Raw genomic sequence first — 57,671 nt, 5'->3', positions numbered from 1 at the left:
GCCGCGAGCCGGTCGTGGGTGCCGAGCGGCAGGGCCCGGCGCGGGCCGCCCCCGCGCGGCGGCGGGGGCGGTACGTGCGTGTCGGGCGGCGGTTGCGGCACCCAGGTCCACGGGGGCGCCTCCGGCGCGTCGTCCCCGGCCCCGTACGCGTACCAGAGGGGCTCACGGGCGATGCTGTTGTCGCCCTCGGGGCCGGGCAGGTCGACCGGGCCGCGGCGGGGCGGAACCCCGGCGCCGGCGTCCGCCGCGCGCGGGGCCGTCGGGGCCGTCACGGGAACGGGTGGGGGTCGAGGGGGAACGCCCGGTGCTCCTGCCCGGTGCCGCGCAGGGCGGCGGTGAGCCGGGGCAGTCCGGCCAGCCGCTGCTGGGCGTGGCCGAAGCACATGGGGACGATGCCGGGGACGACCGCGCGGGCCACGTGGATGCCTGCGTCGGCGTGTTCGCGGCTGGTCTGGTCGACGAGCACGATCCGGTCGAGCCCGGCCTCGGCGAACAGCCCGCGGACGAAGTCCAGGGCGCCGCGCACGTCCCCGCCGGAGCCGCGCTCCATCCGGCCCGGCCAGTCGGGGAAGGCCTCGTCGAGCGTGACCCGGGGGCCGCCGAGCGCCGCGGTGGCGCGGGCGGCGGTCTCGGGCAGCGAGGAGAAGCGGACGTGGTCCTCCAGCTCCTGGACCAGCCACGGGTCCTCGACCATCGGCTCGACGGTCTCCCGGGTCCAGTCGACGGGGTTGGTGACGAGCTGGGCGACCTCGCGCAGGGCGCCGCGGATCGCGGACTGCGGGTCGGCGCCGGAGCCGGCCGAGGAGAAGGTGGCGGGGAAGGGGTTGAGCCGGTTCACCGCGAGCACCCAGACGACCGGGAGGCCGATGTCCTGGGTGGCGACGAGCAGGTGCACGTCGAAGCCGCGCGACTCCATCAGCTCGATCATGGCCCGGCTGGTGGGGTCGGTGAGCGAGGAGTTCGGGATGGTCGGCAGCGGGGCCGCGCGGTGCCAGGACAGCAGGAACGCGTCCCGCTCCGCCAGCTCGAACAGCGAGTGCAGCGCGGCCTCTTCGAGATTGGCGCCGACGGCGCAGCCGCTGGACGACTCGTAGAAGTAGTGCTTGCGGCCGGGTGTCCCGGCGGCGCGGGCGGCCCTGCGGTCGCGGCGGTGGTTGTACTCGTACTGGTAGAAGGCGTGGTCGGCCGGGACGAGCAGGGCGCGCCCGTCGTCGAGGTCGTGGCCCCACACCCAGTCCATCGGGGTGTCCGCGTCGAACGGCGTGGCCCTGCTGGTCGGGTGGGCGAGCTGCTCTGCCGTGTACCGCCCGAGACCGGCCGGGTCGACGGCGTGGTCGGCGACCTCGGCGTACGAGCGGTGGGTGAGGACGGGGATGTCGTACGGGAAGCCCGCGAGGCGCTCGTACGCCTCCAGGATCGCCACGGGTCCGGTCTCGGCGAAGGTCCGGGCGCGGCCGTGGCCCATGGCCGGGGCGTCGGGCACCACGGCCATGCTCATCGCGAACGGGGCGCGGGACTCGCGCAGGAGCGCGCGGACGGGACCGAAGCGGTCGTCGACCAGGCGGTCCTGGAGCACCCCGCGCTCGACGAGCCGGCTCGCGGCGGTGCGGGTGCAGTCGTCCGGGAACGCGGGCCGGTCGGTCGGGGTGAGCGGCGCCGGGGTCTCCGTGCCGTCGAGCCGCTCGTACGCCGGTCCGCAGAGCGGGCAGTGGAAGCTGCGGGCGATGCGGTGCCGGCGCAGGCCGCGCGGCGAGACGGAGAAGAGTTCGCCGGGCCCGAGCGGCCGCCTCACCAGGTGCTCCAGGGTCGCCCGGAGCAGTTCGGGGAGGAGCGGCGCGCCCGGCCCGGGGGCGGTGGTCGCGTGCCGCAGGTCGCCGACGAGGGGGTGGTCGGGGACGGTGCGGTCGCGGACCTCGGCGCAGCCGGCGCAGCCGGCGTCGGTGCCGGGCCGCCAGAGCGGTCCCACGAGGACCTCGTCGCCGAGGAGGCGTACGGAGAGGTGGGCCCGCCCGGCGGCGACGGCCTCGTCGAACCGTGCCCGCTCCCAGTCGAGGTGCCAGCCGCGGTCGACCGCGACCGTTCCCTCGGGGAGGAGGTCCGCGAGGACGTCGAGCGCGGAGCGCCAGGCCTCGTCGGCGGGGTGGGCGTCGAGCCCGGGGCCCCGGGTGAGGGCCGGGGCGGGGACGGGGGTGAGCGTGTCAGTGGGCATCGTGGGCCTCCACGGGGCCGTACCAGAGGGGAAGCTCGCCGAGCACGGGGTCGTGGCCGAGGGCCTCGCCCCGGTACGTGGTGCCGGTGCGGGCGGCCAGTTGGGCGCGGAGGGCGTCCAGGGTGGCGCGGTCGGCGAGGAGCAGGGCGTCGGTGGAGAGCGGGTCGACGGTGCCGGGGCCGTCGACGGTCTGGGTGTGGGCGAGCGCGGTGCACAGGGCGTTCCGGGCGGCCTCCGCCGCGTCGGCGCCCCAGGCGCGGCCGAGGGTGACGCCGTCGGCGGTCACCTCGGCGAGCCGCCAGTCGAGGCCGGGCACGCCGCGGAGCCGTAGCGCGGGTTCGTGCGGCAGGAGGGCGCGGAGTCCGGCGAGGATCCGCAGGCCCTCCGCGTCGAGACCCTCGCACGCCACGCCGCCCGCGGCCGCGGCGGGAGCGCCCGCCGGGAGGGCCGCGGGCGGCACGTGCGGGGTGGCGGTCTTCGCCGGAAGGGGTGCCGTCTCCTCGGCGAGCAGGCGCAGCGCGCCGTCGAGGAGCCAGTGTTCCCTCGTGAGCCCGGCCGCCGGGGTGGGAGCCCCGGGGATGTGGGCGTGCGGGCCGGCCGCCGGGGTGGGAGCCCCGGGGATGAGGGCCCGCAGGGCCTGCAGGGTGGCCGCCACGGTGGCGGTCTCCTGATGGGCGGCCCAGGCGAGGACCGTGGTCGTGGGGCGGCCGGCGGCGCGGAGCTCGGCGGCGCGCAGGGCGAGCGGCATCTGGGGGAGGTCGGCGCCGTCGGTGAGGGCGAGCGGTCCGGTCCAGCGCGCGGCGAGCGGGGTCGCCGTCTCGCGTGCCTCGTCGGGTTCGGGCCGGGGGTCGGCGGGGGCGTCGCCGAGGGTGAACGGGCCCTCGGGGAGGGAGCCCGGTCGGCCGGTCGCGGCCGCCTGGTGGGCTCCCTCGACGGTGACCCGGTCGGAGACCAGGTCCGTCCCGTGCACGATATGGGCCTCGCCCGTGTCCGCCGTACCGGTGAGGGCGTCGATGAGGAGCTGTGCCCCGAGGGCGCCGGCGAGGGCGTCCGCCACCGGGCGGGGCGCGGGCGCGGTGGACTCGGCGGCGGCCCAGGCGCGGGCCCGGTCGTGGAACGCGGCCCGGACGGCCGGGTGTCCGGGGCCGGTGAGGGCGGGTCCGACGAGGGTGACGCCGGTGCCGCCGAGGAGGACGGGGACGACGAGGGGCGCGTCGGCGGTCGGTGCCGGGCTCCCGTCGTCCTCGCGGATGTCGAGGACCGCGTCCGGGGTGGCGGCCGTCTCCTCCGTGCCGGTGAGGACCGTGCCGACCCCCGCCCGGCGCAGACCGCGCACGGCCGGTCCTGTCGCGGTCGCCGGGCCGGTGACCAGGACCGTCGCGGCGCGGAGCCGGGCGAAGGCCCCGTACGGGTCGTCGAGGAGGCCTTCGAGGCGGGCGAGCGACTCCGTGTGCCGCTGCCGGACGTCGGCGGGCGGTTCGGGCGCGGTGTGCGCGGCCGGGTCGAGGAGCAGTCCGTTCTCGCGGAGCTTGTCGACGAGGAGGCGGACGGCGGGGCGCGCGCGTTCGGTGCCGATCTCGGCGACGAGGGCGTCCTCGTCGGTGCCGTCCTCCAGGAGCGGGACGCAGCCCTGGGCGACGGCGTGCAGGACCTCGGAGCCGCGCAGTACGAACCGGGCGCGGGCGCCGCTGAAGTAGACGCCGCCGGGGACGGGCGCGAAGTGCAGGTCGGGACGTGCCTTGAGCAGGGTCATCGCTCCTCCCCCTCGGTCGTCGGGTGGTAGGTGAAGCGGCCGCCGGCGGTCCGGCCGACCTCGACGACCCACTCGGTGGCGTGGGTGCCGTCGACGACGCCGGGCAGCGCCTCTTCCAGGTAGCTGCCGCCGGTGTCGGCGCCGCGGCGCTCCAGCATCCGGGGCAGGACGCGGACGCCGAGCGCGCTGCTGAGGTCCACGTACTGGGGCTTCTGCTGGAGGCGCTTGGACTGGATGTCGGGGGCGCCGACGGAGAGCGGGCCCTCGTCCTCGGGGACGGTCTTGATGACGACCTCCTCGGGGACGCCGTACTTGGCGCGCCAGGCGTTGAGGGCGAGGAGCCGCTCGTGCTCCTCGGGTCCGGCGGCCAGGGCGGTGCCCAGTTCCTCTCCCCCGTACCAGCGGCGGCGGCCGATGAGGACGTCGCCGACGGCCATCCGGGGTGCGACGCGGGTGGTCGCCCGGTCCCAGGGGGTGGCGGCGTGCCAGCTGTTGGGGAGGGCGTTGAAGAGGCGGCCGCTGATGGCGAGGCCGGAGGCCACGGAGAGCGGCGGCGGGAAGAGGCCGGGGTGCCCGGTGCCGAGCGGCAGGACCCGCAGCGGCGCGCCCTCGGCGTCCTCGACGCGCAGGGAGTCGGTCTCGGGGTCGTGGGCGAGCCGCAGTCCGAACCAGTCGTCGGGGGTGAGGCCGCCGGGCAGGATCGGGGTGTGGGCGTTGACGTTGAGGCGGTGCAGGCCCAGGTCCTCGGTGACGCGGGCGCCGTCGTACCCGTACACCCGGCGTACGTGGTCGGCGAGGCGGGGCAGCGCGCGGCCGCCGAGGCGCCGGTCGGCCTCCAGGAAGCGGGCGTAGAGCATGCCGTGGCCCGGCAGGCCGTCGTTGAGGACGAGGTGGCCGTCGCCGCGCTGGAGCAGGATGCCGTAGATCAGCGGGTCGCGGCGGAAGCGTTCCGGCAGGTCGCCGGTGAGGCCGGCGACCTGCTCCGGGCTGATGCGGAGGGTGTCGTCGCCACGCTCGACGGCCTGGCCGATGAGGGCGTGGAGTGCCTCGGTGACCTCGCGGCGCAGTTCGTAGATGCGTTCCAGGGAGCCGTCGGCGGGGCCGATGCCCTTGAGCGCGGTCGGGTCGCCGGGGCCGTCGGGGCCGTACACGGCGGCCATGGCGGCGGCGCGGCGCGAGACCTCGCCGACGACGAAGGGGGCGTGGGCGGCGAGGGGGACGTTGGCCCCGGGGCCGAAGCGCTCGACGAACGCGGCGGTCATGAGGACGCGCACGTCGTGCAGCCAGTCGAAGACGGTGAGGAGTTCGACGGCCGGGCCGAGGTCCTTGAGCGACTCCTTCCAGGGTTCCGTGGCCACCTTGAGCGGCGGCATCACGTAGTCCTCCTCGACCGTGACGTGGGCGGGGCGGCCGGCGGCGTGGCTGAGTTCGCCGAGGGCGCCGCGCAGCTCGGCGAGCGCGTCGCCGCGTTCGGCGGCGGGCGCGGCGGTGAAGGCGGGCATGCCGGCCTTGACGCGGTCGGTGAGCCGCTTCGTCGCCGGGCGGGGGTCGTCGGGGGTGAGCAGGACGTCGTAGTCGGTGGAGCCGTCCTCGGCCTCGTGGAAGGTGCAGAGGAGGCCCTGTGCGACGGCGCCGCGGACCTTCTGGTCGGCGTCCGCGGCGGCGATGCCGGAGCGTTCGGCGACGTGGGCGACGACGGACGGGAAGGGGCGGGGGCCCATGGAGACCGCGTCGAGGAGGTCTCCGGCGGGGCCGTCGAGGGAGACGGCGGCGCGGCGCATGCCCTCGGGGGCGGGCTTGAGGAAGAACAGCTTCCCGGCCGCCGGGTCGGGCGCGGAGGTCGGCGGGAGGCCGATCCACATGTCCTCGATCGCCCGGTCGGCGGGGTCGGGCAGGCCGCCGAGCACGTAGTTGAGCATCACGCGGTCGAGTCCGGGGAAGGCGGTCGCGCCGCCGAAGCCCGCCTCGTCGGGTCCGGGTGCGGCCGGGTCGGGCTCGGCGATGCCGACGGCCGTGAACCGGGCGAGCGGGCTCGTACGGACCATGGCGCGGGTGACGTACTGGATGAGACCGCGCTCGGACTTGCGGGACTTCGAGGGGACCTTGCCGGGGGCCCGGACGGCGGCGCGGTAGCGCTCGGCCTCCTGGTGGACCTCGGGTGCGACGAGGGCGAGCGAGCGCAGCAGGTCTGCGTCGCCGAGGAGTTCGGCGAGGACTCCGCGCTCGCGCTCGGCGGCGTCGGTGTAGCCGGCGACGAGCTCCTCGCGGATCCGCTCGCGCTCTCCGCGGGCTGCGACCCAGGCGTCGATCGCGGGGGTGGCGGGCTCCGGCGTCTTCTTCGGGGCCTTGCCGCTGTTCACGGCGCGGCGCAGGGCGATCAGTTCGCGCCGTTCGGCGTCGTCGGTCGCGGCGCCGATCCGCTCGTACAGCTCGTCGGACGCGGCGGCGGAGGCCTCGGCGAGGGTCTGCTCGGCGGCGGTGACGAGGACGAGCCGCCGGCGCAGTTCGGCGTCGGCGAGCCGGGCCCGGCGCAGCGGGTTGACCCGCAGGAACCAGAGGGGCTCGGGGGCGGGCGCCGCGTGCGCGGGCGTCGGTACGTCCACGGGCGCGGGCGTCGGGCCGGGCATCGGTACGGTCACCTGCTCGGGCGGCGTGTCCCCGCGCGGGTCCGTGGGGATGCCGATCGCAGGGGCGGTCATCGGAGGGCTCCCTCGGGGGCGGTGCCCGGAGCGACGCTCGGGGCGGAGGCGGCGGAACTCGTGTTCCCGGCAGGGGCGTTCGCGGCGATGCGGTCGCGCCAGGAGACGCCGAGGACCTCGTCGACCGTCTCGGCGACGGCGAAGCAGGTGTAGTAGCGCTGCATCGGGGAGACGGTGAGCAGCGGCAGCTGCTCGTAGAAGAGGTTCGTGAGGAGGCGGAAGGAGGCGAACCACGGGGACGGGGCCGAGGTCACGCCGGCCTCGCCGACGGTCCGGTGGAAGTCGCTGTCGGGCTGCTCGCCCTGCGGGACGACGGTGGTGGCCCCGGGCGGCCCCATCTCGGAGCGGTCGAGCCCGGCGGTGGCGCCGTCGAGCAGGTCGAGGGTGAGGGTGCCGGCGGCGACCGCGCTCTCCAGCGCCCCGGCGCCGTAGGCGAGTCCGGTGCGCCAGGCGGCGGCGGTGGCGGAGACCTCGCCGCTCAGCCGCTGCTCGACGACCCGGCGGAGCACGGGCGCGTCCTTGGCGAGGCGCTGCTGGAAGACGGGGCGTACGTCCTTGGTGGGCGCCGCCCAGGCGAGGAAGGCCTCGACGTGGGAGCGGGGCGAGAAGACCCCGTATCCGATGCCGAGGGTGTGGGTGTCGGCGAGCGCGACGAAGGCCTCGGCGAGCCGGAGCGTGCCGGAGCCGGGCTCGCCGGCGAGATCGTCGACGGTCCGCAGGAGCGCGGGGGTCAGGGCCCCGTGCACGACGGTGCGGAAGCGGTCGAGGCGCGGGTCGCGGGCGGCGGCTCCGGAGGGACCGCCGGTCTGTCCGCCGGCCCGGCCGCCGGGCTCGATCCGCTCGACGGTGCCGTGCTCGCGCAGCGGCAGGTAGGGCGGCTGGACGGCCTCCAGACGGCCGAACTCGCGGGCCTGGTCGAGGTAGGTCTCCTCGGTGAGGGCCCGGGGCGGGTCGAGCGGGCCGGCGTCCAGGGCCCGGGCGACGCCCTCCCAGTCGGGGCCGCCGCCCGGGACGCCGGTGGCGTCGCGGGCGAGGATGTCGACGTGCGGCCCGTGGAGCCATCCGCGGCGCAGCTGGACGGCGGGAGCGCCCGCCTCGTTCAGCGCGCGGGCGACCGGTACGACGTACCGGGCGAGCCAGGCCGGTGTGACCGGCATCCGTGTGTGCAGCCGCACTCCCGTCAGGCCGTCGGAATCCGGCTTCACGGCAGTGCGCTCCAGCGCATCAACCCCCATGCTTTCGCACCTTCCGAGAATTCGAGAACAACGTCCTGGGCTTTCTTTCACTTCCGGCCGCAATCATGTGCCGGGGAATTGCGAGGCGATAGGGGAAAGGGTTCCGGGCTGACATGTGTCACCCTTTCCGTGACGCTCGGGCCATGGGTTCGTTCGAGACGGGTCCGAGTCGGACTGGCTGAAAATAGACAACGCGGTCGGATCATCACGGAGCGCCGTTGTAGGGTCCGCGCCATGACTACGGAAACCACCGACGCCGAGTGCCTGGCGCTCACGCGTAATCTGCGCCGTCGCGGCGCGATCGTCCTCGCCGTCTTCGCCCTCGTATGGGCCTTCGCGGGCGGTTCGGGAATAGCGGCGGTGCCCGTGTCCGTCGCGGTCGGCGTCGTCGCCGCCGTCGTGACCGCCGGCGCGGTGGTGTCCGCCTTCCGGGGCACCGCGGGTCCGGTGACCCGCCTGGTCCGTCTGCCGGAGAAGTGGAACCGGGGGGTCGGCCTGGTCAACATGGCCGAGCTGGTGGCGATCTTCGCGGTGATCGCCGCGTCGAACGCCTCGGGCCACCCCGAGTTCATCCCGGTCGGGATCTGCCTGGTCGTGGGCCTGCACTTCTTCCCGCTCGCGCGCCTCTTCGACCAGGGGCAGTACAAGTGGACCGCGACCTTCCTGACGGCGGTCGCACTGGTGGGTCTCGTCGTCCTCGCGGCCGGCACCACAGCGGAAACGATCCGCACGGTGGTGGGCCTGGGGGCCGCGATCGTGCTGTGGGCCTCGTCCTTCCACGTGGCCCTCCGCGGCTGACGGCCCTGACCTCCCCCACACACCGAAACGCACGCGAGGATGCGCCACCCGGCCGGAGCCGGGCGGTCGCATCCTTCGTGCGTCGTGCGTTCAGCCTCGGTTACTCGGTCAGCAGGCCGAGCAGGTGGAGGAGGACGACGACGAGGTGCCGATCGAGCCGCTGGAGGCACCCATCTCCGGGAGGGCCACGCCCTGGGCGACCTCAAGGGTCTCCAGCTCCGCGACGTCGAAGTTGTCGAAGGCCGCGTCGTCGCCGTTCTTGATGTCGTCGATGCTCATGGTGTGTTTCCTTTCAGCGTTTCGGTTGGGGGATGTTCAGCAGGCGGAGCAGGTGGAGGAGCTGGAGGACGAGGTGCCGATCGAGCCGCTGGAGGCACCCATCTCCGGGAGGGCCACGCCCTGGGCGACCTCAAGGGTCTCCAGCTCGTCGACGTCGAAGTTCTCGAACGCCTTGTCCGCGTCCTGGCCCTGCTTGATGTCGTCGATGCTCATTCTGAATTCCTTTCCGAATTCTTCTCGGCAACCGTTCGGCTGCAACACCAATAATGCTGACCGACCATCCCCTGCACCAGCTTTTCCGAGCTCCGCCTGACGTTTATCACGCCCGGAATAACCGGCGTCATGCCGGAAGGGCTCAGGGGTTACCGGGAAGGGACCACTCGGGGCTGTTGAGCATCCGCCACCCTTCCCCAGGCTCACCTGCGACGGAGTCGTCCGGGCGCCGGCTGCCGAGCAGGAAGTCGCCCACCGAGGACTCCTGGAGGTAGTCCAGGCCGAGCACCCGCGCGGACATGTCGGCATCGCCGTTGCCCAGCGCGCACGGGGCGAGACCGAGGGCCGTCGCGACCAGGTACATCGTCTGGTAGAGCACGCCCGTGTGCCGGAGCGTGGTCGCGTAGGCGATGGCCCGGTACTTCCACGACATGCGCTGGAAGCGGGCCGTGACGGTGACGAGGACGTCGGGGCGCGCCTCCATGCCGGTGGCCCGGGAGGCCACGTGGAAGAGGGACTCGCGGTCGGCCTCCTCCTCGTTCCGCAGCACGAGCCGGTGGCCCACGGGGTCGTAGTAGTAGATGCCGGGCGCCAGGCCCTCGCAGCGCCGCACGGTGACGTACAGCTCCAGCTCGTACCCCTGGCCGCCGCTCGGGTAGGGGCGGGAGACGACCTCGTCGCGGTTACTGCCGGGCTCCGGCGTGTAGTGGGCGCGGACGCGGGCGACGCGGTAGAGGAACTCGCCGAGCTGGCGGGCGGTCATCTCCTGGTCGCCGTAGCCGCGGATGGACCGCCGGGTCTCGATCGCCGTGGTGAGGGACGGGTCGTGCGCGGCGATCTCCTCCCGGGTCGGCCGGTGGAGGGGCACGGAGGAGCCCTCGGGGACGGGGCGTACGGCCGGCCGGGGCTCGATGGCGCCCCGGTGGGGGTAGACGGCACCGAACACGTCGTCGTACCGGCCGGAGCGGATGCGCGAGTGGAAGAGGAGGTCGTGGAAGTCCCACTGGCGCAGGACGGGTTCGCCGTCAGAGGCGAAGACCCCGTTCTCGTCGGCGAGTTCGGCGAATCCGGCGCCGACGAGATGGCCGAGGACATCGGCGGTGCCGGCCTCGTCGAGACCGGCGTCCGCGCCGAGGCGGGCGGGGGTGCCGGGCTCGCCGAGCGCGGCGGCCAGGGTCCGGGCCGCGGGGTCGGTGAGCACCGCCCGGAGTTTGACCAGCGGCGACTCCAGTACGAGGGCGCCCTCGCGGCTGCGGCAGAAGGCGAAGCGGGAGAGCCGTACGGTCGCGTCGGCGGGGACGAGGACCGGCGCGTACGCGGCGTCGCGCGCCACCGGCTCCAGACGGAGCAGCTCGCGGCTCCCGCCCCGGGCCAGGACGGCGTGGGCCACCAGGTGCCGGGCACGGTCGAGGACCCGGTCGAACTGGACGCGCTCGGCGGGGCGGAGTCCCTCGTACAACTCGTCGGCGGGCAGGGGCCCTTCGGCGAGCCTCTCCAGGGCGGCCCGGACCCCGTCCCGGACGGGACGGAGGGCGAGCGAGGTGGCGGGCCCGGCGAGGGTGGCGACGTCACCGTCGTCCGAGGCGAAGAAGACGCGTACGCCTCCGGTGAACGCCGGTACGGCGAGGGCGGGTTCGAGGGGGCGCGGGCCGGTGTCCGCGGGTGTCTGCGTGGTCTGCACGGTGCCTCCGTGGGCGCGAGGATGACGGTCCGGCGCCGGGGCCGTGCGGCCCCGGAGGCCGGCGGACGGGAGGGCGCCGTACGCAGGGCAGACGCCGGGCACCACTCTCGCGCGGGGAATCGGACCCCGATCGGCGCCCGCCGGGATCGGTGACATTTCCCGGGCGATGCGTGACGGACGGCCTTCCGGACCGTGACTCCCGTCATCCCGGAGTGCCTGATTCCCTTATCCACCGGCGGAAATGACCGAGGTCATCGATCGCGTGACACATGCAAGAACCGGCGCGAACCCGCTCGGAGTTCCGGCCGTTCGCGCCCATGCTCGGAGAGCGAATTCATCACCGTTCCGAACCATCGTTCCCGGAAAACCGTCACGTTAGGAATCCGCTGTGTTCTCTCGCCGCAACGCGATACGACTCGGACTCACCGCCGGTGCCGTCGGCGCTGTCGGCGCGGCCGGCGGGGTGTTCCAGAGCCTCACCTCCGGTACGCCGGCGGTGGCCGCCGAGCCGCCCGCCGGCCCGCCCGTGGTCACCCCGTTCACCGTGCCGCTGCCCCGGCCGCGGGTTCTCGCCCCGTACCGGCGGACCCGGTCGGCCGACTACTACGCGGTCACCATGCGCAGGGCCCGGGTCGAGATCCTGCCCGGGCTGCGGACCGAGGTCCTGACGTACAACGGCACCTTCCCGGGCCCCACCATCCGGGCCCGCAGCGGGCGCACGGCCGTGGTGAAGCAGATCAACGCGCTCTCCGCGCCGACCTCGGTCCATCTGCACGGCGGGAACAACCCGCAGGACCAGGACGGCGGGATGATGGACCTGATCCAGCCGGGCCGGTCGAAGACCTACGTGTACGCCAACCGCCAGGTGGGCGCCACACTGTGGACCCACGACCACGCCCACCACCTGGAGTCCGAGCACGTCTACCGGGGCCTCTCCGGGCTCTACCTCCTCGGCGACGAGGCCGAGGACGCGCTCGGACTGCCCTCGGGCCCTTACGAGGTGCCGCTGATCCTCCGGGACGCGCACTTCGACGCGGCGGGGCAGATGGTCTACACGATGGACGACGCGCTCAGCCGCACGACCATCCTGGTCAACGGGGCCCCGTGGCCGTACATGAAGGTCAAGGCCCGCAAGTACCGCTTCCGGATGGTCAACTCCTGCAACCTGCGCATCTTCGTGATGGCGCTCTCCGACGGCAGCCCCATCATCCACGTCGGCTCGGACGGCGGGCTGCTGCCGGCGCCGGCGCCCTCGCCGGTGATCGTCCTCTCCCCCGGCGAGCGCGCCGACTTCGTCGTCGACTTCTCGCGGTACGCGCCGGGCACCCAGGTCACCCTGGCGAACATGCTGGGCCCCGGGCCGACCGAGCTCGTCGGGCAGATCATGCGCTTCGACGTCGAGGAGAAGGTGACCGACACCAGCCGGGTGCCGGACGTCCTCACCACCCTGCCACCGCTGCCCACGCCGACCGTGGAGCGGAGCTTCGAGCTGCGGATGGACGAGCCGGGCACGGGCCACCTCGCGTACATCAACGAGAAGACCTTCGACCACGGCCGGATCGACACCGAGATCGCCTGGGGCTCCACCGAGGTGTGGACGGTCAAGAACACCAGCACGACCGTCCCGCACAACTTCCACACCCACCTGGTGCAGTTCCGGATTCTCGAACGGGACGGAATGCCGGTCTATCCGGCTGAGGCCGGCCTGAAGGACACCGTCCTCCTCTTCCCGGGGCAGACCGCGAAACTCCAGCTGACCTTCGACACCCACCGCGGGGTCTTTCCCTATCACTGCCACATGATCGACCACAGCGCCATGGGAATGATGGCGCAGATGCGCATCTCCTGAATTCTCCCGCACCTCTGAACTCCTCGTTCCGGAAAGGAGGAACCATGTACGTACGCCGCATTCTCGACGCTCTCGGAAAGGACCCGGGGCGCGTGGTGATCCACCGCGCCGACGAGGCCGTCACCGCCGGCCGGCTCGCCGGTTCGGTGCGGGCCACGACGGCCCTGCTGCACTCCCGCGGCGTCCGCCCCGGTGACACCGTCGCCGTGCTGACCGGCCCCAACCGGCCGCTGATGCTCGGCGCCCGGTACGCCGTCCATCTCCTGGGCGCCACCTCCGTGTACGTACGGTCGATGAATCCGCGTACCGACACGGAGACCTTCTCGGTCGCCACCCAGGCCCAACTCCTGGAGGACCTAAGGGTGTCGGTGCTGCTCGTCGACGACGAGAGCGCCGAGCGGGGCGACTGGCTCACCCGCCGCGTCCCGGCCGTGACCGCGCTGACCGTCCCCTGGGGGACGGCGGCCGGAACCCCCGAACCGCTGCCGGCGCGCCTCCCCGAGCCGCGCCCGGACGATCTCGCGACCGTCGAGTTCACCAGCGGGAGCACCGGACGGCCGAAGATGGTCGCCCAGCGGTACGACACACGTGAGGAACTCGTCAGCCGTCTCGCCCATGGCCTCGATCCCCGGGGACCCGCGACGCTGCTGTCCGTCACGCCGATCAGCCACACGACCGCGCCGATGGCCGACGCGGTGCTCGCGAGCGGCGGACGGGTCGTGCTGCACGACGAGTTCGACGCGGGCGACGTCCTGGACGCCTTCGAGCGGCACGGGGTCACCGACGTCTATCTCGCCGTCCCGCACCTCTACCGGCTCCTGGACCATCCGGCCGCCCCGCTCACCGACCTGTCGTCGCTGCGCCGCATCACCTACAGCGGCACCCCGGCGGCACCGGCGCGGGTGGCGCGGGCCGTCGAGCTCTTCGGCGACGTGCTCATCCAGGTGTACGGGACGACGGAGGCGGGCGGCATCAGCAGCCTCAACCCGCTGGACCACCGCGAGCCGGAACTGCTCGGCTCGGCGGGCCGCCCGTTCCCCTGGGTGCGGGTGGAGATCCGCGGCCCCGGCGGCGGCCCCCAGGTGGAGCGGGGGGTGTCGGGCGAGATCTGGATCAGCTCGCCGACGGTCACGGCCGGCTACCTCGGCGACGAGGAACGCACCGGGACCGTCTTCCGGGACGGCTGGCTGTGCACCGGCGACCTGGGGCACTGGGACCGGTACGGCTACCTCCGGCTGGACGGCCGGGTGGGCGACGTGATCAAGCACGGCGGGCTCAAGCTGGACCCGGCGGCCATCGAGGAGGCGCTGATGCGCCATCCGCAGGTGCGCCAGGCCACGGTGTTCGGGGTGCGGGACCGCGACTGGGTGGAGCAGGTGCACGCGGCCGTCGAGCTGTACTCGGGGGCCGGGCAGACCTCCTGCGACCTGCGGGGATACGTGGCCTCGGCGCTGACTCCCGAGCACACTCCGGTACGCGTCTCGGTCTGGCCGCGGCTGCCGCTCACGCCCTCGGGCAAACCCGACCGCGCCTATCTGCGCTCCGTCTCGCCACCGGACCCCGCCCCGCGTGCCGGCGGGCCGGCCCTCAGCTCCCCGCGCGGAGCCACCGCGCGGGACGACCCCGTCCGCGTGAGCGGCGCGGGTCACCAGCCCGATCACGCCTCCTCGCGAACCAGAAAGGGCGTTCCATGACCGGTTTCGGCCACTTCGCCCGGTCGCTGCGGCTACGGCGGCTCTACCGCCACAGCACGGCCGGCCTGATGATCACCCCTCTCGACCATTCGATCCACGACGGTCCCGTGGTGCCGAAGGGCACCACGCTCGACCAGCTCGCCGCCCGGATCGCGGCCGGCGGCGCCGACGCCGTCGTCGTGCACAAGGGCAGCGTCCGGCACATCAGCCCGGAGCGGTTCGCCGCGATGTCGCTGATCATCCACCTCAACGCGAGCACCAGCCAGGCGCTCGACCCCAACGCCAAGTACGTCGTCGCCGGCGTCGAGGAGGCCCTGCGCCTCGGCGCGGACGCGGTCAGCGTCCACGTCAACCTCGGCTCCGACGACGAGCGGCAGCAGATCGGCGACCTCGGAAGGATCGCCGACGCCTGCGACCGCTGGAACCTGCCGCTGCTCGCGATGGTGTACCCGCGCGGGCCGCGGATCAGCGACCCCCGGGACCCGGCGGTCGTCGCGCACGCCGTGACGATCGCCGCGGACCTGGGCGCGGACCTGGTCAAGACCGTCTTCCTCGGATCCACCGCGGAGATGCTCGACCTGACCGCGGCCTGCCCGGTGCCGGTGCTCGTCGCCGGCGGACCCGCCCTGGAGAAGGAGGAGGACGTCCTGGCGTACGTCAGGGACGCCATCGCCGGAGGGGCGGGCGGGGTGGCCATGGGCCGCAACATCTTCCAGGCCAAGGACCCGCGCGCGCTGGCGGCCAAGGTCGCGAGGATCGTGCACCACTTCCCCGAACAGCACTTCACCACCGGCCCGTTCAGCGAGTCGGGCGGCCGGGAGCGGCTTCACAGCGAACGCCTCACCCCCGACCACCTCGACGGCACACCGCTCGACGACCCGCACCACGACGACACCCACCTCGACGGCCCGTCGCTCGACGGCTCGTCTCTCGACCATCTGACAGGAGGTCCGCATCATGACGGACGCCAAACTGTGCTGGCTTGACATCCGTGAGGCCGGCGCCGCCACCGCCGCCGTCCTCGAGGAGGCCGTGCACCAGAAGATCGACGGCATCGTCGCCGCCGACCCGGCCGTCTTCGCCGGTCTGCCGCCCACCGTCCGCAAGGTCCTGCTCTTCGAGGACGGTGCCGGCACCGTGCCCGCCGACCTGGGCGAGGCCGACGTCGTGATCGTCCCCGGCCCGAAGGACGGCCGGACCGAGCTCGAAGCCGCCCACCCGGACGTGCAGTTCGGGCGGTACGTGGAGATCGTCGACGCCGACACCCTGGAGGACGCCTGCCTGGCGGCGCGTCTGGAGGCGTGGAGCGTGCTCGACTTCCGCGACCCGACGAAGATCCCCCTGGAGATCGTCATCGCGGCCGCCTCGGGCGCGCCCGGTTCCATCGTGACGACGGCCGCCGACACCGAGGAGGCCGAGATCCTGTACGGCGTCCTGGAGCACGGCTCGGACGGGGTCCTGATGCGGGGCCGTACGGTCGGCGACGCGACGGCCCTGCGGACCGCGGCGACCGCGCACGGCGGGGAGATCTCCCTGGTCGAGCTGGAGGTCACGGCGACCACGCACATCGGCATGGGCGAGCGCGCCTGCGTCGACACCACGACCCACTTCCGCAAGGACGAGGGCATCCTGGTGGGCTCCCACTCCAAGGGCATGGTCCTGTGCGTCAGCGAGACCCACCCGCTGCCGTACATGCCGACCCGTCCGTTCCGCGTCAACGCGGGTGCCCTGCACTCGTACACCGTGGGGCAGAACGGCCGCACCCACTACCTGAGCGAGCTGCACGCCGGCAGTTCCGTTCTGGCGGTCGACGTCGACGGCCGTACGCGGCCGGTCAGCGTCGGCCGGGTGAAGATCGAGACGCGTCCGCTCATCTCCATCGACGCGGTCGCGCCCAGCGGTCAGACGGTCAACCTGATCCTCCAGGACGACTGGCACGTGCGGGTTCTCGGCCCGGGCGCCTCGGTGCTCAACAGCACCGAACTCAAGCCGGGCGACCGCATCCTGGGTCACCTGCCGACGGCCGACCGTCATGTCGGCTACCCGATCAACGAGTTCTGCCTGGAGAAGTAGGAGCGCACGGAGCGCCCTGCTCCACCATGTCGTGAAGCCCCGCCCCGGCACGCCACGTGCCGGGGCCGGCGCGCGTCCGGACTCCGTCGCCGTCCTCACAGCAACCCGCATTCCGCCGCGATGCGCGCCGCGTCGAACCGGTTTCGGCCGCCGAGCTTCTTGATCGCCGCCGAGGTGAGGTTCCGTACCGTCCCCGCCGCGAGGTAGAGCTCGCCCGCGATCTCCTTGACGGTCGCCCCGCCGGCGGTCAGCCGCAGGACGTCCGTCTCCCGGACGCTGAGCACCGTCTCCCCCGCCGTCGGCGTCCGCAGCAGTCCCGGGTCGACGGTGAGGCAGCCCCCCGCGACTCCCACCAGGGTGGTGATCAGCTGCGGCAGCCGGGCCGTCTTCGGTACGACTCCGAGTGCTCCGGCGGCCACCGCCCGGTCCACCACGGACGGGGTGGCCGAACCGACCATCAGGGCCACTCCGCAGCTCGGATGGTGCGAGCGCACCTCGGTGGCGGCGTGCAGCGCCTTGCCTCCCATGGTGCTCTCGCCGAGCAGGAGCACCGTGGGCCGGTGCCGCTGGACGGCCGGAAGCACCGCCTCGAAGGTCGTGGCGAGCCCCACGACGTCCAGGCCGTTGGTGCCGTTCAGGGTCTCGGCGAAGGCCTCCAGGACCAGTTGGTGGTCACCGGCCACGACGACGCGAATGGACATCTCTCTCCCCGTGGTGACTTCTATGGTGCCTTCTGGGCGGTGGTGGTGAGGTGGTGAGTGCTGTGTGTCTCAGCCGCTCGTCGTCCGCGCGGCGTCGGCGGCCAGCCCGTCGACGACGGAGCGGAGCCAGCCGCGGTCCCCGGCCGTCGTCGTGTCCGGTCCGGCCACGCCGCCCGGGGTGTGCTCGATGTGCCGGGCGCCGGGCGGCAGCGCGGCCGCGAGGGCGGCCGACACGGCGCGGAAGGCGCGCAGCAGCTCACCGGGGGCGTCCGGCGCCGGCAGCACGACGACGGCGGCGTTCACCGGGCCCGCGTCGGCGGCGATCTGGCCGGGCAGCCGGCCCGCCTCGGCCGGATCGCGGATGTCGATGCGGTACGGCAGGGCGAGCAGGCCCGCGTCGTTGAGCGCCTTGCAGAGGAAGGCCGCGTTGGTGGCGGCGTCGTCGCCGCGGTCCGGGTGACCGGCGCCGACGACGGCGACGATCGCCCCCGCGGCGCTCAGTCGTGTCGCGAGCTCCCGGCCGATGCCCGTGGTGGCGTCGACGACGAGGACGACAAGACCGTCGAGCCGCGGCGGGGAGGAACCGGTCTGGAGCACGTGACGTCCCTTTCGAGGAGATCGTCGAACGGGTAGCGTGATGATCGTGTGAATGGGGTGAATCGGATCGCTCGGGCGATGGGGGCGCGGAATCCGGTTCGGATCTCCGCCCCGACGACCCTGGGGCGGTACGACCATTGGGGGACACCGTGGACGAGGTCTCGTCGCTCGACCAACACACGCTGGGCGTGTACCGCGCGATCCTGTTCCACAAGGAGCACGATCCCGAGCGCCTGGCGAAACTGCTGAGCTGTACGACGGAACGGGTGGAGGAGGCGCTCGACCTGCTGACGCGGCTCTCCCTGCTCGCGCCGTCCCGGGACAGTCCGGGCCGGATGCGCGCGGTGAACCCGTCGCTCGGTCTCAAGGTGCTGCTCCAGCGGGAGGAGCGCGAACTCGCCTCGCGGCAGCAGCGGATCGAGCAGAATCGTGCCGCCCTCGCCGCTCTCGCGGCCGAGTACACGGCGTCGGGCCGCTCGGGCGGTCTCGACGGGGCGGAGCACCTCGACAACGTCGACGACATCCGTACCCGTCTGGAGGCGCTCGCCGAGTCCTGTACGCGCGAGTCGCTCGCCTTCCATCCCGGCAAGGCCCTCACGGAGGAGTCCGTCGAGGCCGGCCGGCCGCTGAACGAGCGGGCGATGGAGCGGGGCGTCCGCTTCCGGACCATCTACCTGGACAGCGTCGCGGGTGACCGGGTCACCCGGGCGCACGCCCAGTGGATGGCGGAGCACGGCAGCGAGATCCGTACCTCGCCGACGCTCCCCATGCGGCTGCTCATCGTGGACACGGCGGCGGCGGTGGTCGCCGGGCTGCCGGGTCAGGCCCAGCCGTCCGCGCTGCTCTTCAGCAGCCAGCCGGTGGTCCTGGCCATGCGCGCCCTGTTCGAGGCCTACTGGGAGCACGCCTCCCCGCTGAACGGCCCGGGGGACGCCCTGCCCGGCGGACTCACCCCGCAGGAGCGCAAACTGCTCCAGCTTCTGGCGAGCGGTCTCACCGACGAGGCCGTGGCGCGGGCACTGGGCATCGGGGTGCGGACGGAGCGGCGGATCGTGGCCGACCTGATGGAGCGGCTCGGTGCGTCGAGCCGGTTCGAGGCGGGGGTGCAGGCGACCCGCCGGGAGTGGATCTGAGGCCCGGAGCGGAGCCGGAGCGGCGCGGCGGCGGTGGCGGCGGTCGTGACGTGCATGGCGGTCAGTTCCTGGGGGCGATCGGCCAGACGAAGTCGTCCGGGATGTCGATGACGCAGCGCAGGCCGGGGAGCGTCGGGACGCAGGGGAAGTCCGGCATCTGCGGGTGCGGCGGCGTCGGCCAGACGAAGTCGTCACCGCGCTGGGCGACCGTGTGCGGGGCGGTGGGGGCGGCCTCGGCCGGGGAGGCGATCACCAGGCCGCCGAGGACGGCGGCGGCGACGGCGGCGAGGACACTGCTTGCGCGGCGGGAGCGACAGGACATGTGGGTCTCCGGTTCCTGGTGCGGATGCGGTACGGGTGCGGCGTACGTGCGTGTCAGGAGGTCCTTGGCGGCCGGTGGCTTTTCAGCCGTCCCGGCCGCACACCTAGAGGAAATCACCACGGGGCCCCGGCTGTCCGCTTCCGGACAGGCCAGGAAGCTGCCTGGCAAAGAGCTGCCGCACGACCTGCGGGAAAGTGGGGGCGCAGGCCCCGTGCGGACCCTCGTGTTCCGGCCAAAAGGCCAGGTGGGGGCGCATACGTGATCGTTCGCGCGCCGGGCCGGGATCCGGCCACGGGCATGTGGTGCAGCGAGTTGCCACCGGCACGCGGCCGCCGGGGAGCGCTCAGGGAACGATTCCGCGCGGATCCGGCACCGGCGCGCCTCCTGGGGCGCGCGGCGCCCCGGCGCCGACGACACGCGTCGGGACGGGGGCCCGGGGCACGGGGAGGCGGCGCGGAGGGCCGGCGACGAGGCGGCGCGGAGGGCTGCGGGGAAGTGCCGCGGGGGGCTCAGGGCAGCGGCAATGAGGGCCGCGAGGCGGCGGCGCCGGAGACCGCCGGGAGGCGGCGCGGGCGGCCGGGAGGAAGAGGCGCGGAGTCCGCGGGAAAGCGGCGCGGAAGGCCGCCGGGAAGCGCCGAAGAGAGCCGCGGGGAGACGGCGCCGAAGGCCCCGGGGAGGCGGCGCCGAAGGCCGCGGGGGCGAAGGCGGCGGCCGCGAGGAGGGCGGGGCGGCCTTCGCGGAGCCCGGCACACGACGGGGCCGGGAAGCGTCACCGGACGGTCGTCACCGGGCCCCGGACGGGCGGCAACACAGTGTTGCGCCGCCCGTCGGGGCGGGCGGGTCACGCCTTGCTGTAGTGCGCCCAGAACTCGTCCCAGGACAGCACACCGTCACCGTTGTCGTCACGCTGCTTGATGAGCACCTCGGCGACCGACTCGGTGACGTGGAAGTCGCCGTGCCGGGCCATGAGGCTCTTGTACTCCGCGGCGGTGATGAAACCGTCCCCGTCGGCGTCGAACGTGTTGAATGCCGTGCGTGCCGCGTCGATGTCCGCCACTGCTTCCGCCCCTTCTCGGTGCTTGTCTGACGGGGGTCAGATTAGCTGGCCCGGACGTGCCGGATGAGGGGGGTCACCGGCCGGCCGCTCGTGCGGGGCCGCTGCTCCACCGGAGTGCCGGCCTGGCGGGCCGACCGCCCGCTCGCCTGCTCTACCGGAACACGCCCGTGTGGCCGAGCGAGTAGCGTCCCGGCTGCGGGTAGACGGCGAGGCCGTGGGGTCCGCCGCCGACCGGGATGCGGGCCAGCTGCTTCCCGGTCGCGGTGTCGATCGCGTACACCTCGGAGTCGTAGCGGCCGGAGAGCCAGAGGACCTTGCCGTCGGCGGAGACGCCTCCCATGTCGGGGGATCCGCCGTCCGGCAGCCACCACTTCTTCGTCAGCTTGTCCTTCTCGAAGTCGAAGACGGAGATGGAGCCCTCGCCGCGGTTGGGGACGTACATCTCGCGGGAGTCCCGGCTGACGTAGAGCCCGTGGGCGCCCTTGCCGGTGGGCAGCAGGGTCGGGGTGGTGAACTTCTCGCCGTCGAGGACCCACATGCCGTGGGCCATCATGTCGGCGATGTAGAAGGTCTTGCCGTCGGGGGAGATCTTCACGTCCTGCGGCATGGCGCCCTCGAAGGGCAGTTTCTGCTGGCCGATCACCTCCATCCGCTCGGTGTCGACCTTGAGCAGTTCGCCGGAGAACTCGCAGGAGACGACGAAGTAGCGCCCGTCGGCGGAGAAGTCGGCGTGGTTGACGCCGTAGCAGCTGACCGGGACGGTCTTCTTCCGTTCCATGGTGTGCGGGTCGCGGAAGACGAGTTCGCGGTCGAGCGAGGCCATCACGACGGCGTACTTGCCGTCGGGCGTGAAGTAGAGGTTGTACGGGTCGTGGACCTCGACGGGCTTGCCGGCGACGCCGGTGGCCGGGTCGATGGGGGTGAGGGTGTGGCCCCGGTTGTTGTTGACCCAGAGGGTCTTCAGGTCCCAGGAGGGCACGACGTGCTGGGGCTGGTTGCCGACGGGGATCGTCTCGACGACCTGGTAGGTGGCCGGGTCGATGACGGAGACGGTGTTGGAGTTGGTGTTGGGGACGTAGACCCGGGAGGGGAAGTCCTTGACGACCGGTGAGAGCTTGTCGGGCCGGTCGGCGGCGTAGACGTCCTTCGGGTCGAGGAGCGGCGGCATCCCGGGGAGCCCGGCGGGGGCCGCGGCGGGCTTGGGGACGGCGGGCGCGGCCTTCTTCACCGGGGCGGCGCCCTCGCCCGGGTCCCCGCTGCCGCAGCCGGCGAGCGCGGCGAGGAGGGCGGCGGCGAGAAGGGTCCTCTGTGTGCGGTGTGCCATCAGGTCAGCAGCTCCGTGGTGGTGACCGCGCGCAGTCCGCGGCGGTCGAGGTCGGCGAGGAGGAGAGGCAGCGCGGCGGCGGTGTCCGGGTAGCCGAAGTGCAGGCTGACGACGGATCCGGCGCGGACGGGTCCGGTGACGTTGCGGACGACGGCGCCGGCGCCGGGCGAGGTGAAGTCGAGGGAGTCGACGTCGTACGAGAGGACGTGCGGGTATCCGGCGCGGTGGGCGGCGCGCAGGACGGCGGGGGCGGCGTGCTGGGTGCGGGAGGGCCGGAACCAGGTGCCGATGGAGCCGGTGAGCCGGCGCAGCCGGGTGGCGCAGGCCTCGATCTCGGCGAGGGCCTCGGTCTCGGTCAAGGCGTTGACGTCGATGTGGCGCTGGGTGTGGTTGCCGAGGTCGTGTCCGCCGTCGAGGACGCGGCGGGCCAGGTCGGGGTACCGGTCGAGCCAGCTGCCGACGGCGAGGACGGTGACGCGGGCGCCGGCCTTCTCGGCCTGGCCGAGGAGCGTCCGGGCGAGGGCGGGGTCGCCCTGCCCGTGGAAGGTGAGCGCGACCCGGGGCCGGTCGCGGGGGCCGTGGGTGATCTCGGCGGGCTGGCCGGGAAGGCGGCGGGGGGCGGGGGCCGCGACGGGTGCGGCGGCGGGGCGCCGGGGCGCGGGCGCGGCGGGGCGCGGGGTCGTGCCGCAGGCGGTGGCGAGGGCTCCCGCGAGGGCGGCGGCCGCACCGGCCCGGAGGGCTCCGCGGCGGTCGATCGGCTTCACGCGACCATTTAAGGGCGCTATCGCCCGGTTTATTACGATTAGGCCAATTCAGGACGTTTACGGGCCCCGCAGGGGCGTCCAGCATGCGGACGACCCCGAGGAACAATCACGGAACCGCATAGTCATTCATTGTTTGCAAGGTGAGTGCCACACGTCACCAACGATTCACTATTAAAGTGTCCACTTTTGGTGCAGTTTGCCCCACTAGGGACTTTTGGCGGTATGGCCACCTGTCTGCCATAGTCGGTGGCACGACCCCCATTGACCCGGGCCAGGTCGACATAGCAGCCGTGGATACACCCCCCTTGTCCACGGCGCACCACACGGAAGCCCCCACGCGCCCCACCACGGCGCACGGGGGCTTCCGTGCGTCCGGGGGGTGTCAGGACTCAGGGGCGGTCGGCGACCCGCATCTCGAACCAGGTCGTCTTGCCACGGGGCGCCAGGTCCACGCCCCACCGGTCCGAGAGCTTGTCGACCAGGAAGAGCCCCCGGCCGCTCGTGTCGAGCTCGTGCACCGGCATCAGACAGGGCAGCCCGCGTGAGGGGTCCCGCACCTCGATCCGGATCCAGCCCCGCCGCCGCTGCAACCGCAGCGCGAAGACCCGCGCGCCGGTGTGCCGGACCGCGTTCCCGACGAGCTCCGACACCAGGAGCACCGCGTGCTCGGCGATCTGCGGGCCGAGCGCCCACTGCCGCAGCACGACGTGCTGGGTCAGTCTGCGGGCCACCCACGCGGATTCGGGCCGGGACGGCAGCCGGACGTCCTCGTCCGCCGGATTGCCGTACAACTCCACTGCGTCGGCGGCCTGTTCGTCGTCCGCGGCCGGTGACCACGGCGCTGCGGCGGCGCCAGTGCGCTGCCACGGTTGTTCCCTACCCTCCAGGCCCGCCATGCCCCCCATCATGGCCGCACGGAGCCGATCGCGGGGGCCGTTCCGGTGGAATCGGCCCCCACGAAGGGACGTCTGTCACCTCAGGCGAACTTCGCCTTCCCCGGGCCCTCCTCGACGAAGCTGCGCATCCCGTTCGCACGGTCCTCGGTCGCGAACAGCCCCGCGAACCAGGTGCGCTCGATGGCGAGACCGGTGTCGATGTCGGCCTCCAGGCCCTGGTCGATCGCCTCCTTCGCGGCCCGCAGCGCGACGGCCGGGCCCTGCGCCAGCTTGGCGGCCCAGGCGTGCGCCTGCTCGTACACCTCGGCGGCGGGGACGACCCGGTCGACCAGACCCAGCGTCAGGGCCTCGTCGGCCTTGACCATCCGGCCGGTGAAGATGAGGTCCTTGGCCTTGGAGGGGCCGACGAGCCGAGCCAGCCGCTGGGTGCCGCCGGCACCGGGGATCAGACCGAGCAGGATCTCCGGCTGGCCGAGCTTGGCGTTGTCGGCGGCGATCCGGTAGTCGGCACAGAGCGCGAGCTCACAGCCGCCCCCGAGGGCGTAGCCGGTGACGGCCGCGACGACCGGCTTGGGGATGCGGGCGACGGCGGTGAAGGCGTCCTGGAGGGCGCGGGAGCGCTTGACCATGGCCACGTGGTCCATGACCTGCATCTCCTTGATGTCCGCGCCGGCCGCGAACACCTTCTCGCCGCCGTAGATGATCACGGCCCGCACGTCGTCGCGGTCGGTCGCCTCCTGGGCGAGCTCGCGCAGCCGGTCCTGGGTGGCGATGTCCAGCGCGTTCATCGGGGGGCGGTCGAGGCGGATCGTGCCGACGCCATCGGCGACTTCGAGGTTCACAGTCATGGGAGGAAGGTTAGTGTCCGTTAACGCCGAGGGACCCGGTGCTGTTGCTCACAGCACCGGGTCCCTCGGACGTACGAACGGTGGATTACTTGATCCACTCCGACCAGTCCATGTTCCAGCCGTTGAGGCCGTTCTCCGGCTGGATCTGCTTGTCCTTCGAGTTCTTCACGACGACCACGTCACCGACGATCGAGCGGTCGAAGAACCAGGCGGCCGGCTTCGAGCTGTCGCCCGCGCCCCGCGCGTCCTGGAGGCCGACGCAGCCGTGGCTGACGTTGGCGGAGCCGAACGTGCCCGGCGAGGCCCAGTAGTTGCCGTGCACGAAGGTGCCCGAGGTGGACAGGCGCATCGCGTGCGGCACGTCCTTGATGTCGTACTCGCCGCCGAAGCCGACCGTGGCCCCGTTCATGCGGGTCACCTTGTACTTCTCGCTGATGACCATCTGACCGTTGTACGTGGTCGTGGACGGCGCGCCCGCGGTGATCGGGAGCGTCTTGATGATCTTGCCGTCGCGCTCGACCTTCATCGTCTTGGCGCTCGCGTCGACGGTGGAGACCTGACGGCGGCCGATGGTGAAGGTGATCGTCTTCTTCTGCTTGCCGTAGACGCCCGGGCGACCCTCGACGCCGTCCAGGTTGAGGTGCACGGTCACCTTGGTGCCCGCGGCCCAGTAGTTCTCCGGGCGGAAGTCGAGGCGGTCGTTGCCGAACCAGTGGCCCTCGATCGGCACGGACGGCTCGGCCGTCACCTTGATGGCCTTCTCGACGGCCTCCGGGTCGGTGATGCCCCGGGTGAAGTTGATGGACACCGGCATGCCGACGCCGACGGTCGAACCGTCCTCCGGCGTGTACTGGCCGATGAAGGTGTTCTTCGGGACGAGGGTGGTGAAGGTGGTGTCCTTCGCCGACTCCCGGCCGTCGGCGTCCTTCGCGATCGCGTGCACCTTGTACTGCGTGGCCGCGGCCAGGTGCGCGGTCGGCGACCAGCTGGCCCCGTCCGCCGCGATCTTCCCCTCGACCGCGGTGCCCTTGGAGTCGGCGACCGTGACCGTGGTCAGCTTGCCCTGCGCCGCGGTGACCTTGAGGACCCCGCTGGTGGCGACCGAGTCGGCGCCGTCCTTCGGGAGGATCGTCACGACCGCCTGGGAGGCCGCGTTCTCCTGCTGGCCGCCGCCCTGGGCGGCCGGCCCCTGGCCCCCCGTACCGCCGCCGTTCGCCGTCTCACCGCCGCCGCAGGCGGTGAGCACCAGAAGCAGCGCTCCCGCCGCCAGGGCCTGCAGCCTGACGCCCCCACGCCGGCCGCGCCGCCCCGTCGCTCCGACCGATGCCCCCGATATCGGCTGCCCGTTCACTGTGGTCTTCTCCCCTCGCACGGCCCGGCACCGCCCGGCCCCACCCCCGTGCGCATCCACTCGCGCACACGGCGCTAGATAATCACACCGCAGGACACGAAAGATCCTCGTGAATGTCACCGTTCCGTCCCGATCGACCTGCTAAGACAACGAAAGAGGCCGAACGTGCCGGGCGGTACGAGGGGGACGGGGGCGTCAGCTCAGCGCGGAGCCTGCCTTCCACCGGTTCCACTCCATGTTCCAGCCTCCGAGGCCGTTGTCGGGAGCGACCTTTCGGTCACGGGAGTTGACCACCTCCACCACGTCGCCGATGAGGGTCCGCTCGAAGAACCAGCCAGCCGGGGACTCGGCGCTGCCGCCCTTGTCGTCCCGGAGCCCGACGCAGCCGTGGCTGACGTTGGCGGAGCCGAAGGTGCTCGGATCGGCCCAGTAGTTGCCGTGCAGGAAGGTGCCCGAGTCGGTGAGCCGGATGGCGTGCGGCACGTCCTTGATGTCGTACTCGCCGCCGAAACCGACCGTGGCCCCGTTCATCCGGGTCACGTCGTACAGCTCGGTGACGACCATCTTCCCGTTGTACGTGGTGGTCTTCGGCGCTCCCGCGGTGATCGGCACGGTGGCGAGGACCTCGCCGTCCCGCCTGACCTCCATGGTGTGGGCGGCGGCGTCGACCAGGGACACCTGGGAGCGGCCCACGGTGAACCCGACGGTCTTGCGCTGGATGCCGTACACGCCGGGAGCCCCCTCGACGTCCCGCAGGCCGATCTCGACGGTGACCTCGGTCCCGGGCTGCCAGTACGCGGCGGGGCGGAAGTCGAGCCGCTCCTTGCCGAACCAGTGGCCGACGACCTCCACCGGCGGCACGGAGGTGACCCGGATGGCCCGCTCGACCTCCGCCCGGTTCTCGATCGGCATGTTGAAACCGAAGGAAACGATCATGCCGGTGCCGACAGTGGAACGGTTCTCCGGCTTGAAGTAGCCGATGAAGCGGCTCTCGGGCACCACGGTGGTGAAGGTGGTGTGCCGGGCGGACCGGCGGCCGTGCGCGTCGAGCGCGACCGCGTCCACGCTGTACTTCGCGGCCAGCGCGAGCCGGGTCTCCGGGCGGGGCCGCCAGCGCAGCCCGTCGGCGGAGATCTCCCCGGCCACCTGGGTCCGTCTGCCGTCCTCCACCTGGACGACGGTCACCCGTTCGAGTCGCCCGCTGTCCACCTTCACCTCGACCGGGCCCTCGGCCGGCAACCCCCGGCTGCCGTCCTCCGGGCTGATCCGGATGGCGTCACCGGGGGCCCGCGCCTTGCCCGGCAGGCGGATGTCGATCCCGCCTCCACCGTCCGGCGCCGTGCAGCCCACGAGGCCCGCCAACAGTCCCGCCACCGCGAGGGCGTACCTCGCCCGCTTCCATACAAGTGTCACGCTCGGCCCAACGACAGCCACCCTCCAGGGGAAACGTGCGTGCGGGTCATGTTGGGAGCGGGGCCGTCCGGGCAGAACAGGGGGAGAACCACGCGCGGGAGCGGCGGCCGGGACGCCGCCGCTCCCCGGCGTGCGGGCCCGACGAGCCGCTGGAGGCCGGGACGGTGACGAGCGCAGCCGAGCAGGAGGCGGTACCTGACCATGCCCCGGAGCGGGCCGGGCCGCCCGTGTGGCCGGGCGCGCCGACGCCGCTCGGCGCCCGCTGCCGGGTCGGCCCCGACGGGGTGACCGGCACCAACTTCGCCCTGTGGGCGGGCGGGGCGGAGGCCGTCGAGCTGTGCCTCTTCGACCCCGACGGGACGGAGCTGCGGCTGCCGTTGACGGAGCTGACGCACGAGATCTGGCACGGCTTCGTGCCGGGGATCGGGGCCGGGCAGCGGTACGGCTACCGGGTGCACGGCCGCTGGGACCCGTGGACGGGGGCCCGCTGGAACCCGGCGAAGCTGCTCCTCGACCCGTACGCGCGGGCCGTCGACGGCGACTACGGCGATTCCGGATTGGCACCCGAGGTGTACGGGCACGTGCGGGACTGGCCGCAGCAGCACGTGGCCGACACCGTCCGCGACGAGCGGGACTCGGCGCCGTACGTCCCGAAGGGGGTCGTCGTCCAGGACGACGACGACTGGTCCGACGACCGCAGGCCCAAGACGCCCTGGCAGGACTCGGTCATCTACGAGCTGCACGTGAAGGGCTTCACCCGGCTCCACCCGGGCATCCCCGAGCGTCTGCGGGGCACGTACGCGGGTCTGGCGCACCCGGCGGCCGTCGAGCACCTCGTACGCCTCGGGGTGACGGCGGTGGAGCTGCTGCCGGTCCACCAGTTCGCGCACGAGGACCATCTCCTCCGGCGGGGCCTGCGCAACCACTGGGGCTACAACTCCATCGGCTACTTCGCCCCGCACGCCGGCTACTCCTCCTCGGGGACGACCGGACAGCAGGTCGGCGAGTTCAAGCGGATGGTGCGGGCGCTGCACGCGGCCGGGATCGAGGTCATCCTCGACGTCGTCTACAACCACACGGCGGAGGCGGGCGAGCTCGGCCCCACGCTCTCCCTGAAGGGCATCGACAACCGCGGCTACTACCGGCTCCAGTCCGACGCCCGCCGCTACACGGACTACACCGGCTGCGGCAACACCCTGCACGTCGTGCAGCCGCAGGTGCTGCGGCTCATCACCGACAGCCTGCGCTACTGGGTCACCGAGATGGGCGTCGACGGCTTCCGCTTCGACCTGGCGGCCGCCCTGGCCCGCTCGATGCACGACGTCGACATGCTCTCCCCGTTCCTCGCGGTCATCGCCCAGGACCCGGTGCTCCGCCGGGTCAAACTCATCGCCGAACCCTGGGACGTGGGCAACGGCGGCTACCAGGTGGGGGCCTTCCCGCCGCTCTGGACGGAGTGGAACGACCGCTACCGGGACGCCGTACGGGACTTCTGGCGCGGCGCGCTGCCCGACGTCCGGGACCTCGGCTACCGGCTCTCCGGCTCCAGCGACCTGTACGCCTGGGGCGGGCGCCGGCCGTACGCCTCCGTCAACTTCGTCACCGCGCACGACGGCTTCACCCTGCGGGACCTCGTCACGTACGAGCGCAAGCACAACGAGGCCAACGGCGAGGGCAACCGCGACGGCACCCACGACAACCGCTCGTGGAACTGCGGGGTGGAGGGCGAGACCGACGACCCCGGCATCAACGCCCTCCGCCTCCGCCAGCAGCGCAACCTCCTCACCACCCTGCTCCTCTCCACCGGCGTCCCGATGCTCGTCGCCGGCGACGAGATGGGCCGCACCCAGGGCGGCAACAACAACGCCTACTGCCAGGACAACACCACCGGCTGGCTCGACTGGGCCCTGCCGGACGACCCCGGCCGGGCCCAGCTGCTCGCCCTGACGCGCCGGCTGCTCGCCCTCCGCCACGACCACCCGGTCCTGCGCCGCCGCGCCTTCTTCTCCGGCCGCCCCCAGGGCGCGGACGGGTTGCGGGACCTGGCCTGGTTCACCGCGGAGGGCGCCGAGATGACGGAACCCGACTGGTACGCGCCCACGGCCACCCTCGGCCTCTATCTGTCGGGCCGCGACATACCGGGCCGGGACGAGCGCGGCGAGCAGATCACCGACGACAGCTTCCTCGCCGTCCTCCACGCGGGCCCCCGGCCCCTGGAGTTCCGCCTCCCGGGCGCCCCGTGGGCGGAGACGTACGAACTGGTCGTGGACACCGGCCGCGAGGACCAGTCGGCGCCACCGGGCACGGAGCACCCGGGCGGCGGGACGATCACGGTGGGCGCCAGATCGGTGGTGCTGCTGCGGGTGCGGGCGTGAGGGGCCCGGCGCGCTGCGCGACGGGGTCGTACCCGCAGACCCGGACCCGCCCCTCGTCGGGGGTCCGCCGCCCCTCGACGCACTCCACGGTGGTGGTCTCGCCGACGCCGTTGGGGCCGAGGATCCCGAAGATCTCGCCCTCGCCGACCTCGAAGGAGACCCCGTCGACGACCTTCCGGCCGCCGTACGTCTTGTGCAGTCCCTGCACCTCGGTCGCTGTCATGCCCCCAGGCTGTCGGCCGGGACGCGGCGCGGGTATCGGCCATCTCTCGCTCGTCCTGGCCATCAACCGATCGGTTGATGGCCGGTACGACTCGGCGCCGTCCGGGATGCGCCCCGGACCGACCGGAAAACAGGATGAGACGTGTCAGTGGTGAACCGTATGGTCGGACCTGATGCCCGAGAAACCTGTCGCCCCAGAGCGCCCCGCCCCTGATTCCCCCGACTCCTCCGACTCTCCCGGCAACCGCGGTGATCACGACCGCTCCGCGGTGCGGACGCTGCTTCGTCTCTGGCCGTACGTGCGGCCCGTGCGGGCACGGCTGTTCACGGCCGCCTTCGTCGCGATCGTCGCGTCCTGTCTGTCGCTCGTCATCCCGCTCGTACTGAAGTGGCTGGTCGACGGGCCGGTCGCGGACCGGGACCCGGGCGGCGTGTGGCTGGGGGCGCTCTACCTCCTGCTGCTCGGCATCGCCGAGGCGGTGCTCTTCGGGTACCGGCGGTGGCTGGTCGCCCGTCCCCTGTCCGGGGTGGAGGCGCGGATGCGGGCCGATCTGTACGGCAGGCTCCAGCGGCTCCCGATCGCCTTCCACGACCGGTGGGCCTCCGGCCAGCTTCTCTCCCGCGGCACGACCGACCTCATGCTGGTCCGGATGTTCCTGGCCTTTCCGCTGACGTTCCTGCTGGTCAACGCCGTGACGATCCTCGCGGGTTACGTCCTGCTGCTCGCCCAGGACTGGTCACTCGGGCTCGTCCTCCTCACCCCGGTCATCCCGCTCGTCATCGTCTGCTCGATCTTCGAGGGCCGGTACGGGGTGGTCGCGCGCCGCGCCCAGGACCAGGTGGGCGATCTGACGACGGTCGTCGAGGAGAGCGTCCTCGGCATCCGCATCGTCAAGGGCTTCGGCCGCCATCGCAGCCAGGCGACGGCCTTCCGGGAGCTCTCCGGCCGGCTGCGCGGCACCGAGCTCGTCAAGGCCCGGCTGCTCGCGATGATCTGGGCGGTCATCACCTTCGTACCGGAGCTGGCCATCGGTGCGGCCCTCGTCCTCGGCACGGTCCAGGTGGCGGACGGCGACCTGTCGGCGGGCACGCTCGTCGCGTTCCTCTCGACGGCCCTGGCGCTGCGCTGGCCGGTGGAGTCCATCGGCTTCCTCCTTGCGATGAGCCAGGAGGCGGCGACCGCGACGGAACGGTACTTCGAGGTGATGGACGCCGAGGAGGAGCCGGACGCCGCCCCGGCCGGCCGGGGCGCGGCGGCCACCCGGGGCACCCGGGACACGGCGGACGGCGGCCCCGGCGGGGTGCGCTTCGAGGGCGTGTCGTTCCGCTACCCCGACGCCCCGGCGGACTCCCCGCCCGTCCTGGACGGCATCGACCTGCACATCCGCCCCGGCGAGACCTTGGCCCTGGTCGGCGGCACGGGCTCCGGCAAGACCACGCTCACCACCCTCGTACCGAGGCTGCACGAGGCGTCCGGCGGCCGCATCCTCCTGGACGGCGAGGACATCGCCCTGATGGACCGGGACCGGCTGCGGTCCCTGGTGTCGATGGCCTTCGAGGAGCCCACCCTCTTCTCCGCCAGCGTCGGAGCGAACGTCCTGATGGGCGCGGACGGCGGGGCCGGCGAGCCGGAACTGCGCCGCGCCCTCGGCGTGGCCCAGGCCGACGGCTTCGTCCAGCGGCTGCCCGAGGGCGCCGACACCCAGGTCGGCGAGCAGGGCCTCAGCCTGTCCGGCGGACAGCGCCAGCGGCTCGCCCTCGCGAGGGCCGTCGTCGGCCGCCCCCGCTTCCTGGTCCTGGACGACCCCCTGTCCGCCCTCGACGTCCACACGGAGGCCCGCGTGGAAGCGGCCCTGCGGGAGGTCCTGCGGGACACCACGGCGCTCGTCGTGGCGCACCGCCCGTCCACGGTGATGCTGGCCGACCGGGTGGCGCTGCTCTCCCGGGGCCGGATCGCGGCCGTGGGCACCCATCACGAACTGCTGCGGAGCAGCGAGGAGTACGCCTGGCTGATGTCCGGCGAAGGCGAAGGCGGAGGCGGGGACCGATGACCGAACAGCAGACCGGCGATCCCTTCGACCGCGACGACCTCCCGGCGCCCCCCGGAGCGACGGGCACCCTGCTCCGCTCGCTCCTCTCGGCCCACCGCGTACGGGTCGCGGTCGCCGCCCTGGTGCTCCTCGTCAAGGAGGGCGCGATCCAGGCCGGCCCCCTCCTCGTCGCGTACGCCATCGACGAGGGCGTCCCCGCCTTCCGCGCGGGCGACCACGGCCCCGTCCTCGCGGTGGCCCTCGGCTACCTCCTCTGCGCGGCGCTCTCGGGCCTCCTCCAGTACGTCTTCGTCCGCGGGGCGGCCCGCGTCAACCAGGACGTCCTCCTCGACCTGCGCGGCCGCATCTTCCGCCACGCGCAGATCCTGAGCGTCGACTTCCACGAGCGGTACACCTCGGGCCGGCTGATCTCCCGCTCCACCACCGACGTCGAATCCCTCCGGGAGCTCCTCTCGGAGGGCCTGCAGGAACTGATCGGCGTCGTCCTCTCCTTCGTCTCGATCTCCGCGATCCTCCTCTACCTCGACCTGGGCATCGGTGCGGTGGCGGTGGCGTCCTTCCTGCCCCTCGCGTTCCTGGTGCGCGTCTACCGGCGCCGTGCCGGAGCGGTGTACGCCGAGCGGTCCACCGCCATCGCCGGCGTCATCGTGAAGTTCGCCGAGACCATGAACGGCATCCGCCCCGTGCGTGCGTTCCGCCGCGAGCGGGTGAACGAGACCGAGTTCGCGGCGCTCAACCACCGGCACGAGCGCAGCAACGGCGACGCGCTCCTCGAGATGGCCCGCTACGTCGTGGGGTCGCGGCTCGTCGCCAACACGGCTGTCGCCGGCATGTGCCTCTGGGGCGCCTATCGGGTGGCCTCGGGCTCCCTCGAACTGGGCGTCCTCGCGGCGGCGGTCCTGTACATGCGGCGCCTGTACGACCCGATCGACCGGCTCGGCATGTTCCTCAACTCGTACGAGTCGGCGGCCGCGTCCCTCACCAAGATCGCGGGGCTCCTGGCCCAGGAGCCCGGAGTCCCGGAGACGACGGCCCCCGCCGCCCTGCCCGCCCGCACGGGCTCCCCCGGGCGCGAGGTCACCTTCGACAAGGTCCGCTTCGCCTACCGCACCGGCGGCGAGGTCCTCCCCACCTTCGACCTGACCATCCCCGCCGGCCAGACGGTGGCGGTGGTGGGGGCCACGGGTGCGGGCAAGTCCACCCTGGCGAAGCTCCTGGCCCGCTTCTACGACCCCACGGACGGCGCGGTGCGTCTCGACGGTGTCGACCTCCGCGACCTCACCACCCCGGAGCTCCGGCGGGGCATCGTCATGGTCACCCAGGAGGCGTTCCTCTTCTCGGGGACGGTCGCCGAGAACATCGCGATCGGCCGGCCGGACGCGACCCGCGAGCAGATCGAGGACGCGGCCCGCGCGATCGGGGCCCACGACTTCATCAAGGGCCTCCCGGACGGGTACGACACCGACGTCCGCAAACGGGGCGGCCGCATCTCGGCGGGCCAGCGCCAGCTGGTCGCCTTCGCGCGTGCACTGCTCGCGGACCCGGCGGTGCTGATCCTCGACGAGGCCACCAGTTCGCTGGACGTCCCGGGCGAGCGGGCGGTGCAGCGGGCCATGGACACGGTCCTGGCGGGTCGTACGGCCGTCGTCATCGCCCACCGGCTGTCCACGGTCGAGGTCGCGGACCGGGTTCTGGTGATGGAGGCGGGGCGGATCGTCGAGGACGGTACGCCTTCGGACCTTGTGACCGGTGAGGGGCACTACGCGGGGTTGCACCATGCCTGGCGGGAGAGTCTGGTGGGCTGAGCCTGCGGGCTGGGCCTCCGGGTTGGGCCTCCCCCCGTGGGGGTGCCGTGGGGGCCGTTCCGGGGGCCGCATTCGGGACCGCATGATTTACGGCGCCTTGGCCGCAGTTGAGGGTGAAGGTTCTGTTCGCGCCACGAATCACGCTTCACGTCCCGAACGCGGCCCCCTCCACGTCCCCCACTCCTGTTTCAGGGTCGTGTTCCAGGAGTGTGCCCCTTCCGCAGCAGGAAGAGTGACAGGGCTGCCGAAGCCGCCATCAGCCCGGCCGCTCCGACGGCAACCGCCCCCATCGCCTCCACGAACGCCGTGCGGGCCGCTTCGATCACCTCGGGCCCTGTCGTCAGTGCGCCGCCCAGGGTCTCGCGCGCCGCGGCCGGCGCGTCCGCGGGCATCGCGCCGGTGTAGACCGCCGCGCCCAGGGCGCCCAGGAGCGCCATTCCCAGCGCTCCGCCCAGCTCGGCTCCCGACTCCAGGACGGCGGCGGCCGCGCCGGCCCGTTCGGGCGGTGCGGCGCCGAGGGCCAGTTCGTTGGCGAGGGTCATCGCGGAGACCAGCCCGCCGGCGTAGACGGCACTGGCCGCGATGACGACCCACAGCGGTGTGGCGCGGTCGATGCCGGCCAGCCAGGCGAAGCCGGTCGCGGCCACGAGGAAGCCGCCGGCCATCACGTACGCCCGGTCGGTCTTCTGGGCCAGCGCCGCGGCCGCGGGCGCGGCGGCCAGCACGCCCACGGTCGGCACGAGGCTCCAGAGCGCGGCCTCGAACGGGCTCTGGCCCAGGACGGACTGCAGGTACTGGGTGAGGAAGACGGCGAAGCCGACCGTCGCCACCATCGCGAGCAGGTTGGCGAGGACGGAGCCTCCGTAGGCCCGGTTCCGCAGCAGCGCGAGGTCGACCATGGGGTGGGCGAGCCGTGCTTGGCGGCGGAGGAACAGCAGACCGACGAGAAGCCCCGCGGCGGCGGCGCACGCCGGCAGCGGCGCCCAGCCGTCCTTGGCCAGCTCCTTGATGCCGTGGATGAGCGGCAGCAGGGCAGCGAGCGAGAGGGCGGCGCTGAGGACGTCGAACCGTCCGGTGACGGCTCCCTTGGACTCGGGCAGCAGCAGCGGTCCCAGGACGAGGAGCAGGGTCATGGCCGGCAGGTTGATGAGGAAGACGGACCCCCACCAGAAGTGCTCGACGAGCGCGCCGCTGACAACGGGTCCGAGGGCGATGCCACTCGCCATCACCGAGGTCCACAGGGTGATGGCCTTCGCGCGCTGGGCCGGGTCGGCGAACAGCACCCGGATCAGGGCGAGCGTGGCGGGCATGAGGCAGGCGCCGGCGACGCCGAGCAGCGCGCGGGCGCCGATCAGTGCGCCGGGGCTGTGCGCGTACGCCGCGGCCACGGAGGCGACGCCGAACAGCGCCGCGCCGCCGAGCAGGACCTTGCGGCGCCCGACGCGGTCTCCGAGGGCGCCCATGGTGACGAGGAGCCCGGCGAGGACGAAGCCGTAGCTGTCGAGGATCCAGAGCTGTTCGGTGGCTCCCGGCCGCAGGTCGGCACTGATGGAGGGGATGGCGAAGTAGAGGACGGACACGTCCATGGAGACGAGGAGCAGCGGCAGCATGAGGACGCCGAGGGTCGTCCAGGCGCGGCGGCCGGCGGGAGCCGGTCCGGTGGCGGGCTCCGGGTGGGTGGTGAGTGTCATGAGGAGGAGGGAAGCAGCGGTGTGCGTACGGTGCCACTCCCGCCCTAGTACACCTGGACTCGCGCGAAGAGATGGGCAGTTCAGAGGCGTGTACGCCTGTTCCGGTGCACTAGTACGCTCCCCTCATGACGACGCAGCCGCCCTACCTCGCCATCGCCGCCGAGCTCCGTCGCCGTGTGCAGGTGGGCGAGTTGGGTCCGGGGGACATGCTTCCGTCGACGCGGGCGATCACCCGCGAGTGGGGCGTGGCCATGGCGACGGCCACGAAGGCGCTCGCGGTCCTGCGTCAGGAGGGCCTGGTCCGGGCGGAGCCGGGGGTGGGCACGGTGGTCGTGCCGACGGCGAGGGGCGCCCGGGGCGAGGGCGGGGCGGCGGCTCCCCTCACCCGCGGGGAGATCGTCGCCGCGGCCCTCGAACTCGCCGACGCGGAAGGTCTGTACGCCCTGACGATGCGCAGGGTGGCGACGCGGCTCGGCGTCTCGACGATGGCCCTGTACCGCCACGTCCCGGGCAAGCCGGAGCTGATCCGTCTGATGACGGACGCGGCCTGCGGCGAGGTTCCGCTCGGTCCGGTGCCGGCGCACTGGCGGACGGGCCTGGAGCAGGGCGCGCGCTGGCTGCGTGATGTGTACGCCCGGCATCCGTGGCTGGCGCACGCGATGGCCTCGTACACGCGTCCCGTCGCGACGCCGAACGCGGTGGCGTACACGGAGTGGGTGCTGCGGACGATGAGGGGCACACCGCTCACCCCCAGCCAGAAGCTCCACACCCATCTGGTGATCTTCGCCTACGTCCAGGGGTTGTCGATGGCGGACGATCTGGAAGAGCAGGCCCGACAGGATTCGGGCATCTCTGACAGCGAGTGGATGGAACAGAACGAGCCACGATTCGACGCGATCCAATCGGGTGGGGCGTACCCGGAGTTGGCCGTGGTGACAAGCGGCGACGGGTTCGGTCTCGATCTGCGGACGCTCTTCGAATTCGGGCTCGGGCGAACATTGGACGGCATCGCGGCCTTGATCGATGAAACGTCCGCTTAACGAACACGGCCTTACGAGCAGCGAACGATTTCCGGCCAACTTGTCGACGCACTCCTGACAGGTCCTCGTCATTCCTGTCACTCTCTCCCCGGCTCTTCGCACCAGAGTTCGCTGCTTCACCCGAACGTGCTCCACAGCTCTGCTTGCTCCGCCCGGCTGGCCCGACCCAGTCCGCCGGTACCCCCCTCGCAAGAAGGAGTCTGCGTGAGATCCACGCCCAGCCGTCGCGCCACCGCGACCGGCGCCCTGATCGCTGCCGCCGCCATGCTCGCCGTGAGCGTCCAGACCGGGTCCGCCACCGCGGCCGACGCCCCCTGGACCATCGCCCCCAAGGCCCAGCAGGGCACCTCGGCGAACCCCGGCAAGCTCCCGGCCGACCTCACCCCGGCCGAGCGCACCGCGCTCATCAAGGCGGCCGACGCCGGCAAGGCCGCCACGGCCAAGGAACTCGGCCTCGGCGCCCAGGAGAAGCTGGTCGTCCGTGACGTCGTGCAGGACCGCGACGGCACGACCCACACGCGCTACGAGCGCACCTACGCCGGACTGCCCGTCCTGGGCGGCGACCTGATCGTCGCCGAGACCAAGGCCGGCGCGACCACCGGTGTCACCAAGTCCACCCGCGCGGAGCTGAAGAACATCTCCACCTCCGCCACCGTGGCCCCGGCCGCCGCCGAGAAGCAGGCCGTCGGCCTCGCCCAGGCGGACGGCTCGGACAAGGCCAAGGCCGACCGCGCCCCGCGCAAGGTCGTCTGGGCCGCCAACGGCAGCCCCGTCCTCGCGTACGAGACCGTCGTCGGCGGCCTCCAGCACGACGGCACCCCGAACGAGCTGCACGTCGTGACGGACGCGAAGACCGGCGCGAAGCTCTTCGAGTGGCAGGCCATCGAGACCGGCACCGGCAACACGCAGTACAGCGGCCAGGTGACGCTCGGCACCGCGCCCTCGTACACGCTGACCGACACCGGCCGCGGCAACCACAAGACGTACAACCTCAACGGCGGTACGTCCGGCACCGGCACGCTGTTCAGCAACACCACCGACGTGTGGGGCAACGGCACGCCGCAGAACAAGGAGACGGCGGGTGCCGACGCGCACTACGGCGCCGCGCTCACCTGGGACTACTACAAGAACGTGCACGGCCGCAGCGGCATCCGCGGTGACGGCGTCGGCGCGTACTCCCGGGTCCACTACGGCAACGCGTACGTCAACGCCTTCTGGTCGGACTCCTGCTTCTGCATGACGTACGGCGACGGCGCGGGCAACACCAAGCCGCTCACCTCCATCGACGTGGCCGCGCACGAGATGACGCACGGCGTCACCTCCAACACCGCCGGCCTGGTCTACAGCGGCGAGTCCGGCGGCCTCAACGAGGCCACCTCGGACATCTTCGCGGCGGCCGTCGAGTTCTACGCGAACAACGCCAACGACCCGGGTGACTACCTGGTCGGCGAGAAGATCGACATCCGCGGCAACGGCACCCCGCTGCGCTACATGGACAAGCCGAGCAAGGACGGCTCGTCCAAGGACGCGTGGTACTCGGGCCTCGGCGGCATCGACGTCCACTACTCCTCGGGCCCGGCGAACCACTGGTACTACCTGCTCTCCGAGGGCAGCGGCGCCAAGACCGTCAACGGCGTGAACTACGACTCGCCGACCTCCGACGGCCTGCCCGTCACCGGCATCGGCCGTGACAAGGCCTCGCTGATCTGGTTCAAGGCCCTCACCACCAAGTTCAGCTCGAACACCAACTACGCCGGGGCCCGCACGGGCACCGTCGCGGTGGCCACCGAGCTGTACGGCGCCGGCAGCCCCGAGGTGCTCGCGGTCGAGAACGCCTGGGCCGCCATCGCCGTCGGTTCCCGCCCCGGTGGCGGCGAGCCGCAGCCGGGCAAGGTCTTCGAGAACACCGCCGACGTGTCCATCCCGGACAACGGCGCCGCGGTGACCTCGACGGTCAACGTCACGGGTGTCACGGGCAACGCTCCCTCCGCCCTCAAGGTGGACGTGAACATCGTCCACACCTACCGCGGTGACCTCGTCGTCGACCTCGTCGCCCCGGACGGCTCGGTCTACAGCCTGTCCAACCGGTCGGGCGGCAGCGCCGACAACATCGTCCAGACCTTCACCGTGAACGCCTCCTCCGAGGTCGCCAACGGCGCCTGGAAGCTCCGCGTCCAGGACAAGGCCTCGATCGACACCGGCTACATCAACAGCTTCAAGCTCACCTTCCCGTAAGCCCGGGAGCGGGTGAGTGAGTAACCCCTAGTCACAAGTGCCGGACGCCCGGAGGGATCCTTCCCTCCGGGCGTCCGTGCGTCCCGGCGTCCGCCCGGGCCCTCCGTACCCTGGGACCCATGATCAAGGTGCTGCTGGCCGACGACGAGACGATGATCAGGGCCGGGGTGCGGGCCATCCTCGCCACCGACCCCGGGATCGAGGTGGTCGCCGAGGCCGGCGACGGCCACGAGGCCGTCGAGCTCGCCCGCGAGCACCGCCCCGACGTCGTCCTCCTGGACATCCGGATGCCCCGGCTCGACGGACTCGGCGCGGCCGAGGAACTGCGCGGGGCCGTCCCGGGCGCGGCCGTCGTCATGCTCACCACCTTCTCCGAGGACGCGTACATCGCGCGGGCCCTCGGCAGCGGCGTCAGCGGCTTCCTGCTCAAGTCCGGGGACCCGCGCGAACTGATCGCCGGGGTCAGGGCCGTCGCCGGCGGCGGCGCCGCCCTGTCCCCCACCGTCGCCCGCCGGGTCATCGACACCCTCGGCGGCGAGCGCCTCACCCGCGCGGCCGCGGCGCGCGCCCGCCTCGACCGGCTCACCGGCCGGGAGCGGGAGGTCGTCGCCCTGCTCGGCGCCGGGCTCTCCAACCAGGAGATCGCGGACCGCATGTACGTCGTCGAGGGCACCGTCAAGGCCCATGTGAGCGCCGTCCTCGGCCGGCTCGGCCTGCGCAACCGGGTCCAGCTCGCGGTCCTCGCGTACGAGGCGGGCCTGGTGACCGATGCGTGAGGCATCGCGCGAACCGGTCCGCGAGCGCCTCTTCGACCTCCTCCTGTGGCTGCTGCTCTGCGTGCCCGTGCTGCTGAAGTCGGACCCGAACGACGGCGGCAGCTGGACCCGGGTCGCCGTCGGCGTGGTGGTCCTCGCGGGCTGCGTCGCGGTCAGCCGGAGGTGGCCGCTGGTGTCGCTCGCGGCCACGGTCGCGGCGAGCCTGCCGGCCACCCTGGAGCTGTTCACCCCCTCGTACAGCCTGGCCCTGGTCGCCTTCGGGTACCTCGCGGGGCGGCGCCAGGAGCACACCCGGGCGGCGCTCTGGCTGTTCGGGGCGATCGCGGCCACCGGCCTCGCCCTCACCTGGGTCACCCGTACCTCGCTCGGCCAGTGGTTCACGCTGCTGCTCGCGCTCGCCCTCGCCGTCGTCGCGCCCTGGCTGATCGGCCGGTACGTGCGCCAGTACGACCGCCTCGTGCAGAGCGGCTGGCAGCTGGCGGACCGGATGGAGCGGGAGCAGGCGGCGGTCGCCGACCGGGAGAGGCTGCGAGAGCGGTCCCGGATCGCGGGCGACATGCACGACTCGCTCGGCCACGACCTGGCCCTGATCGCGATCCGCGCGGGCGCCCTGGAGGTCTCCCCCGACCTCGGTCCCGACCAGCAGCGGGCGGCGGGCGAACTGCGTCGCGCGGCGGCGGACGCGACGGCCCGGCTGCGGGACATCATCGGGGTGCTGCGCGAGGAGGACGACGCGGCGCCGACGAGCCCGGCCGGTGAGACGGTCGAGGAACTGGCGGCCCGTGCCCGCGCGTCGGGGCTCACGGTCGCCCTCGCCACGGCACCGGTGCCCACGCTGCCGGGGATGTCGGGGCTCGCCCTGCACCGGGTCGTACAGGAAGGCCTCACCAACGCGGCCAAGCACGCGCCCGGCGCGGCGGTCTCGATCGCCGTCACCCCGGAGGGCGACGAGGCGGCGACGGTACGGGTCGAGGTGGTCAGCGGTCCCGGCACGGGCGGGCCCTCGCTCGGGTCCGGCTCCGGTGGCACCGGCCTCGTCGGCCTCGGCGAGCGCGTCCGCCTCGCCGGCGGCACCCTCACCCACCGCGCCACCGAGGACGGCGGCTTCGCGCTGACCGCCGTGCTGCCCCGCAAGGCCCCCGCGCCGCTGCCCGCCGCGCCCACCTCGGCCCGGGAGCTGGACCTGGCGCGCCGTGAGGTCCGCAAGGGCCTGGCGCGGGCGATCTGGATCCCGCTCGCGCTCCTCGCCGCACTCGGCGCGCTGATGCTGGGGGTCGCCGCGTGGACGCAGGCCCAGTCGTATCTGGAGCCGGACGACTACGCGAGGATCCGGATCGGCCAGACGCCCGCGCAGCTCGACGAGACCGTCGACGACTGGCCCGAGCATCCGCTGGACGGCGCGCCGCGGGTGGCTCCGCCGGAGCCGCCCGGGATGGACGAGTGCCGGTACTACCGCTCGACGATGCTGGCCGCCGTGCCGGTGTACCGGCTGTGCTTCGTCGCCGGGCACCTCGCCGACAAGGCCGAGGTGCCCTAGGGGGTGTCTTGTCGATCAGGCCGGACGCCGCGAGCCCGGCAAGACACCCCCTAGACCCGTTCGCGCCCTACCTGAGCAGCACCCCCGCCCCCTCCCCGGTCGTCTCCTCCGGCAGGGCCACCAGGCCCAGTTCCGCCGGGTGGGCGAGGAGCGGATGGGAGGGGCGGACGCGGACCGTACAGCCGAAGGAACCGGTGCGGTCGAGCTCCAGGGTCCCCGCGTACGGCTGCCGGCCCTCCAGGTCCGGGCGGCCCGCCGGCTTCAGCGGGACGGCACGGGTGTCGGCGAGGGTGTCGTCGGCGTCGACCCGGCCGGTGACGGCCTGCACCTCGACGTCGTCGGTCCCCAGCCCGTCGAGGGAGACCTTGACGCGGACGACCGGGGTCGCGCCGAGTTCGGCGTCGGCCAGGTCGTCCGTGAGGTCGTCGCCGACCTCGACGTGGTCGACGGTCACCTTGGGCCAGGCCTCCCGGACCCGGGCCTTCCAGGCGGCGAGGTCCCGCGCCCGGTCCGGGGTGAGCGCCCGGCGGGCGGCCGCGGCGGGGACGTAGAGCCGCTCGACGTACTCGCGGACCATGCGGTCGGCGAGCACCTTCGGGCCGAGGTCGGTGAGGGTGCGGCGGACCATCGCCGTCCAGCCGGCCGGGACGCCGTCGGGGCCCCGGTCGTAGAAGCGGGGGGCGACCCGGCGTTCGATCAGCTCGTAGAGGGCGGCGGCCTCCAGGTCGTCGCGGCGGTCCTCGTCCGCGGCGGCGGCCCCGTCGGCGGTGGGGACGGCCCAGCCGAAGTCGGGCTCGAACCACTCGTCCCACCAGCCGTCGAGGACGGAGAGGTTGAGGCAGCCGTTGAGCGCGGCCTTCATGCCGCTGGTGCCGCAGGCCTCCAGGGGGCGGAGGGGGTTGTTGAGCCAGACGTCGCAGCCGGGGTAGAGGCCGCGGGCCATCGCCATGCCGTAGTCGGGCAGGAAGACGATCCGGTGCCGGACCCGGGGGTCGTCGGCGAACCGGACGAGTTCCTGCACGAGCCGCTTCCCGCCGTCGTCGGCGGGGTGGGCCTTGCCCGCGACGACGAGCTGCACCGGCCGCTCCGGGTGCAGCAGCAGCGCCCGCAGCCGGTCCTTGTCGCGGAGCATGAGGGTGAGCCTCTTGTACGAGGGGACCCGGCGGGCGAAGCCGATGGTGAGGACGTCGGGGTCGAGGACGGAGTCGGTCCAGCCGAGTTCAGCGGCTGCCGCCCCGCGCTGCCGCCAGGACGCCCGCAGCCTCTCCCGTACGTCGGTCACGAGCCGTTCGCGCAGGGTGCGGCGGAGTTCCCACAGCTCGCGGTCGGCGGGGTCGGGGCCGAGCCGGCCGACCTCGGGGGCGACCCAGGTGGGGGCGTGGACGCCGTTGGTGATGGAGGTGATCGGCACCTCTTCGGCGTCGAAGCCCGGCCAGAGCCCGGCGAACATGGCCCGGCTGACGGCCCCGTGGAGGGTGGAGACGCCGTTGGCGCGCTGGGCGAGGCGCAGGCCCATGGCGGCCATGTTGAAGACGCCGGGCTCGCCGCCCAGCGGGGTCTCGTCGCCGAGCGCGAGGACCTTCCCGGTGTCGACGCCGGGGAGCGCGCCGTCCTCGCCGAGGTGGCGGGCGACCAGGGTGCGGTCGAAGCGGTCGATGCCGGCCGGGACGGGGGTGTGGGTGGTGAACACGGTCCCGGCGCGGACGGTCTCCAGGGCGCTGTCGAAGTCGAGCCCCTCGCACTGGAGTTCGCGGATGCGTTCGAGGCCGAGGAAGCCGGCGTGGCCCTCGTTGGTGTGGAAGACCTCGGGCGCGGGGGTGCCGGTGAGCCGGGTGTACGTACGGACGGCGCGGACGCCGCCGATGCCGAGGAGCATCTCCTGGAGGAGCCGGTGCTCGCTGCCACCGCCGTACAGCCGGTCGGTGACGCTCCGTTCGCCGGGGGCGTTCTCCTCGACGTCGGAGTCGAGCATGAGGAGGGGGACCCGGCCGACCTGTGCGATCCAGAGGTGGGCGTGCAGACTGCGCCCGCCGGGCAGGGCGAGGGTGATCCGGGCGGGGGCGCCGTCGGCCTCGCGGAGCAGGGTGACCGGCAGTTCGCCCGGATCGAGGACGGGGTACTGCTCCTGCTGCCAGCCGTCGCGGCCGAGGGACTGGCGGAAGTAGCCGTGCCGGTAGAGCAGTCCGACGCCGATGAGCGGGACGCCGAGGTCGCTCGCGGACTTGAGGTGATCGCCGGCGAGGATGCCGAGGCCGCCGGAGTACTGGGGCAGGGCGGCGGTGACGCCGAACTCGGGCGAGAAGTAGGCGAGGGCGGCGGGCGCGTCGGTGGCCTGCCGCTGGTACCAGCGGGGGGCGTGCAGATAGGTGTCGAGGTCCTCGGCGGCGGCCCGGAGCCTGGCCAGGAAGTCCTGGTCGGCGGCGAGCGCGGCGAGCCGGGGGCCTTCGAGGGCGCCGAGGGTCCGGACAGGGTCGGTGCCGCCGGACGGCGTCGCCTGGCCGGGGGGTTCGAGGGATTCGAAGAGGGCGCGGGTGGGTTCGTGCCAGGACCAGCGCAGGTTGTGCGCGAGGTCGGCGAGGGGTCGAAGGGTGTCGGGGAGGACGGGACGCACGGTGAATCGACGGATTGCCTTCACGCGTTCCACCTTCGCAGGCGAGTACGGAGCGGAGTGGACGCACCACGCTGTGCGTCCGTCGTTCCGCTCAGACGTTAGGGCACACCGCTCCCGCCGTGCGACGGCGCACGGGGAGCGGTGGGGCGCGTGTCAGCCGATGGCCGGGAGGGGGATCTCGTACGGGGAGCCCTGGTTGACGGTCGCCGGGTCGAAGGCGCCGGTGGTGGCGTACCGGCGGGCGATGGCGGCGAGTTCCTCGGCGGGGACGACCTCGTGGATGTCGGTGAAGCCGTGCGGGGCGCGCGCGTGCACGAGGTCGATGACGGCCTCGGGGCCCTGTTCGCGGTTGGCCCGCTGGAGCGCGGTGGTGACGGGGCGGCGGTCCCGTTCGTAGGCGGCGAGGCCGTCCTCGGGGTCGGCGTGCCGGGCGAGGGCGTGGGCGAGGGCGCGCGCGTCGACGATCGACTGGGTCGCCCCGTTGGAGCCGATCGGGTACATGGCGTGGGCGGCGTCGCCGATGAGGGTGGTGCGGCCGTGGGTCCACCGGTCGAGCGGCTCGCGGTCGACCATCGGGTACTCGTACGCGGAGTCGGCGGCGCGCAGGACGTCGGGGACGCTGACTCCGTCGAACTCCCAGCCCTCGTAGAACGGGAGGAAGGTGTCGACGGGGACGGACCGGTTCCAGTCGCCGAGGAGCCGCTCCTCCCCCGCGGCCGTCCCGGCCCCGCACGTGCGCTCGGCGGGGCGGGCGAGCGCCCAGTTCACCAGGACCTCCCGGTCGGGCCCGGTCGGCCGGCCCATCGGGTAGACGACGGCCTTCTGCCGGTCGTCGCCGGCGATGAGCATGAACGAGCCCACCGCCCTCGCCGGCATCCGGGACACCCCTCGCCACACCACCATCCCGTTCCACGGGGGCCCGCCCTCTCCCGGGTGCAGCGCCGCCCGGACCGTCGAGCGGATGCCGTCCGCGCCGACGAGCACGTCCGGTTCGAGGGAGGCGCGGCCGTGCACGGCGCCCGCCCGGTGTTCGAGGCGCAGCCGGGGCCGCCCGTCCGGTGTCGGCTCGACGCCGCTCACCCGGACCCCGGTGACCAGGGCGGCGGGGCCGAGCCTGGCCCGTACCGCGCCGGCGAGGACCTGCTGGAGGTGCCCGCGGTGGACCGAGAGCTGCGGCCAGAGGTGGCCCGCGCCGAGGCCGCGGGCCTCCCGGGATATCAGCCCGCCGGAGCGGTGGTAGTAGCGCAGTTCGCGGGTGCGCAGGGCGCCCGCCTCCAGGGCGTCGAGCAGGCCGAGCGCGTCCAGTTCGCGGACGGCGTTCGGCATCAGGTTGAGCCCGGCGCCGACCGGGCGGATCGCGGGCGCCGTCTCCACGACCGTCACCCGCTCGAAGCCGGCGGCGTGCAGGGAGAGGGCGGCGGTGAGGCCGGCGATGCCGCCGCCGGCGATCACGATGTGCGGGCTCTGCCCGTAGTCCGGCGCCGGACGGCGGCGGTGGACCGGGAGGAACGCGGAGGGGGTGGTGTGGGGGGACATGACGACTGCTCCTTCGGCGCCGCTACGCGGCCGACGGCCCGACGGGGGCCCCTGCGGGACGGCGCCGCACGGTCGCGCGGCGCACCATGGTCTCGTTCTCCCTGGTCAGATCCAGGATCGAGCGCAGCAGCGCGACCGGGGCCCCGCCGCTGCCCTCCTCGTACAGCCGGGTCTCCTCGCTGTACGCCTTGCGGGCGATGCCGAGGTGCCGGGCGCGGAAGGTCTTCAGGAGGCGCAGCACCCGGCCGAGTGCCTCCGCCGACGCGGTCAGCGGGGGCGGCAGCCGGTCCGCGCCCTCCCAGCTGACGGCGGCCGACAGCTTGCTCACCGCCGAGACCCCGCCCCGGTGCCGGGTGTGGAAGGCGCGCCAGGCCGGCAGCGCGTACGGCACGGACTCCGCGAGGAAGGCCTCGTACGCGGGGTCGGAGCGGTCGCACTGCCACAGCGTCAGATCGACCAGCCAGAGCGGCACCTGCGCGGCGGCCGGACCGAGGTAGTCCCGGCCGTCCACCTCGACCTCCTCGAAGTAGGGGCGGAGGGTGGCCGCGAAGTACTCCGGGGACACCTGCGCCACCGTGAGGTCGATGGAGTCGACCATCGCCCGCACATGACGGGCCACCCGGTCGAGGGCGGTGGCGAAGCCGGGGTCGTACGGTTCGAGGCGGGCGACCCGGCCGCAGTCGTCGACGGCGGCGACGAGACCGGGGAAGACCATCCGTACCGCGTCCTGGAGCCGGGCCTCCGTGGGATGGCCGGTGTAGGTGCGGCGGCGGGGTCCGGGCGGGTTCCAGGTCGTGTAGTGGTGGACGGTGTCCCTCGGCACCATGTCGGTGCGGCGGCCGAGGAGTTCGAGGACGGGCAGCGCCTCGGGCACGGCGGCGAGGGGCTGGACGCCGTGCCGTTTCAGCGAGCCCAGGAGGATGCCGAGGTCCCGCATGGCGGCGAGCGCGTGGCCGACGCTCCACTGGGCGGCCCTGTCGATGTCCGGCACGAGGGCGCGCAGCGCGACGGTGAGCGCGGCGACGTCGGCGTCGGCGTTCATGGCGGGCACGGCGGCGAGCAGGCCGTCGGCGCCGAGCGGGTCGGCGGCGCGTATGTCCTCGGTGTGGTGACGCGGATCGCCCAGCAGCACGGGGGCTCCTCTTTTCCGGGGCTCTGTTCGCCGAAGAGGCACGGCTCACTCGCCGGTGGTCGGGGGGCAGTGTTTCTGTGGGGGGGCGGGTCAGCGGCGGTCCGGGACCTGGGGCCCGGGGGACGCTTCCGGGACCCGTCTGGGCGGGTGGAGGCGTACGGAGAGGAAAGCGGCCGCGGCGGCGAGGGCGGCGCCGGTGAGCAGGGCGGCGCGGTAGCCGGAGGTCTCGGCGGCCGCGCGGGCCGCGTCGACGGTCTCCGTACGGCTCGTGGCGACGGCCACCAGGACGGCGAGGCCGAGGACGGAGCCGAACTGCTGGCTGGTGTTGACGAGTCCGGAGGCGAGTCCGGTCTCCTCGGCCGCGGCCTCCGCCGTGGCCGCCACGTTCGTGGTGACCATGACGAGTGGCAGGGCGGCGCCCAGGACGAGGCTCGGGGCGAGGACGGTGCTCGTGAAGCCGCCGTCGGGGGTGAGGGCCAGGGCCAGCCACAGGGTCCCCGCGCACAGCAGGACGAACCCCAGGGTCATCGTCCGGTGCAGGCCGATCCGGAAGATGAGCCGGCCGGTCTGCGGGGCGACCGCGACGACGACGAGCGACAGCGGCAGCAGGCCGAGGCCGCCACCGAGGGGCTGGTAGCCGAGGACGTTCTGGAGGTAGAGGCTGACCAGGAAGAACATCGGGAACAGGGTCGTCTGGGCGAGCGCGGCCAGGGTGTTGGACAGCCGGAGCGCGGGCCGCGCCAGGACGGACGGCGGGACGAGGGGCGCTTCGGCCCGGGCCTCGACGGCGGTGAGGGCGAGCAGCAGCGCGAGGCCCGCTCCGCCGGTGCCGAGGGTGCGGGCCGACAGCCATCCGGCGTCGGCCGCGCCGACCAGCGCGTAAGCGAGGAGTCCGAGTCCGGCGGTGGCGGTGAGCGCCCCGGCGAGGTCGAAGCCGCCGCGCCGGACGGGGCCGGTGCGGCGGTCGAGGACCCGCGGCGCGAGGGCGGCGAGGACGGCGGCGAGCAGCACGTTCAGCCAGAACGTGGAGCGCCAGCCGAGCAGGTCGGTGACGACGCCGCCGAGGACCGTGCCGAGGACTCCGCCGAGGCCGCCCATCGCGGCGAACGCGCCGAGCGCCCGGTGCCGGGCGGGCCCGTCGGGGAAGAGCAGGAGGAGCAGGGCGAAGGCGGCGGCCGCGGCGAGCGCGGCGCCGACGCCCTGGGCGGCGCGGGCCGCGACGAGGGCGCCGGCGCCGGGGGCGAGACCACCGGCGGCGGAGGCGACGGCGAGCAGGCCGAGGCCGCCGAGGAAGACCCGCCGGTGGCCGAGGAGGTCGGCGATCCGGCCGCCGAGGAGGAGGAGTCCGCCGAAGGTGATGAGGTAGGCGTTGGCGACCCAGGAGAGGTCCGCGGAGCCGGCGGTGAGGTCCTCTCCGACGGACGGCAGCGCGACGTTGACGATCGCGGTGTCCATGATGAGCAGCAGTTGGGTGGCGGCGAGCAGGCCGAGTGCCCCGCGCCGTGGTGCCGGTGCCGTCGTCACCGGGTCGTCCCGAGGCCGTAGCCGTCGAGACAGGCCTGGGCGAGCCTCTCGCAGTCGTCGGCGGCGCCGGCCCAGGTCTGCATGGTCAGGTAGACGTGCGGGGCACCGTGGTAGAAGCGCTCGTACTGCTCGTGGCGGCCGGCGAACTCGGAACCGAGGGCGTCCCAGGCGAGCTTGAGGAGTTTGACGCGGTCCTCGGCGGGGTGGCCGGTGGTGCCGAAGTAGCGGCGGACCAGCGGCCCGAGCTCGGGGTGGAGGAGGTCGCGGCCGCTGGCGGGCAGCTGCACGAGGGCGCCGCCCGCGAGGAGCCTGATGTCCTGGACGGCCCGCGGGTAGAGCTCGCCGGCCATGATCCGCTGGGCGAAGGAGATGTCCTGCCCGGGGCGGACGCCGCCGCGCCCGCCGTCGACCTCCTCGTACGAGGCCTCGGCGGCGAGTACGAAGGCCTTGGCCTGGGCGACCATGCCGAGGAGCCGGCCGACGGCCTGGGTGACGGGCGGGAGGCCCTCGGTGCCGTTCGAGCGGGTGATGAGGATCGCGAGTCCGGTGAGGAACTCCAGTTTGGTCCAGAAGCGGGTCGCGGACTGGTGGACGAGGTTCAGGTAGGCGGGGGTCCGCCACCAGACGGCGCCGGTGGTGGCCGGGTCGCGGTGGGTGAGGACCCGGTCCCAGGGCACGAAGACGTCCTCGCAGACCAGCGTCGCGTCGTTCTCGTCGTACCGGGAGGACAGCGGGTGGTCGAAGACGGACCGGGAGCGTTCCTCGTACGAGGTGCGGGAGATCAGCCTGAGGCCGGGGGTGTCGAGGCGTACGGCGAAGGTCAGGGCGTGCGCGAGGTCGTCGGCGGGGAGCGGCTCGATGGTGCCGACGAGTATCTCGTCGGCGAAGGCGGCGCCCGTGCCGACGGTCTTGGCGCCGCGGACGACGATCCCGCCGTCCCGTTCCGCCACGACCCGCAGGGTGAGGTCCTCCCCGCCGTGCCCCGGGGGCGGGTTGCCGAGGGTGAACGCGCAGTGCAGGTCGCCGTCGGCGAGCCGGCGGTGGAGGGCGAGGGCGTGCTCGGCGCCGTCGAAGGTCCCGCCGGTGAAGACGGCGGGCGCGGCGGCGAACCCGGCCGCGCCGGCGGCCATGTAGTCGGGGGTGCGGCCGAGGAAGCCGAAACTGGCCCGGGCGGTGGTGCGGAAGGCGCGGCGGCGGGTGACGAGGTCCTCGTACGAGCGGGGCACGGCGTACGCGCGGCGCACCCCGCCCTGGACGAGGACGGGGTGGTGGACGGGGTCGTCGGCGAGGTCGTAGAGCCCGGCGAAGGAGGCCGCGGTGGACCGGAAGGCCGGGTGGGCGGTGACGTCCTTGACCCGTTCCCCGTCGAGCCAGATCTCGCGCCCGTCGCGCAGCCCCTCCAGATACTCCTGCCCGGACCTCGTCACCGGTGTATCGCCTCTCCTCGGGTGTCACGGCTCTGCCGGTCCCGAGCCTGTCCGGGGGGACCCGTCCGGACAATGAGCGTCCGTCCAGGGGTCCTTAAGAACCGGCCAGGGAATCCCGAAGATGTCAGGTCGGTGGATCCGGGGCGGCGCGGACGCCCGGAGGGCACCGTCCGGAGGGCCGTCCGCCGGCCGTTCCCGAGGACCGTCCGCCGGCCTTCAGGCGGCCCGGTCGGCTCCCGAGCGGTACTCCCCCGGGGTCACCCCGAACCATTTGCGGAAGGCGAGGTGGAAGCCGACGGCGCTCTGGTAGCCGACGCGGGCGGGCACCGCCGACTGCGGCAGGGAGGTCTCGGTGAGGATCCGGCCGGCCTCCTGCATACGGCGGGCGGCGAGGTACCGGGCCGGTGACTCGCCGACCAGGTCGCGGAAGGAGGCGGTGAAGGCGGAGCGGGACATGCCGACCTCCCGGGCGAGGGAGTCGATGGTCCAGGGTTCGGCGAACCGGGTGGCCATCATGACGACGGCCCGGCTGATCCCGGGGTGCCGGAGCAGCGGCAGCGAGGCCGGGTTGCCCGCGAGTTCGCGGAGCAGCGGCCGGAGCGCCAGGACCAGGGCCATCTCGAAGGCGCGCAGGGTGATGAGCCGGTCGCCGGGGCCGGCGGGCCGGTCGGGGGCGGCGAGCAGCCGCAGGGTGTCGCGGAGCAGCGGCTCGCGGTCGACCTGGGGTCCGTCGAGGACGAGTGCCCAGGGCAGCGAGGTGTAGAGGCCGGTGGCGGCGCTGGCGTCGTAGTGCAGTCCGGCGCAGAGCAGCCTGCTCTCGGGTCCGCTGCCCTCGATGACGATCTCGCCGGAGGTGCCGGGCTGCCGCTCGGGCAGGACGGCCTTGAGCGGGAGGCCCTGGCGTTCGGGCCGGTCGGAGAGGCGGTGCGCGGTGCCGGTCGGGAAGACGACGAGGTCGCCGGCGTGCAGTTCGACCGGGGCCTCGGCCTCGGTGGTGATCCAGCAGTCGCCCTCGACGACGTAGTGGAGGACGGCGCAGCTGCGTTCGGCGTCGCCCTCGATGGCCCAGGGGGCGCGGACGTGCCAGCGGCTGTCGAAGACTCCGGTGAGCCGGAGGGGTTTGAGCAGTTCGCTCAGCAGGTCGTCCTGCTCTTCCTGATCGGGCTGCAGTGCGTGACGGTCGGTTCCCACGATTGCCATGGACGATCCTTCAACTTCCGCCCCGGTTTGTTAATTGAACGGCCGAAGCCGTGGCGGCGAGCCTGGAGAGACGCCGACACGACAGCCGGGAAAGTCTATCGAAGGGCCTCAGACACACATGTCCAGTGAGATTCCGATGCGGGTGGCGGTCGTGGGCGCGACGGGGTTCCAGGGGGGTGCGGTGGCCCGCCTTCTCGCCGAGCGGCGGCACCGGGTCCGCACCCTGACGCGGCGGCCGTCGGCGGACCGGCCGCCGCTGCCGGGGGCCTCCTTCGTCGCCGGCGATCTGGGCCGGCCGGAGGATGTGCGGCAGCTCTTCGAGGGGACGACGCACGCGTTCATGACGATGCCGCTGGTGTACGAGAGCGAGCGGGTGGAGGCGTACGCGCGGAACGTCGCGGAGGCGGCCCTCGACGCGGGCACGGAGCGTCTTGTCTTCAACGCCAACACCCGGATCCCGCTGGGTCCGACGGACGTGGCCGCCTTCGAGACGCGCCGGCTGGCGGAGCGGGTGCTGCGGGACAGTGGGGTGCCGCTGGTGGTGATCCGGCCGCCGGTGTACCTGGACAACCTGTTCTCGCCGTGGAACGGGCCGGCCCTGGTCGACGACGGTGTGCTCGCCTATCCGCTGCCGGCGGCCGCGCGGACGGCGTGGCTGTCGCACCGGGGCCTGGCGGAGGCGGCGCTCGCGGCGCTCACCCGGGAGGACCTGGAGGGCCGGACGTTCGACATCGGCGGCGAACGCTCCCTGACGGGCGCCGAGCTCGCGGCGGCGTTCGGCCGGGGGCTCGGCCGGGCGGTGCGGTACGAGGAGCTGGATCCGGCCGCTTTCGAACGGAGCCTCGCCCAGCTGCTCGGTCCGGATACGGCGGCCGGGGTGGCCGGGATCTACCACTTCATGGCGAGCGGAGTCGATCCGCTCCTGATGGCGGACGACGACGGCGTGTCGACGGAGGTCCTGGCCCTCGAACCGCCTCCGGTGGAGGAATGGGTGGCCCGTCAGCCCTGGCAGGTCTGGTCCTCCGACACGTCCCCGCGGCGCTGACCGCGACACGGGGAACGGGCCCCGCCCCACAAGGGCGGGGCCCTTCTTTGTCCGGGTCCTGTGCTTGCCGCTTCGGCTACGCCCTAGTAGTTAACAAAGCGCCTGGATTGCCCGCCCTGAGACCGTGGAAGGCTCCTGCGGTACCCCATCGAACCCCTCCCCCCGTGACCTCTGTTCATCCCTGTGGACCCCCCATCCGAGTGAACGCGGACAGGAGCGGCCATGCCCGCAACCCGCCGGCCGTCGACGGAGCTAGAAAGAGCGCACAACCACCACCCGCACCCCCGTAACCCGTCAGGTGATGCTGTGAATCCGCTCATGGGACGCATTCCCGTACTGGACGTACGCCCGCTGGTCGACTGTGGCCGGCGCCCCGCCAAGGCGGTGGCCGGAGAGTCCTTCGAGGTGACGGCGACCGTCTTCCGCGAAGGCCACGACGCGGTCGCCGCCAATGTCGTGCTGCACGGCCCGTCGGGCCGCCCCGGTCCCTGGACCCCGATGCGCGAACTGGCCCCGGGCACCGACCGCTGGGGGGCCGAGGTCACCCCGGACGCCGAGGGCCGGTGGACGTACACCGTCGAGGCGTGGAGCGATCCGGTGGCCACCTGGCGCCACACGGCGAAGATCAAGATCCCGGCCGGGATCGACTCCGAACTGGTCCTCGCCGAAGGCGCCGAGCTGCACGAGCGGGCCGCGAAGGGCGTCCCGAAGAAGGGCGGCGCCCGGGAGGCCGTGCTCGCCGCCGCGGACGCGCTGCGCGACGCGTCCCGGCCGGCCGCGGTCCGGCTCGCGGCGGCCCTGAACCCGCGGGTCGTCGAGTCCCTCGACCGCCATCCGCTGCGCGAACTCCTGTCTTCCTCCCCCGCGTTGCCCCTCCAGGTGGAGCGGGAGCGCGCCCTGTTCGGCTCCTGGTACGAGTTCTTCCCGCGCTCGGAGGGCGTACGGAAGGTCAAGGGCCGTACGGTCCCGGGGAGCTTCCGCACCGCCGCCGAGCGGCTGCCGGCGGTGGCGGCGATGGGCTTCGACGTGGTCTATCTGCCGCCGGTGCACCCCATCGGCGAGACCCACCGCAAGGGCCCCAACAACTCGCTCTCCGCGGCGCCGAACGACGTCGGCGTGCCGTGGGCGATCGGTTCGCCGGAGGGCGGCCACGACGCGCTCCACCCGGACCTGGGGACCTTCGAGGACTTCGACGCCTTCGTGGCGCGGGCCCGGGAGCTGCGTCTGGAGATCGCCCTGGACTTCGCGCTCCAGTGCTCCCCGGACCACCCGTGGGTGGAGAAGCACCCGGAGTGGTTCCACCACCGTCCGGACGGCTCGATCGCGTACGCCGAGAACCCGCCGAAGAAGTACCAGGACATCTACCCGATCGCGTTCGACGTGGACATGGACGGGATCGTCGCGGAGACCGTGCGGATCCTCCGGCACTGGATGGACCACGGGGTGCGGATCTTCCGCGTCGACAACCCGCACACCAAGCCGGTGGTGTTCTGGGAGCGGGTGATCGGCGAGATCAACGCCGCCGACCCGGACGTGATCTTCCTGGCGGAGGCCTTCACCCGCCCGGCGATGATGCGGACGCTCGGCGCGATCGGTTTCCAGCAGTCGTACACGTACTTCACCTGGCGGAACACCAAGGAGGAGCTCACGGAGTACCTGACGGAGCTGTCCGGGGAGACGGCGGCACAGATGCGGCCGAACTTCTTCGTGAACACCCCGGACATCCTGCACGCCTACCTGCAGGAGGGCGGCCGGCCGGCGTTCGAGGCACGGGCGGTGCTCGCGGCGACGCTGTCGCCCTCGTGGGGCATGTACGCCGGGTACGAGCTGTGCGAGGGCACCCCGCTGCGGGACGGCAGCGAGGAGTACCTCGACTCGGAGAAGTACCAACTGCGGCCGCGTGACTGGGAGTCGGCGGAGCGGGCCGGGGAGACGATCACCCCGCTGATCACCGCCCTGAACCGGATCAGGCGCCGTCACCCGGCCCTGCGCCGGCTGCGGAATCTCACCTTCCATGACGCGGACAACCCGCAGGTGATCGCGTACAGCAAGCGTTCGGGTTCGAACATCGTTCTGGTGGTCGTCAACCTCGACCCGCACCACACCCAGGAGGCGACGCTCTCGTTGGACATGCCGGAACTCGGCCTCGACTGGCACGAGACCGTGCCGGTGCGCGACGAGCTCACCGGCGAGACCTATCACTGGGGCAGGACCAGCTACGTGCGCCTAGAGCCGGGTGTCACACCCGCGCACGTCCTCGTCCTGCGACCGTCCCCGCAGACCGGAGGGTCACCCACATCATGACTGTCAACGAGCCCGTCCCCGACACCTTCGAGGACACTCCCGCCAAGGACCGTGATCCCGACTGGTTCAAGCGGGCCGTCTTCTACGAGGTCCTCGTCCGGTCCTTCCAGGACAGCAACGGGGACGGCGTCGGCGACCTGAAGGGCATCACGTCCAAACTGGACTACCTCCAGTGGCTGGGCGTGGACTGCCTCTGGCTGCCACCGTTCTTCAAGTCCCCGCTGAGGGACGGCGGCTACGACGTCGCCGACTACACGTCGGTGCTGCCTGAGTTCGGCGACCTGGCCGACTTCGTCGAGTTCGTCGACGCGGCCCACCAACGCGGGATGCGCGTGGTCATCGACTTCGTCATGAACCACACGAGCGACCAGCACGAGTGGTTCCAGGAGTCCCGGCGCGACCCGGAGGGGCCGTACGGCGACTACTACGTCTGGGCCGACGACGACAAGCAGTACGCGGACGCCCGGATCATCTTCGTCGACACCGAGTCCTCGAACTGGACCTTCGACCCGGTCCGCAAGCAGTACTACTGGCACCGGTTCTTCTCGCACCAGCCCGACCTCAACTACGAGAACCCGGCGGTGCAGGAGGAGATCCTGTCCGCGCTGAAGTTCTGGCTGGACCTGGGGATCGACGGCTTCCGGCTCGACGCGGTGCCGTACCTGTACCAGCGGGAGGGCACCAACTGCGAGAACCTCCCCGCGACCCACGCCTTCCTCAAGCGGGTCCGCAAGGAGATCGACGACCACTACCCGGACACGGTGCTGCTCGCCGAGGCCAACCAGTGGCCGGAGGACGTCGTCGACTACTTCGGCGACTTCCGCTCCGGCGGCGACGAGTGCCACATGGCGTTCCACTTCCCGGTCATGCCGCGGATCTTCATGGCCGTACGGCGCGAGTCGCGCTACCCGGTCTCGGAGATCCTGGCGAAGACCCCGGAGATCCCCTCCGGTTGCCAGTGGGGCATCTTCCTGCGCAACCACGACGAGCTCACGCTCGAGATGGTCACGGACGAAGAGCGCGACTACATGTACGCCGAATACGCCAAGGACCCGCGGATGCGGGCCAACATCGGCATCCGGCGGCGTCTCGCCCCGCTCCTCGACAACGACCGCAAGCAGATGGAGCTGTTCACCGCGCTGCTCTTCTCGCTGCCCGGCTCGCCGGTGCTGTACTACGGCGACGAGATCGGCATGGGCGACAACATCTGGCTGGGCGACCGGGACGGCGTCCGCACCCCGATGCAGTGGACCCCCGACCGGAACGCCGGCTTCTCCTCCTGCGACCCGGGACGGCTCTACCTGCCGGCCATCATGGACCCGGTCCACGGCTACCAGGTGACCAATGTCGAGGCGGGGATGGCCTCGCCGTCCTCGCTGCTGCACTGGACGAAGCGGATGATCGAGATCCGGAAGCAGAACCGGGCGTTCGGGACGGGGACGTACACCGAACTCCCGGCGTCCAACCCGGCGGTGCTCGCCTTCCTCCGTGAGGACGGTGACGATCTCGTCCTCTGTGTGAACAACTTCTCGCGGTTCGCGCAGCCGACCGAACTCGACCTCCGACGCTTCGACGGCACCCAGCCGGTGGAGCTGATCGGCGGGGTGACGTTCCCGGCCATCGGCCAGCTCCCCTACCTCCTGACCCTTGCGGGACACGGCTTCTACTGGTTCCGTCTCAAGAAGGGCTGACCACCGGTCAGTTCGGATTCGTCCTGGGTGGGGCGGTTTCCTCCCGTCCCACTCCGGGCACTGTGACCCACACACGTTCCGCAGCACGATTCAGGTCCATACGGGCCTTCTTGCCGGGCCCATACGGATCTTCCCCTTCCGACACGTCCCGCACATCCGGACAGCCCCAGCCGCCATCCGGGACACTCTGCGCATTTGAACGCATACGACAGCCAACTGCGCGCCCCGGGGAAAGGACGCGATGCCATGCCGGAGACCGCATCCACCACCCGGGCCCCGGACGCCCTCCTTCCGTCCCTCGCTCCCCTGCTCCACGAATGGCTGCCACGGCAGCGCTGGTTCGCGGGCAAGGGCCGCCGGGTCGCCGGATTCACGCTGGACGCGGCCACCGAGCTGCTGCCCCTGGACGGCGCGGGCCCCGGCCTCCTCCATCTGCTCGTACGGGTCGAACAGCCGGGCCGCCCGGCCGGGACACCCGCCGACTGCTACCAACTGCTCCTGGGCGTACGGACCCAGCTCCCGCCCCGCCTCGCCCCCGCCCTGATCGGGCGGATCCGGCAGGGGCCGCTCGCCGGACGTGCCGTGTACGAAGGGCTGCGCGACCCGCGGCTCGCCGGCCTCCTCTACGAGCGACTGCGCACCCCGGGCCGGACCGGCCCCCTGCACTTCCACGCCACGACGGCGCTCCCGCCCGCCCTGGCCCCCCGCATGCTGGACGCCGAGCAATCCAACTCGTCCCTGGTCTACGGAGATTCGTTCATCCTCAAGATCTTCCGTCGGGTCAGCCCGGGGGCCAACCCGGACCTGGAACTGCCGCTCGCCCTCGCGGGAGCGGGCTGCACCCGGGTCCCGGCGCCGGTCGCGTGGTTCGAGAGCGGGGCGGCGACCCTCGGTGTCCTCCAGCCGTACCTGCGGGACTCCCGCGACGGATGGCGGCTCGCGCTCGACGCGCTCGCCGACGGACGGGACTTCACCGCGGAGGCGCGGGCGCTCGGCCGGGCCACGGCCGAGGTCCACCTCGCCCTCGCGGAGGCGCTGCCGACCCGTCGGCTCGGCCGCGCCGAGACCGAGCAGCTGGCGGGCGCGATGGACCGCCGGCTGCACGCGGCGGCGCAGGCGGTACCGGCGCTGCTGCCGTTCGTCCCCGGCCTGCGCGCCGTCTTCGCGGCGGCGAGCGGCACGGCGGGCGGCGGGTTCGTCCAGCGCATCCACGGCGATCTGCACCTCGGGCAGACGCTGCGGGGGTCCGACGGCGGCTGGGCCGTCATCGACTTCGAGGGCGAGCCGGCGAAGCCGCTCGACGAACGGCGCAGCCCGCAGCCGACGGTCCGCGACGTGGCCGGCATGCTCCGCTCCTTCGACTACGCGGCCCGCACGCACCGGCCGTGGAACGCGGACTGGGCGGCGCGGAGCCGGGCGGCGTTCTGCACGGGGTACGCGGAGGCCTCGGGCGCGGATCCCCGGACGGATCCGGCGCTGCTCCGCGCCTACGAGACGGACAAGGCGGTGTACGAGGTCGTGTACGAAGCCCGGCACCGGCCGGACTGGCTCCCGGTCCCCATGTCCGCCATCGAACGCCTGTCGGCCCCACAATGACCCCGCCCCCCACGACACCCCGCGCACCCCCACGCCCCCTTTGGGCCCGAGCCCCACAGGGGCTCCACCCACCACCCCGGGCGACTCCCGCATACCCGTCGCCCCCGCGTGGACCACACCGAAACCCCCCGTGCGGGCGCGGGCCCGCACAACCCACCTCCGTACGGGCCACGCCCGCACACTCCACCCCCGTGCGGGCCGGCGCCCGCACCCTCGCCCCCGCCCGTGTGGGCAATCGTCCCGCCGGGGCGTGGGGGTCCCCCCGGCGGAACGATTGCCCACAACGAGGGGGGCTCCGCCCCCGGGCACCCACCCGCCCCCGCGCGCACCCCCCACGCACCGCCCGTTCGGCCGAGTGTCCCGTCCCCGTACCTCACCGTTGCGCAGTCATACCCCCCGTACCCCCAGGAGGCATCCCGGTGACCGCCCGCCCCGCAGGCAAGTCGGCCCGCAGCAGCACAGCGACCAAGAAAGGCAAGACCGCCGCCAAGCCCCCCGCCCCCCGGCAGGCCCCGCCGCTCGATCCCGGTGACCGGGCGCGTCTGCTCGCCGGGGAGCATCACGACCCGCACGGTGTGCTCGGCGCGCATCCGGTGCGCGGCGGCGTGGTGGTCCGGGTGCTGCGCCCGTGGGCGAAGGAGGTCACCGTCCTGACGAAGGGCAGGCGGATCCCGCTCCGGAGCGAGGGCGACGGCATCTTCTCCGGGTTCCTGCCCCTGCTCCGCAAGGTCCCCGCGTACGAGCTGCGCGTCCGGTACGACGACGGCCCCGACGAGCTGGCCGTCCACGACCCGTACCGCTTCCTGCCCTCCCTCGGCGACCTCGACCTGCATCTGATCGGCGAGGGCCGGCACGAGGAGCTGTGGACGGCCCTCGGCTCCCACACCATGACCCACGACGGAGTCGCCGGCACCCGCTTCGCGGTCTGGGCGCCGAACGCCCGCGGCGTCCGCGTCACCGGTGACTTCACCCACTGGGACGGCA

Annotated in this window: 43 protein-coding genes and 1 pseudogene (2 of these 44 running past the window's edge); 18 read left to right on the top strand and 26 right to left on the bottom strand. The window is 73.1% G+C overall.

Translation table 11 applies throughout. The annotated features are described in order from the left end of the window. The 5 genes in view from ACIP8Z_RS26145 to ACIP8Z_RS26125 are tightly spaced (each overlapping or abutting the next) and all read right to left on the bottom strand, a layout consistent with a single transcriptional unit that may run on beyond the window. Positions 1 to 272, bottom strand: the 5' portion of a protein-coding gene (locus ACIP8Z_RS26145; protein ID WP_402087416.1) for a hypothetical protein. 1,297 nt of this gene lie to the left of the window's left edge; the window shows 272 of its 1,569 coding nt (coding positions 1-272); its start codon is at positions 270 to 272; its stop codon lies beyond the left edge, outside the window. Further along, the gene (locus ACIP8Z_RS26140; RefSeq protein WP_402087414.1) at positions 269 to 2,209 is read right to left on the bottom strand and encodes a TOMM precursor leader peptide-binding protein; all 1,941 of its coding nucleotides are present in this window, start codon (positions 2,207 to 2,209) and stop codon (positions 269 to 271) included. The genes ACIP8Z_RS26145 and ACIP8Z_RS26140 overlap by 4 nt, the downstream gene beginning before the upstream one ends. Continuing rightward, the gene (locus ACIP8Z_RS26135) at positions 2,199 to 3,962 is read right to left on the bottom strand and encodes a hypothetical protein (RefSeq protein WP_402087411.1); all 1,764 of its coding nucleotides are present in this window, start codon (positions 3,960 to 3,962) and stop codon (positions 2,199 to 2,201) included. Before ACIP8Z_RS26135 ends, ACIP8Z_RS26140 begins: the two co-directional genes overlap by 11 nt. Then, positions 3,959 to 6,661, bottom strand: a complete 2,703-nt coding sequence (locus tag ACIP8Z_RS26130; protein ID WP_402087409.1) for a hypothetical protein — start codon at positions 6,659 to 6,661, stop codon at positions 3,959 to 3,961. Before ACIP8Z_RS26130 ends, ACIP8Z_RS26135 begins: the two co-directional genes overlap by 4 nt. Next, the gene (locus tag ACIP8Z_RS26125; RefSeq protein WP_402087406.1) at positions 6,658 to 7,896 is read right to left on the bottom strand and encodes a hypothetical protein; all 1,239 of its coding nucleotides are present in this window, start codon (positions 7,894 to 7,896) and stop codon (positions 6,658 to 6,660) included. Before ACIP8Z_RS26125 ends, ACIP8Z_RS26130 begins: the two co-directional genes overlap by 4 nt. Before the next feature lie 234 nt (positions 7,897 to 8,130). Between ACIP8Z_RS26125 and ACIP8Z_RS26120 the strand changes: the two genes are divergently transcribed. After that, the gene (locus ACIP8Z_RS26120; protein WP_402087403.1) at positions 8,131 to 8,694 is read left to right on the top strand and encodes a hypothetical protein; all 564 of its coding nucleotides are present in this window, start codon (positions 8,131 to 8,133) and stop codon (positions 8,692 to 8,694) included. A 108-nt stretch (positions 8,695 to 8,802) separates the two neighbouring features. Here the strand turns inward: ACIP8Z_RS26120 and ACIP8Z_RS26115 are convergent, their stop codons facing one another. From ACIP8Z_RS26115 to ACIP8Z_RS26105, 3 genes are all read right to left on the bottom strand, one after another. Further along, a complete protein-coding gene (locus ACIP8Z_RS26115) occupies positions 8,803 to 8,973 on the bottom strand; it encodes a thiazolylpeptide-type bacteriocin (RefSeq protein WP_015036315.1) in 171 nt (56 codons plus the stop codon). 36 nt (positions 8,974 to 9,009) lie between these two features. Continuing rightward, the gene (locus ACIP8Z_RS26110) at positions 9,010 to 9,186 is read right to left on the bottom strand and encodes a thiazolylpeptide-type bacteriocin (RefSeq protein WP_073912617.1); all 177 of its coding nucleotides are present in this window, start codon (positions 9,184 to 9,186) and stop codon (positions 9,010 to 9,012) included. A 142-nt stretch (positions 9,187 to 9,328) separates the two neighbouring features. Then, the gene (locus ACIP8Z_RS26105) at positions 9,329 to 10,867 is read right to left on the bottom strand and encodes a SagB family peptide dehydrogenase (protein ID WP_402087400.1); all 1,539 of its coding nucleotides are present in this window, start codon (positions 10,865 to 10,867) and stop codon (positions 9,329 to 9,331) included. 388 nt (positions 10,868 to 11,255) lie between these two features. On the opposite strand from ACIP8Z_RS26105, the gene ACIP8Z_RS26100 reads away from it, so the two are divergent. The 4 genes from ACIP8Z_RS26100 to ACIP8Z_RS26085 are packed head-to-tail and all read left to right on the top strand — an operon-like array spanning position 11,256 to position 16,483. After that, positions 11,256 to 12,716, top strand: a complete 1,461-nt coding sequence (locus tag ACIP8Z_RS26100) for a multicopper oxidase family protein (protein WP_402087397.1) — start codon at positions 11,256 to 11,258, stop codon at positions 12,714 to 12,716. 44 nt (positions 12,717 to 12,760) lie between these two features. After that, the gene (locus tag ACIP8Z_RS26095; RefSeq protein ID WP_402087394.1) at positions 12,761 to 14,410 is read left to right on the top strand and encodes a class I adenylate-forming enzyme family protein; all 1,650 of its coding nucleotides are present in this window, start codon (positions 12,761 to 12,763) and stop codon (positions 14,408 to 14,410) included. Then, positions 14,407 to 15,396, top strand: a complete 990-nt coding sequence (locus ACIP8Z_RS26090; protein ID WP_187623149.1) for a 2-amino-3,7-dideoxy-D-threo-hept-6-ulosonate synthase — start codon at positions 14,407 to 14,409, stop codon at positions 15,394 to 15,396. Before ACIP8Z_RS26095 ends, ACIP8Z_RS26090 begins: the two co-directional genes overlap by 4 nt. Then, positions 15,368 to 16,483, top strand: coding sequence for a 3-dehydroquinate synthase II family protein (locus tag ACIP8Z_RS26085; RefSeq protein WP_402087391.1), 1,116 nt, complete (start codon positions 15,368 to 15,370; stop codon positions 16,481 to 16,483). Before ACIP8Z_RS26090 ends, ACIP8Z_RS26085 begins: the two co-directional genes overlap by 29 nt. A gap of 95 nt (positions 16,484 to 16,578) precedes the next feature. Here ACIP8Z_RS26085 and ACIP8Z_RS26080 read toward each other — a convergent pair whose 3' ends face one another. Beyond that, positions 16,579 to 17,184 (bottom strand): response regulator transcription factor, encoded by a 606-nt coding sequence (locus ACIP8Z_RS26080; protein WP_030320420.1) that lies wholly within the window; start codon positions 17,182 to 17,184, stop codon positions 16,579 to 16,581. 69 nt (positions 17,185 to 17,253) lie between these two features. Next, a complete protein-coding gene (locus tag ACIP8Z_RS26075; protein WP_319309744.1) occupies positions 17,254 to 17,781 on the bottom strand; it encodes a hypothetical protein in 528 nt (175 codons plus the stop codon). A 149-nt stretch (positions 17,782 to 17,930) separates the two neighbouring features. Between ACIP8Z_RS26075 and ACIP8Z_RS26070 the strand changes: the two genes are divergently transcribed. Then, positions 17,931 to 18,914 carry a LuxR C-terminal-related transcriptional regulator gene (locus ACIP8Z_RS26070; protein WP_402087387.1) on the top strand — a complete coding sequence of 328 codons (984 nt, stop codon included), beginning with the start codon at positions 17,931 to 17,933 and terminating at the stop codon, positions 18,912 to 18,914. Between the two features lie 61 nt (positions 18,915 to 18,975). Here the strand turns inward: ACIP8Z_RS26070 and ACIP8Z_RS26065 are convergent, their stop codons facing one another. The 8 genes from ACIP8Z_RS26065 to ACIP8Z_RS26030 all read right to left on the bottom strand — a co-directional run bounded on the left by ACIP8Z_RS26065 (position 18,976) and on the right by ACIP8Z_RS26030 (position 26,910). Further along, a complete protein-coding gene (locus ACIP8Z_RS26065; protein WP_402087385.1) occupies positions 18,976 to 19,236 on the bottom strand; it encodes a hypothetical protein in 261 nt (86 codons plus the stop codon). 841 nt (positions 19,237 to 20,077) lie between these two features. Beyond that, positions 20,078 to 20,293: an EF-hand domain-containing protein gene (locus ACIP8Z_RS26060; protein ID WP_266969473.1), complete on the bottom strand. Its 216-nt coding sequence runs from the start codon at positions 20,291 to 20,293 to the stop codon at positions 20,078 to 20,080. Between the two features lie 151 nt (positions 20,294 to 20,444). Then, the gene (locus tag ACIP8Z_RS26055) at positions 20,445 to 21,617 is read right to left on the bottom strand and encodes a YncE family protein (RefSeq protein ID WP_402087382.1); all 1,173 of its coding nucleotides are present in this window, start codon (positions 21,615 to 21,617) and stop codon (positions 20,445 to 20,447) included. Beyond that, positions 21,617 to 22,381 carry a polysaccharide deacetylase family protein gene (locus tag ACIP8Z_RS26050; protein WP_402087379.1) on the bottom strand — a complete coding sequence of 255 codons (765 nt, stop codon included), beginning with the start codon at positions 22,379 to 22,381 and terminating at the stop codon, positions 21,617 to 21,619. Before ACIP8Z_RS26050 ends, ACIP8Z_RS26055 begins: the two co-directional genes overlap by 1 nt. Positions 22,382 to 22,770: 389 nt before the next feature. Further along, positions 22,771 to 23,277, bottom strand: a complete 507-nt coding sequence (locus ACIP8Z_RS26045) for an ATP-binding protein (protein WP_402087376.1) — start codon at positions 23,275 to 23,277, stop codon at positions 22,771 to 22,773. Positions 23,278 to 23,357: 80 nt separating this feature from the next. Further along, positions 23,358 to 24,125, bottom strand: a complete 768-nt coding sequence (locus ACIP8Z_RS26040; RefSeq protein WP_402087373.1) for an enoyl-CoA hydratase/isomerase family protein — start codon at positions 24,123 to 24,125, stop codon at positions 23,358 to 23,360. An 85-nt stretch (positions 24,126 to 24,210) separates the two neighbouring features. After that, entirely contained in the window at positions 24,211 to 25,476 is a 1,266-nt protein-coding gene (locus ACIP8Z_RS26035; RefSeq protein ID WP_402087370.1) for an Ig-like domain-containing protein, read from the bottom strand. A 195-nt stretch (positions 25,477 to 25,671) separates the two neighbouring features. Further along, complete coding sequence (locus ACIP8Z_RS26030; RefSeq protein ID WP_402087367.1) at positions 25,672 to 26,910, bottom strand: Ig-like domain-containing protein; 1,239 nt, start codon at positions 26,908 to 26,910, stop codon at positions 25,672 to 25,674. A 143-nt stretch (positions 26,911 to 27,053) separates the two neighbouring features. Between ACIP8Z_RS26030 and glgX the strand changes: the two genes are divergently transcribed. After that, positions 27,054 to 29,264, top strand: a complete 2,211-nt coding sequence (glgX, locus tag ACIP8Z_RS26025; protein WP_402087364.1) for a glycogen debranching protein GlgX — start codon at positions 27,054 to 27,056, stop codon at positions 29,262 to 29,264. Between the two features lie 13 nt (positions 29,265 to 29,277). Here the strand turns inward: glgX and ACIP8Z_RS26020 are convergent. Beyond that, a pseudogene (locus ACIP8Z_RS26020) lies at positions 29,278 to 29,487 on the bottom strand (ATP-binding cassette domain-containing protein); the annotation flags it as partial. A gap of 172 nt (positions 29,488 to 29,659) precedes the next feature. Here ACIP8Z_RS26020 and ACIP8Z_RS26015 point away from each other — a divergent pair. Further along, complete coding sequence (locus ACIP8Z_RS26015) at positions 29,660 to 31,537, top strand: ABC transporter ATP-binding protein (RefSeq protein WP_402087362.1); 1,878 nt, start codon at positions 29,660 to 29,662, stop codon at positions 31,535 to 31,537. After that, positions 31,534 to 33,342, top strand: coding sequence for an ABC transporter ATP-binding protein (locus ACIP8Z_RS26010; RefSeq protein ID WP_402087359.1), 1,809 nt, complete (start codon positions 31,534 to 31,536; stop codon positions 33,340 to 33,342). Before ACIP8Z_RS26015 ends, ACIP8Z_RS26010 begins: the two co-directional genes overlap by 4 nt. 188 nt (positions 33,343 to 33,530) lie before the next feature. Here the strand turns inward: ACIP8Z_RS26010 and ACIP8Z_RS26005 are convergent, their stop codons facing one another. Continuing rightward, positions 33,531 to 35,033 (bottom strand): MFS transporter, encoded by a 1,503-nt coding sequence (locus ACIP8Z_RS26005; RefSeq protein ID WP_402087357.1) that lies wholly within the window; start codon positions 35,031 to 35,033, stop codon positions 33,531 to 33,533. A gap of 125 nt (positions 35,034 to 35,158) precedes the next feature. Here ACIP8Z_RS26005 and ACIP8Z_RS26000 point away from each other — a divergent pair, with 125 nt between their 5' ends. From ACIP8Z_RS26000 to ACIP8Z_RS25985, 4 genes are all read left to right on the top strand, one after another. Then, a complete protein-coding gene (locus tag ACIP8Z_RS26000) occupies positions 35,159 to 36,073 on the top strand; it encodes a TetR/AcrR family transcriptional regulator C-terminal domain-containing protein (protein ID WP_402087354.1) in 915 nt (304 codons plus the stop codon). A 204-nt stretch (positions 36,074 to 36,277) separates the two neighbouring features. Then, positions 36,278 to 38,308, top strand: coding sequence for a M4 family metallopeptidase (locus ACIP8Z_RS25995; RefSeq protein WP_402087351.1), 2,031 nt, complete (start codon positions 36,278 to 36,280; stop codon positions 38,306 to 38,308). 119 nt (positions 38,309 to 38,427) lie between these two features. Further along, positions 38,428 to 39,084 carry a response regulator transcription factor gene (locus ACIP8Z_RS25990; RefSeq protein ID WP_209496884.1) on the top strand — a complete coding sequence of 219 codons (657 nt, stop codon included), beginning with the start codon at positions 38,428 to 38,430 and terminating at the stop codon, positions 39,082 to 39,084. After that, positions 39,077 to 40,621 carry a sensor histidine kinase gene (locus tag ACIP8Z_RS25985; RefSeq protein WP_402087348.1) on the top strand — a complete coding sequence of 515 codons (1,545 nt, stop codon included), beginning with the start codon at positions 39,077 to 39,079 and terminating at the stop codon, positions 40,619 to 40,621. Before ACIP8Z_RS25990 ends, ACIP8Z_RS25985 begins: the two co-directional genes overlap by 8 nt. Before the next feature lie 67 nt (positions 40,622 to 40,688). On the opposite strand, the gene glgP is transcribed toward ACIP8Z_RS25985, so the two are convergent. From glgP to ACIP8Z_RS25955, 6 genes are all read right to left on the bottom strand, one after another. Next, positions 40,689 to 43,256 carry an alpha-glucan family phosphorylase gene (gene glgP / locus ACIP8Z_RS25980; protein WP_402087345.1) on the bottom strand — a complete coding sequence of 856 codons (2,568 nt, stop codon included), beginning with the start codon at positions 43,254 to 43,256 and terminating at the stop codon, positions 40,689 to 40,691. Positions 43,257 to 43,385: 129 nt separating this feature from the next. Further along, the gene (locus tag ACIP8Z_RS25975; RefSeq protein WP_402087342.1) at positions 43,386 to 44,768 is read right to left on the bottom strand and encodes an FAD-dependent monooxygenase; all 1,383 of its coding nucleotides are present in this window, start codon (positions 44,766 to 44,768) and stop codon (positions 43,386 to 43,388) included. A gap of 22 nt (positions 44,769 to 44,790) precedes the next feature. Further along, complete coding sequence (locus ACIP8Z_RS25970) at positions 44,791 to 45,897, bottom strand: monodechloroaminopyrrolnitrin synthase PrnB family protein (protein WP_402087518.1); 1,107 nt, start codon at positions 45,895 to 45,897, stop codon at positions 44,791 to 44,793. Between the two features lie 93 nt (positions 45,898 to 45,990). Continuing rightward, the gene (locus tag ACIP8Z_RS25965; protein ID WP_402087339.1) at positions 45,991 to 47,424 is read right to left on the bottom strand and encodes an MFS transporter; all 1,434 of its coding nucleotides are present in this window, start codon (positions 47,422 to 47,424) and stop codon (positions 45,991 to 45,993) included. Further along, positions 47,421 to 48,851, bottom strand: a complete 1,431-nt coding sequence (locus ACIP8Z_RS25960; protein ID WP_402087337.1) for a 4-hydroxyphenylacetate 3-hydroxylase family protein — start codon at positions 48,849 to 48,851, stop codon at positions 47,421 to 47,423. Before ACIP8Z_RS25960 ends, ACIP8Z_RS25965 begins: the two co-directional genes overlap by 4 nt. A 216-nt stretch (positions 48,852 to 49,067) precedes the next feature. After that, positions 49,068 to 50,051, bottom strand: coding sequence for an AraC family transcriptional regulator (locus ACIP8Z_RS25955; protein WP_402087334.1), 984 nt, complete (start codon positions 50,049 to 50,051; stop codon positions 49,068 to 49,070). Between the two features lie 118 nt (positions 50,052 to 50,169). On the opposite strand from ACIP8Z_RS25955, the gene ACIP8Z_RS25950 reads away from it, so the two are divergent. The 5 genes from ACIP8Z_RS25950 to glgB form a co-directional block, all read left to right on the top strand. Next, positions 50,170 to 51,096 (top strand): SDR family oxidoreductase, encoded by a 927-nt coding sequence (locus ACIP8Z_RS25950; RefSeq protein WP_402087332.1) that lies wholly within the window; start codon positions 50,170 to 50,172, stop codon positions 51,094 to 51,096. 318 nt (positions 51,097 to 51,414) lie between these two features. After that, positions 51,415 to 53,400, top strand: a complete 1,986-nt coding sequence (locus ACIP8Z_RS25945; protein WP_402087329.1) for an alpha-1,4-glucan--maltose-1-phosphate maltosyltransferase — start codon at positions 51,415 to 51,417, stop codon at positions 53,398 to 53,400. Next, positions 53,397 to 55,091, top strand: coding sequence for a maltose alpha-D-glucosyltransferase (gene treS, locus ACIP8Z_RS25940; protein ID WP_319309768.1), 1,695 nt, complete (start codon positions 53,397 to 53,399; stop codon positions 55,089 to 55,091). Before ACIP8Z_RS25945 ends, treS begins: the two co-directional genes overlap by 4 nt. A gap of 246 nt (positions 55,092 to 55,337) precedes the next feature. After that, on the top strand, positions 55,338 to 56,687 hold the full coding sequence (locus ACIP8Z_RS25935; RefSeq protein ID WP_402087326.1) for a maltokinase: 1,350 nt from the start codon (positions 55,338 to 55,340) through the stop codon (positions 56,685 to 56,687). A gap of 419 nt (positions 56,688 to 57,106) precedes the next feature. Beyond that, a protein-coding gene (gene glgB / locus ACIP8Z_RS25930) for a 1,4-alpha-glucan branching enzyme (RefSeq protein ID WP_402087322.1) crosses the window boundary here: on the top strand, positions 57,107 to 57,671 show its 5' end (the start). The gene runs 1,718 nt beyond the window's last position; 565 of the gene's 2,283 nt are visible here — the first part of the coding sequence; the start codon lies at positions 57,107 to 57,109; the stop codon falls past the right edge of the window.

This window comes from Streptomyces sp. NPDC088553 (assembly GCF_044752965.1).
Lineage (GTDB): Bacteria > Actinomycetota > Actinomycetes > Streptomycetales > Streptomycetaceae > Streptomyces.
Note: the sequence above shows the minus strand (reverse complement) of the source record. Positions and strands in the feature narration are given on the sequence as shown.

Excerpts from the sequence above, each read along its gene's own strand:
- ACIP8Z_RS26090 (WP_187623149.1), top strand. The coding sequence starts at position 14,407 with ATGACCGGTTTCGGCCACTTCGCCCGGTCGCTGCGGCTACGGCGGCTC.
- ACIP8Z_RS25990 (WP_209496884.1), top strand. The coding sequence starts at position 38,428 with ATGATCAAGGTGCTGCTGGCCGACGACGAGACGATGATCAGGGCCGGG.
- ACIP8Z_RS26055 (WP_402087382.1), bottom strand. The coding sequence starts at position 21,617 with ATGGCACACCGCACACAGAGGACCCTTCTCGCCGCCGCCCTCCTCGCC.
- ACIP8Z_RS26010 (WP_402087359.1), top strand. The coding sequence starts at position 31,534 with ATGACCGAACAGCAGACCGGCGATCCCTTCGACCGCGACGACCTCCCG.
- ACIP8Z_RS26045 (WP_402087376.1), bottom strand. The coding sequence starts at position 23,277 with ATGGCGGGCCTGGAGGGTAGGGAACAACCGTGGCAGCGCACTGGCGCC.
- ACIP8Z_RS26005 (WP_402087357.1), bottom strand. The coding sequence starts at position 35,033 with ATGACACTCACCACCCACCCGGAGCCCGCCACCGGACCGGCTCCCGCC.
- ACIP8Z_RS25975 (WP_402087342.1), bottom strand. The coding sequence starts at position 44,768 with ATGTCCCCCCACACCACCCCCTCCGCGTTCCTCCCGGTCCACCGCCGC.
- ACIP8Z_RS25955 (WP_402087334.1), bottom strand. The coding sequence starts at position 50,051 with ATGGCAATCGTGGGAACCGACCGTCACGCACTGCAGCCCGATCAGGAA.
- ACIP8Z_RS26130 (WP_402087409.1), bottom strand. The coding sequence starts at position 6,661 with ATGACCGCCCCTGCGATCGGCATCCCCACGGACCCGCGCGGGGACACG.
- ACIP8Z_RS26000 (WP_402087354.1), top strand. The coding sequence starts at position 35,159 with ATGACGACGCAGCCGCCCTACCTCGCCATCGCCGCCGAGCTCCGTCGC.
- ACIP8Z_RS26135 (WP_402087411.1), bottom strand. The coding sequence starts at position 3,962 with ATGACCCTGCTCAAGGCACGTCCCGACCTGCACTTCGCGCCCGTCCCC.
- ACIP8Z_RS25935 (WP_402087326.1), top strand. The coding sequence starts at position 55,338 with ATGCCGGAGACCGCATCCACCACCCGGGCCCCGGACGCCCTCCTTCCG.
- ACIP8Z_RS25950 (WP_402087332.1), top strand. The coding sequence starts at position 50,170 with ATGTCCAGTGAGATTCCGATGCGGGTGGCGGTCGTGGGCGCGACGGGG.
- ACIP8Z_RS26065 (WP_402087385.1), bottom strand. The coding sequence starts at position 19,236 with ATGTCCTGTCGCTCCCGCCGCGCAAGCAGTGTCCTCGCCGCCGTCGCC.
- ACIP8Z_RS26015 (WP_402087362.1), top strand. The coding sequence starts at position 29,660 with ATGCCCGAGAAACCTGTCGCCCCAGAGCGCCCCGCCCCTGATTCCCCC.
- ACIP8Z_RS26120 (WP_402087403.1), top strand. The coding sequence starts at position 8,131 with ATGACTACGGAAACCACCGACGCCGAGTGCCTGGCGCTCACGCGTAAT.
- ACIP8Z_RS26095 (WP_402087394.1), top strand. The coding sequence starts at position 12,761 with ATGTACGTACGCCGCATTCTCGACGCTCTCGGAAAGGACCCGGGGCGC.
- ACIP8Z_RS26040 (WP_402087373.1), bottom strand. The coding sequence starts at position 24,125 with ATGACTGTGAACCTCGAAGTCGCCGATGGCGTCGGCACGATCCGCCTC.
- ACIP8Z_RS26140 (WP_402087414.1), bottom strand. The coding sequence starts at position 2,209 with ATGCCCACTGACACGCTCACCCCCGTCCCCGCCCCGGCCCTCACCCGG.
- ACIP8Z_RS26110 (WP_073912617.1), bottom strand. The coding sequence starts at position 9,186 with ATGAGCATCGACGACATCAAGCAGGGCCAGGACGCGGACAAGGCGTTC.
- treS (WP_319309768.1), top strand. The coding sequence starts at position 53,397 with ATGACTGTCAACGAGCCCGTCCCCGACACCTTCGAGGACACTCCCGCC.
- ACIP8Z_RS26115 (WP_015036315.1), bottom strand. The coding sequence starts at position 8,973 with ATGAGCATCGACGACATCAAGAACGGCGACGACGCGGCCTTCGACAAC.
- ACIP8Z_RS26125 (WP_402087406.1), bottom strand. The coding sequence starts at position 7,896 with ATGGGGGTTGATGCGCTGGAGCGCACTGCCGTGAAGCCGGATTCCGAC.
- ACIP8Z_RS26085 (WP_402087391.1), top strand. The coding sequence starts at position 15,368 with ATGACGGACGCCAAACTGTGCTGGCTTGACATCCGTGAGGCCGGCGCC.
- ACIP8Z_RS25945 (WP_402087329.1), top strand. The coding sequence starts at position 51,415 with ATGGGACGCATTCCCGTACTGGACGTACGCCCGCTGGTCGACTGTGGC.
- ACIP8Z_RS25985 (WP_402087348.1), top strand. The coding sequence starts at position 39,077 with ATGCGTGAGGCATCGCGCGAACCGGTCCGCGAGCGCCTCTTCGACCTC.
- ACIP8Z_RS26080 (WP_030320420.1), bottom strand. The coding sequence starts at position 17,184 with ATGTCCATTCGCGTCGTCGTGGCCGGTGACCACCAACTGGTCCTGGAG.